Genomic DNA, 57671 nt, shown 5'->3' with positions numbered 1-57671 from the left:
TAAAGGGAGAACTCAATAAGTAAGTGCAACGGCGATGCTGGTCACAGAATGGGTGAAATGAAGTACATTTCTCTGCTATTTGACCGGCAAGTCAGGAGCACAAAGTCAAGTCACTGTAGTAGCTCATTACACTGATTTTCTGAATATTTCGGGGCTTGATTTTCTCAGAAAATCTATTTAAAAACGGCATCTCATAAGCTGCGCACCTCAGAGTAGCGGCCATCCACGGCTATGCCACTACATGCTCACCTTGCGGATGTTTACTGCGCCGCAGCCGGTAAGCATCCCATGCTTTTTCATGAAAAAAATAGGCAACGGTATTGACCATAGGCTCAATTAAGGCCAGAAAACCAGCCATGCCGATACTGCCTGTGATCAGATAGGCCACACTAAAAGCGACGCTAAAGTGCACCATCGCAAAAGTAATTGTCTTTGCCATGTTTTAATCCTCTTTATGTAAAATCATTCATACAAATGATATTCATTCCTATTGCTAAGTACCAATTGAATATTTATACTATTTTGATAGTAAAAATCTATCAAATTTTTATATTGGTAGTTTTTTATTATACAAAGAAGGGCAAGACCCCCACTGCCAGCCTTCATAATCCCCTTCATATGAATCACCACTCCCCACACATGAAAATCATCCACACCTCGGACTGGCATCTTGGCCAGCACTTTATGGGTAAGACGCGCCAAGCTGAGCATCAGTCTTTTTTAGACTGGCTGCTGGCCGCTGCGTCCACTCACAATGCCGATGCTATCTTGGTGGCTGGGGATATTTTTGATACCGGCTCGCCGCCCAGCTATGCCCGTGTGCTTTACAACCACTTTATTGTGGCCCTCAGCAAAACAGGCACGAGGCTGATTATTCTGGGTGGGAATCATGACTCGGTAGCCACCTTAGGCGAAAGCAAATCGCTGCTCGCGGAGCTCAACACCAGTGTAATTCCTGGCGTGGCAGCGGATGCTGGTGAGCAGGTTTTGTTGTTCAAGCAAAAAGACGGCAGCGCTGGGGCGGTGCTATGTGCGATTCCCTTTATCCGCGCGCGCGATGTGCAGCAAAGCGTGGCGGGGCAAAGCAGCGATGAAAAGCAGCTTAGCTTGCAAGCAGGTATTTTTCAGCACTACCAAATGCTGTATCAGCGGGCCTTGGATACGCGCATGGCGCTTGGCTTGCCACAGCTGCCCATTATCGCCACCGGCCATCTCACCACGGTTGGCGCAAGCGCCAGTGAATCGGTACGGGAGATTTATGTTGGCGCGCTGGAAGCCTTCCCTACCAGTGCTTTTCCACCTGCTGACTATATTGCGCTGGGGCATATTCATCGCCCGCAAAAAGTCGGTGGCTTTGTGCATATCCGCTACTGCGGCTCGCCGATTCCACTGAGCTTTGATGAAGCAAAATAAAGCAAAATAACTAGGGTCAGAGTAAAGTTAAATCCGCTTTCTTTGGCTCTAAGAGCATTAAGCATAGTAGGATTTAATTTTGTTCTGACCCCAGTTATATTGAATAGCTAGCTATTCGCCTCAAAAACCCACGAAATCTGTCTCAAACCGGTCTTTCCCTCGCTACGATCGCTTAAGTCCGACAGGCTGCTAGGTCAAGCTGCTTAAAAATCTTCAACCATCGGTCCAACAGAAAGAATCGCTAAGATCAGCGCTAAAAAAATGGTGGAGCTAAAGCCTAGATGATTAAAACCATAGGCCCCAGAAATTGCGCCGCATAAGAAGGCCAATACCAAGCTAGATTGCACTTTTAAATGTTTGCGATCGCATAAAACTTTTATCTCATCAGGGGCATTAAGATTGCGGTTCCAGTACAAAAGCCGCCCTAGCTCTATGCTGATATCGGTAATCAAGCCGGTAAGGTGGGTGGTGCGGATGACTGCCTTAGAAATCTTAGTAATGATGGCGTTTTGCAGCCCCATGATGTAGCAAAGCAGCAGTACGGTGAGCGGAACAAGGCTGTTTGAGTGCGAATCAAGCTGGCCGCCCAATAAACCAAAACACAGTAAAAGTAATGATTCTAGCAATAGCGGTAGTGCATATAGGCTGCGTCTATCACGGCGGCGCGCCCAGTTAATCAATAGGGAGGAGGTGATGGCTCCAGCCATAAACATTAACACGCTAGCCAGAGCCCCAAACATCAAAGAGACATTGCCCAATACCCAGTTATCCGCAAGCCCAGAAAGAATCCCCGTCATATGCGATGTGTATTGCCCTACCGCCAAAAAACCGCCTGCATTCGTTGCACCTGCAACAAAACAGAGGGTGACGCCAAGATGAATATTATTGCGTTCGGTACGCTCTGGAGCAGTGAGCTCACGCAAATAGTGAAAGGGCATGACGGATCACAAATGCTGGCGAAGCCTTGATTGTACTCGCTTTTATATCCCCGATATTTTGCCAACATTACTCTTGCTTACTTGTTTTTTTAAGGGGATGCATGACAGGGCCAATTAATCTATAGCGTGTTTTGTTATATATAAGTTATTTAATATTTCTTCTTGATAAATAGATGCCTTACTAGAATCCAGACAGATCAAGGCGTTAGCCGATAATAAATGAATGCAATTTAAAATATCACAGGTAAATACCATGAAAAACACTTTAGTTATTAGCGTGCTCGCTGCTTTATTAGCCACTGGTTTTGCACAAGCTGTAGAAAAGCTGACCATTGCCGCCACTGCGGTTCCTCACGCAGAAATCTTAGAATTGATTAAGCCTCTTTTAGCTAAAGAAGGCGTGGATTTACAAATTAAAGTATTTACTGATTACGTACAGCCAAACTTGCAAGTTGATCAAAAAAATATCGATGCAAATTACTTTCAGACTAAGCCTTATTTAGATAACTTTAACAAAGGCAAGGGCACTCATTTGGTGATTGTAACGGGTGTGCACGTAGAGCCATTTGGTGCGTATTCGCATAAATATAAATCATTAAAAGATTTGCCCATTGGCGCAACGGTGGCTATTCCAAACGAAGGTAGCAATAGCGGCCGTGCTTTATTACTGTTACAAAAATCTGGCGTGATTAAGCTAAAAGACCCAACCAATGCACTCTCAACGCCTAAAGATATCAGCGAAAACCCAAAGAAATTAAAGTTTAAAGAATTAGACGCAGCCATGTTAGCGCGTGTGCTGGATCAAGTTGATTTGGCTTTGATTAATACTAATTACGCTTTAGAAGCCAAACTTAATCCGGTTAAAGATTCTTTAGCCCTAGAAGATCGCAGCTCGCCCTATGTGAATTACCTTGTAGCACGCCCAGATAATAAAGACAGCGTGGCGATTAAAAAACTAGCAGCGGCATTAACGAGTCAGCAAGTTAAAACCTATATTGAGGGTAAATATGCGGGTGCTGTTGTTCCAGCGTTTTAATGGCAAGAAACAGCAGTAGCAAGGACACCACCGCTCAAACCAAATCGCCAAAGCAAGAGCCTAGCCCCATCTGCATTGCAGGGCTAGCAGCCTGTCGGGCTTAAGACTGATCTACTACGGAAAAGCCGGATTTGGCCATATTTCACGCATTTTCTTGTTGAATAGCCAGCTATTCACCTCAAAAACCCACGAAATCTGTCTCAAACCGGTCTTTCCCTCGTTACGATCGCTTAAGTCCGGCAGGCTGCTAGGGCCATGCTTTAGGCTGGTATCATCAGGGCAATATGAACGATTCTAACGTCTAAGCAGAGGGATAGAGAAAGCAAAAAACCGGTGATAAACATATCTATAACAGCTTACGATTTCCAAAAAACGCGGGTAAATAAAATCAGTACTGAGAATACTTCTAAGCGGCCAAGCAGCATGGCGAAGCTACATACCCAGATTTGAAAATCATTGAGTACGCCGTAGTTAGATGCCGGGCCAACGACACCAAGGCCAGGGCCTGCATTATTGATGCAGGCGATGATGGCGGTAAAGCTGGATAAAAAGTCGAGGCCAGAGATCAATAATATAAACGTTAGTCCGACAATACTCATGCAGTATAAAAAGATAAAACCCATGACGGCAAAGACAATGTTTCCAGGAATAACCATGCCATTTACGCGTAAAGGATGTACCGCATTAGGGTGAATCAGGGTAGACATTTGCCGTTTAGATTCGCGTAGCATAATTAAGGTACGGATCATTTTAATCCCGCCACCGGTAGAGCCAGAGCAGGCGGTGATGCAGGATAAAAACAGCATTAATAAAGGTACAAAAATCGGCCACTGGCCAAAATCAATGCTAGCAAAACCCGTGTCGGTGGCGATAGATACAAGATTAAATGCAACATGCCTGAGCGAGGTAAGATAGTCGCCATAAGTTTTTTGCCATACCAAATAGGCTGCACTGCCTAGGGTGGTAATGACGATAATCAAAATCATGGCTTTAAATTCAGAGTCTTTCCAATAACTGGAAAATTTGCGGCCGGTGAGTGCTAGATAATGAGTGGCGAAGTTAGTGGCCGCCAGCAGCATAAACACGATAAGAATTGCCTCGATAATAGGCGAGTTAAAAAAGCCTACGCTGGCATCGTGCGTAGAAAAGCCACCCAAGCACATGGTGGCAAACGCATGGCAAACGGCATCCAACCAGCTCATGCCCCCTACAAACTTAAGCAGCAGGGCGCAAATCAGCGTGAGGCTGGCATAGACTACCCATAGGTTTCTGGCTGTTTCACGGATTCTAGGCGTAAGTTTTGAATCTTTGATTGGACCGGGAGTTTCGGCTTTAAATAGCTGCATACCGCCGACACCCAGCATGGGCAGAATCGCCACAGCCAGCACAATAATCCCCATGCCACCCAACCAATTTAATAGATGCCGCCATAAATTGATCGATGCGGGGAGCTGGTCTAAACCGGTGAGCACCGTTGCACCCGTTGTGGTGAGTGCCGACATGGTTTCAAAGTAGGCGTGGGTAAAGGAGAGTTGTGTATCAAACAACATCAGTGGCAACGCCGCCACGGCGGGCAGGGTGGTCCAAAGCCCCACCACTAAAATAAAACCATCGCGTGATTTCATTTCCCGCTTATAGCGATGAGTGAGGAGGCTTAAGACACCGCTAAACAGAAGTAAGCTAACTAGGGCGGTGATAAATGGCTGTAGCCCTGCATCATTTTCCCACCATGCCACGGCAATTGGGATCAAGATCCATAGCGAAAAAATAGCGGCAACCCGCGCCAAAATATTAACCGTGGGAAACACACGCTGAATAAGCTGCATCAGAAAAATCCAATTTTTACGGCAAAGAGTTGTTCTACTTCGCGAATATGCGCTTTGTTATCCACAAATAAAATCACATGATCATCGCTTTCTATCATGGTGTGACCATGGGCGATCAGTACTTTGTTACCGCGCACAATGGCGGCTAAATCGGCCCCAGAGGGCAGTTTAATCTCATCGATTTTTTTGCCCACGACGCGGCTCGTGGCGGGCGTGCCGTGCACGATGATTTCCATCGCTTCAGCTGCGCCGCGTCTTAGACTATGTACTGCCACAACATCACCACTCCTAACGTGGGCAAGTAGTGAGCCGATGGTGGCAATGGCTGGGGAAATCGCCACATCAATCTTGCCGCCTTGCAAAAGATCGACATAGCGTGAGCGATTAATAATGGCGATGGTTTTGCGCGCCCCCATCTGTTTAGCCAAAAGGCTAGACATAATATTGTCTTCATCATCGGAGGTCAGGGCAAAATACAGATCGCAGCGCTCAATCAGCTCGCTTTCTAATAGCGCTTCATCGGTGGCATCGCCACGCAGCACCAAGGTGTGCGGCAGCGCTTCGGCTAGCCAAGCGGCTCGTTCTTTGTTGGCTTCAATGAGTTTGACTTGATAATCATGTTGCAGGGTTTGTGCAAGGCGATAGCCCACGTTGCCACCGCCGGAAAGCGTAATGCGTTTGATGGCTTTTTCTGTGCCACGCATTTCTTTAATAACGGCGCGAATATGCTCGGTAGCGGCGAGGAAAAACACCTCGTCTCCCACTTGCAACACGGTATTGCCATCGGGATGGATACGGTGATTTTTGCGGTAAATTGATACTACGCGTCGATCAATTTTAGGTAAAAGCTTATCCAGTGTGGCTAAATCTTGCCCATCCATATGCGCGCCAGCTTCTACCCGAATTGCTACCAGCTGCGCTTTACCACCGGCAAAATCCAGTACTTGCAACGCTTCGGGGGTTGCTACCAAGCTAACTAAATAGTCGGTCACAATTTGCGCGGGGGTGATGACATGATCAATCGCAAAATTATTGTCGGTAAATAACTCTGGTCGCGCGAGTAAATCGGGGTCACGAATCCGCGCAAGGCGAGTAGGAATATTAAATAATTCGTAAGCAATCTTACAAGCCACCATATTGAGCTCATCCAGTGGCGTAACGGCTAGCAGCAAATCCGCATCGGCGGCTCCTGCGGCGGCCAGCACGGCAGGGCTACCAGCATGGCCAACCAAGGTGCGAAGATCGAGCCGATCGGCCAGCGGTTTAAGCTGCTCTGGGTTTTCGTCAACGATGGTCACGTGATAGCGCTCATGCACTAGTTGCTCAGCCACCGATGCGCCAACACGGCCAGCGCCGAGAATTAAGATATTTGACACGATTATTCCATGCGAAGTATTAATGCATTTGAAGGATAGCGTAAGGCGTAGAGTATGGGGTGTTGTTGATGCAATTTATAGGGGGATGTTACACAGTAAAAAACTTAATATTGAATCAAAGGGGGGGATAGAACACGGCTTTTTATAGCGAACAACAGTGTGTTGAGGGTAACCCTTTGATTTTTATCGTGATTTGTGGCTTAAGACATGTGTTGTCGCCAAAAAAAATCGAGATGGTATTAGCGAACGACTGGTTAGCTCTCACCTAAGACTTAAGAAAAATCATCTTTGTATGGTGCAGGTTTATATCGCTATTAAATATTTAAAGCGAGAGCGGTCCCGATGATGGTGTGGCTGCAATGGGTTTTTATTGGGGCGCTCATCGTACTAAGCCTTAACTCACTTTAGGCTGTAATAGCTGTTTGAACTGCAGGTATTCTGTGAGGTGGATTTTAGCTGTATGCAGCTCATTTAGCCCTTCGTAGCAACTGCTAAGCGCAAAATGAATTTTGCATAGCAGGTGTGGGTTTTGTAATCCACAGGCTATCTCGAGGGCTTTGTTGAGGTGTGCTAGGGCTGCTGCCCATGCTTGATCGGCTAGATCACAGCGACCCAAGCCAAGCAAACTCATGGCTTCACTCCATGGGTTTGCTTGTAGGTGGCAAATTTTTAAAGCGGTGGCAAAGTGGGATCTTGCATCCGATACTTGCTGATTCGCTAAATCAAGCAGGCCTTTTAAGCGGTAGGTTTCTATATCGGTACTGAGGCTGCGCTGGGTCAGTGCCGCATCTTGTAGGCGTTGTAGCATAGCGGCAGCTTCACTCTGGCGCTCTAGGCTGAGTAAATCTAACACGATATTGGCGTAAACTTGGCAGCGCAGTTCGGTACTGCTACTCGTGTGCAAATATTCAAACGCTTGGTAGTGTGAATATAGGGCTGCGGGGTAGTTTTCAAAGCCAAAATGAATTTGGCCAAGGCCAATATGTGCATGAATCAGCGGGCTGAAGTGCTGCTGCACCAGTGCGATTTGCGTGCACTCTTGCCAAAGCTTGGCTGCAAGGGTGGAGTCTCCAAGGTCAAAATGGCCCCGCGCAATTTGCTCTAGTAGCTGCGCTTTTTCTAAGGAGCCATCCTCCGCCATCAATAGGGTGAGCTGTAAAGTGTTTAAGGCACCTTGCAATTCACCTAAGATTAACTGGGCTTTGCCGAAAATGAGGCCCGCCCGAACTTCCCCTTGGATATAGCCAATGGAGTGCGCTTGCATTTGTGCCAACTTAGCCAGTTGCAGGCTTTCGTTAGTCTGTAATGCAAGGATTTCATCAGCACTCGCAATTAAGCGGTCTATATCACAGGGGATAAGCGGCATTACTCTTCCTCAGTGCTGCGCTGCTTTTTTGGCACCGCAATACCCAGTTGCTTCAGCTTACGGTAAAGGTGAGTGCGCTCTAGCCCCACTTTTTCTGCCACACGACTCATATTGCCGTTAGACAAATCAATTTGCCGCTCGATATAGAGCTTTTCAAATTGATCACGAGCCTCACGTAGCGGCAGGCTGAGATCGATATTGGGCAAGCCTGCTGCGTGCTGGCTGTGGTTTTCGCTATGTACGCTGCCATTGGGTGAAAACTGAGAAAGTAAGCGGGCCAGTGGCGCACTATCTATTTCACCATCGCGGCTGGTAATTGCTACGCTTTTTACCACATTGGCTAGCTCATCCAGATTACCGGCCCAATCTTGGCGCGATAATAATTGCAAAGCTAAGGGGCTAAAGTAACGTGGCCCTAGCTTGTGCATGCCAATGGCGTCATTAAGCAGCTTTTCTGCCAAGGCAGGGATATCTTCTCGATGCTCAGATAAAGAGGGGATGGCAATGCTGAGCTGAGAAATAAAATTTAACAGTTCAGGCTCAATTTGCCCCGCTAAAACACTCAGTGGCTTGCTAGAAGCACACACTAAGCGGACACGTTGTTTTTCCAATTTTGGTAGGATGCTTTTTAAACCAAGCTGTGCACGGCGATCTAGCCAAGCTAAATCTCGTAGAAATAATATCCCACCTGTGGCTTTATTGAGTAGCTCTTGTGGTGCTTGCGCTAAGTCTTCATTCGAAGGCGGCGAAATAAACGGCGCACTACCTTGATTTAAATAGCGAGCACAATGCTCAAAGCCAACGCCAGGTAAACCTAGCAATAAGACTGGGCCAGTTTTACCGCGTAATGGGCTTAAGGTGGCCTGCAATTCTTGAATTGCCTGCCCTGAGCCTAAGCGCTCTAACGTTGGCGCACGCGGAGCTACTTCGCTAGGTAAAGAAAGTGCACGCTTTACCGTGGCCAATAGTTTTTGTAAACCAATTGGCTTTTCTAAGAAATCAAGCGCGCCAATACGGGTCGCTTCCACTGCCGTATCAATCGTAGCGTGGCCAGACATCATCACCACAGGCATGGTGAGCTGACCATTTCGCGACCATTCTTTAAGCAAAGTGATTCCATCGGTATCTGGCATCCAGATATCCAATAGCACCAAGCGTGGCTGAGATTGATTTCTGATTTTGCGAGCAGCTTCTGCATTTTCGGCTAAAACAATGCCATAGCCTTCATCTTGCAGAATTTCTGACAATAATTCACGAATGCCGACTTCGTCGTCGACGATCAAAATATCCTGACTAGCCAATTGCTTCCTCCGCGAGGGGCAGCTCGATTCTTACCCAAGCGCCACCTTCATCCCTGTTGCCGGCCTGTATTCGGCCCTGATGTTCTTCGATTATTTTTTTTACAATGGCTAAACCTAACCCTGTCCCCTTTATCTTGGTGGTTATATAGGGCTCAAATACCCGAGGCAGGATTTCTGCAGGGAAACCACTGCCGCTATCTGATACGGTTAAGCTTGCAAATCGCTCGTTTTTTTCCATCTTAAGGCAAATCCGATTTGGATTTTCGGAATTTTCATGCCCAGTGATGGCATCTTGAGCATTTTGTAAGAGGTTATGGATCACTTGACGTAGCTGGGTAGCGTCGCCAAGCACGATTAAAGGCTCATGACTCATCTGTTTTAAGATCAAGGGTGAGGCTTCATAGAGCACTAAAATTTCAGTTAACAGCTGTTGAAAATCGAGTGGCTTTTTCTTGCCGCTCGGTTGCCGTGCATAATCACGGAACGCATCCACCATATCTTTAAGTGCCCCAACTTGGCGCACAATGGTTTGAGTATTTCGTGATAAAAGCTCGGCACTGGCCGTATCTAGTTTACCAGCAAGCTTATGTTCCATACGTTCTGCGGCGAGCTGAATGGGCGTGAGCGGGTTTTTAATTTCATGCGCTAAACGCCTGGCTACCTCACCCCAAGCCGCATCACGCTGCGCGGAAAGGAGTTCGGTAATATCATCAAATACCACCACAAAACCCGTGTGCGATGAATCTTGTTGATCTAGCAAACGGGTTCCACGTACATGTAAAACCCGCTTCGTATTTGCTAATTCTAACTGATGTTGCCACTGATCTTGCTCTGATAGTAATCTATCTGCGACCTGAGCACAAAATGGTGTAAGTGCTGGGTAGATTAAATGCCAGTTTGAAAGCGATTCTTCGCCAATTCTTTCTGGGTCTATTCCTAAAATTCTTAAGGCACTTTGGTTAGAAGAGCGGAGCCGCCAAGCATCGTCAAACGATAATACACCCGCCGAAAGAGATCCCAAAATAGCCCCAAGGTGGGCTCTGCCGGCTGCTTGTTCGGCTTGGTGGGTTTCAAGGGTGCTGCGTGCTTCAGAAAGCTGTCGTGTCATGCGGTTAAAGGAGTGCGTCAGTATTCCTAGCTCATCGCGGCTGATGACGGGCTGCATCTGTGAGTAATCCCCAGCGGCAACAGCACGTGTGCCCTCGGCCAAGACCGAAAGCGGGGCGGCTAACTTATTAGATAGGTAAATGGCGAGGGCCAGCGCGCCCAGCAAGGCCATTAAGAGGGCTAGGGTAAGGGTTAAGCTGTAAATAAGTTTAAGTCCTCGCCTAGATTGCGAGAGCTGTTTGTAATCGCTGCGTACTTTTTCAACCAGCTCGGCATCAGCGGCCAGTTGTTTGGGGACGGGCTGAATGAGTTGCAAGAGGCGGGTGCGCTCACCAAAATTACTGCCCCGCACGGCCACCAGTACCCGCATGCTGAGACCTTGGTCGGCATGAGGTTCGATGACTTTAAATGGGCCACGCATTGCTTGGCGTAGCTGGGTGCGTTCAGGCTGAATGGGGAATAAGCTGGCGTTTTCACCCCCAATATGCGCCAAGGTATGGCCAGACTCATCAAATAAAGACAGCTCTTGCACGCCGGTTTGCTCACGCCAACGCCCTAGCCTCGAGAGCATCCCAGCGCTGCTATCATCGCTAATATCGAGCGCAATCACTGTGGCTTTGCGGACTAAATCATTGAGCTGGTAGTCAATGGCGTTATGGCCTAAGTTCAGCCCGCGATCAAGTGCATGATCGACGCGTACATCAAACCAATTTTCAATACTACGATTTAAGAACTGTACAGAAAGGGTGTAAACCAGCGTGCCTGGTAACACGGCTACCAAGGCAAACATCAACACCATTCTGAGGGTAAGCCGAGAGCCAAATACTTTGGCACGGACTTTTTTAATGAGATTAATGAGGCGAAAGCTGACTAAAAACAGCAGGCTACTCAGTAGCAATAAATTGAGTACCAGTAGCAGGCCGTAATACTGGGCAAAAGCGGAGGTATTACCACTGGCCGTGGCAAGTAAAAAAATAAGAATGGTCCCCAGAGAGGCCAGTAGCAGAAGTTTGGGTTTATTCATTGCTGCTGGCTTCTTCGCGTACCTTAGTGAACTCTATCCATGGCGATTCTAGCTGCCATTCTTCATGGCCAAATGCGGTCAACTGATAGGTTTTAGGTAGGCGCGATCGATCAAGCTTTAAGCGTACTTTACCTGCAAATTCTCCGCCTTTATCACGGGCAATACTGCTGTCGTAAAGCACGCCCCAATTGCGCACAATGCCGAGTGCGGCGAGCGCTTCGTTAATATTTTGAAAATTTCGGTAAAAGCTACCAACGTGAAGCCGATATTGTCGGCTAAGTGCGTGGTAAGACAATTGATAGCTCAGTGAGGAATTGGGACCAAAGCCATCGGCCACTTGCCGATACCAAGAATAGATGCGTGGGCGAGTCAGTTGAAATTCGTAGACAAAGCTCAGCGACAAGCCATTTTTAAGGGCTTCTTGTAAATCATCGGAGAGCGATATATCAAAGCGAGCCGCGATCTCGATCCGATTATCGCCAAAGCTCGCTTCTACTTTTTGCGCTTTAATCTCGCCAGCATCGGCCCAGACGTTGCCGACAATCGTCATGGTGCAGCAGAGCCAAACCATGCAAAACAAAGCCAGCTTTAACAGGTGCTGGCCTTGCAGATGAGAGGCGGCAACCAAGCTGGGTTTCAGCATGGTATCAAACGCAAGCTATGGCGTTTAGGCCGTTTTAGTAAAAAGGGCGTAGAAAAAGCCATCATGTTCCGGTGTAGGCAAAAGCTGACCATCTGCAGGGATGAAGTCGGGTAAAGGGAGTTGTTTTGCGTTGGCATGGCGAGCGGAAAATGCGCTCACAGCCTCGGTATTTTCCGCGGCAAAAACAGAGCAGGTAGCGTACAGGAGTTTGCCGCCCGGCGCTACGAGTGGCCAAAGGGCATCGAGCATTTGGGTTTGTTGGAGGGCAAATCCGGCAAAATCGCCGCTGCGGCGCAGCCATTTAATGTCTGGGTGGCGACGAACCACGCCAGAGGCCGAGCAAGGCACATCGGCAAGGATGCGATCAAATAGCTGACCGTCCCACCAAGTGTCTGGTTGACCTGCATCTCCAAGCACCAGCGTGGCGGTTTGTTCTAGCCTATCAAGGTTTTCTTGCACGCGTCTTAGGCGGATTGCATCATTATCAACGGCGGTTAAAGCCACTTTTTTCAGCTCTAAAATATGGCCACTTTTGCCTCCAGGTGCGGCACAGGCATCAAGTATACGCTGCCCATCTTGAATGTCTAAAATGCGGGCGGCATATTGCGCACCTAAATCTTGTACCGATACCCAGCCATCAAAAAAGTGTGGCAAACGATCTACACCTACAGGGCTTTGCAATTGAATCGATAGGCCATCGCTAGAGCTAGCGCCAATCTCATCAAGCGCCAGCAGTGCAAGATAGTCAGCGGCGGTGGTTTTGTTGAGATTAACCCGCAGGGTCATAGGGGGATGTTGATTATTGGCTAGCAAAATATTACGCCATTGTTTTGGGTAAGTTTTGCGCATGGCCGAAATCCACCAAGCGGGATGTGAGTACTGGCCGTATTCGCTGTTTTGCGCCATGTTGAATAGATCATTTTTTTGGCGCAAGAAATTACGCAATACGCCGTTGACTAAGCCTTTGCCATGACCTGCTCCGGTTTGTGTCGCCACCGTAACGGCGTGATCCACAATGGCGTGCGCTGCGGCGCGGCTAAATTGCAGCTGGTAAATGGCAACCAATAGCAGTGCTTTTAGTTCAGGCTCGTGTAAAGGTTTTTGCAATAGCGGCTTAAGGATGCTTTCAATTAGGCCCAGCTGGCGCAATGTGCCGTAGCTAACATCTTGAATGGCACCTTTTTGCCGAGGTAGCAGGCTGGGGTCTTCACGCCAAACCTTGTTCAAAGCTTCGTTTAGATTCTGGCCAGCAAGCACGCTGGCAACAATACGGCTGGCAAATTTTTGAGTGGCTAACAAAATATTCTCTTTAAATGTGAGGCGGCGATTTGCAAACCTCTGGGTATTGCGAATCGCGTAGGACGGGTGAAACCCGCCAGAAGGTATCAAAGGCTAAAAAAGATGGGTTTTACCCCCAGTGAGCTAAGTGAAAGTAATGCCATGAATCAGAGGGTTAAAACTTAAATTACGGAGGGCATACGGTTCACTGAGGAAATAAAGTTTTGCGTCTTTTTCCGTGCCCTCTGTATTCAAGGTTGAGCGCCATTTCACACACTTTGAGGTTCTATGTAACTTTTTTAGTGCATATGGGGCTGAAACTACCTAAGGAAAAAAGCACTCTAGAAATTATCCCCGCGCAATGGCATGCAATCTGGCAATGCGCTCTGCAGTTTGTGGGTGAGTTCTAAATAAGTCGGATAATCCACCACCAATCAGCGGGTTGATAATCATCATTTGTGCGGTGGCTGGATGCTCTTCGGCGGCTTGCATTGGAATACCGCGTGCATGGCTCTCTATTTTTTGTAGGGCATCGGCCAGTGCTAGTGGGTCGCCAGAGATCCGTGCGCCGCCTGCATCTGCTTCAAACTCGCGGGCGCGGGAGATGGCCATTTGAATAAGAGACGCTGCAATAGGGGCCAAAATGGCTAAGGCAATCCCTGCAATTGGGTTCATGGCTCGGCCATTTTCATCTCTGCCGCCAAAAAACATCGCAAAGTTAGCTAAGGCGGAGATTGCCCCTGCCATGGTGGCTGAAATGGTGGAGATTAAAATATCGCGGTGCTGAATGTGTGCCAGCTCATGCGCCATTACGCCGCGTAATTCACGATAAGATAGCACCCGCATAATGCCAGTGGTGGCTGCAACGGCGGCGTGTTCTGGATCTCGGCCGGTAGCAAAAGCATTCGGTTGATCTTCGTCAATCACATACACTTTAGGCATAGGCAGGCCAGCATTTCTGGCTAGTTCTTCGACCATGCCGTAAAGCTCTGGCGCGGTATGGGCATCGACGGGGTGAGCGTTGTACATACGCAACACCATTTTGTCGGAATTCCAATAAGCCCACACATTCATCCCGCCGCCAAATAGCAGCGCCAGCAGCATGCCGCTTTTGCCCCCAATTATGCCGCCGATCATGGCAAAAAGGGCGATAATGCCCGCCATCAAAATAGTGGTTTTTAGCCAGTTGTTCATATTTTTTTCTCCAAAAAACCGATTCAATCTCCATAAGATGATGTTTCTTTGAGAAAATTCAATCCTTATGCAAGATGTGAACAAATAGGGGGATTTACAGGGTGTGCTTGTGGCTATCAGCCTAGCTTTTGCCCCACCTCAATGGCGTTCCCCACTAAAAACGCACTGGCAGCAACACGCTTGCTACCCGCTTTTTGCAGCTCGGTGATCAGTAAAGATCCTTGCCCACATGCGACTAAGATACCGTCTTTATTGGTCTTAAGGATGGTTCCGGCTGGGCCGTTTTCGCTGTTAACCTGAGCTTGCCAAATCTTGAGTGCCAGCCCGTCAAACAAGGTTTGCGCTGTAGGAAAGGGGTTAAATGCACGAATCATTCGATCCAGTTCGGTGGCGGGTTTTTGCCAATTGATTTGAGATTCTTCTTTACGCAGTTTCTCTGCATAGCTCACCCCAGCTTCGGGCTGCACTTGGCGTGTTTGCTGTAATGCGGGCAAATCTTTCAGAGCAGCCACGATGGCCTCAGCACCTAGCGTCGCCAGCTTGTCGTGCAAGCTGGCGGTGGTGTCCGTGGCATTAATAGGGGTGGTATGGATCGACAGCATCTCTCCCGTATCTAGCCCTGCGTTCATTTGCATAATGGTGATGCCCGTTGTCGTATCCCCTGCTAAAATTGCGCGATGGATAGGCGCAGCGCCACGCCAACGCGGTAGCAGCGAGCCGTGAATATTCAGGCAGCCAAGCTTTGGCATATCCAGCACAATTTGTGGCAGGATAATCCCGTAAGCGGCCACTATCATCACATCCGCTTCAATGGCTGCTACGGGGGCTTGCTGCTCGGCGGTGCGAAGTTTTTCTGGCTGGTAAACCGCAATAGCATGTTTCTCTGCCAGCGCTTTTACCGGCGAGGCGGTGAGCTTCATGCCTCGGCCTGCAGGGCGATCAGGCTGGGTTAACACTAAAGTAATTTCATGGCCCGCATTGATTAGCGCTTGCAGAGCACAAGCGGCAAAATCCGGCGTGCCGGCAAAGATAATTTTCATTTTTTTAGCGGCCCTAGGCGATTACATAGTCTTGCGTTGGTTTTTTTTAAGTTTTTGCAGAATGCGGTTAAGCTTTAATTTAGAAAGTTTTTCTACAAAGACTTTACCGTCTAAGTGATCTAATTCATGTTGAATGCAAATAGCGAGTAAGCCATCGGCTTCTAGTTCAAAAATTTTGCCTTTTGCATCAAAAGCGCGAACGGTCACGCGCTCGGCGCGTTCTACTTCTTCGTAGATGCCTGGTACAGAAAGGCAACCTTCTTCCCACATGGTTTTGCCATCCATCTTAATGATTTCAGGATTTACCAATGCCATTAGGCTATTTTTATCTTCAGAGATATCAATCACCACAATGCGTTGGTGAGTATTAACTTGTGTCGCGGCTAAGCCAATTCCTGGGGCGGCATACATGGTTTCACCCATGTCGTGGATAAATTGCTGTAAGTGGCTATCAAATACAGTCACTGGCTTTGCTACGGTGTAAAGCCTGTCGTCTGGGTAGTGCAAAATGTTTAGAATGGCCATAGTTAGTCTGTGCAAGTAAGTACGGTGATTGCTATAAGCAAATTTTTTGCATATAGCTGTAAAATATGTAGTATCAACTTAATCCGAAAAAAACATGCAAGCCTTCGCTTAGCAGTTTTCTCGGCGGAGAGAAATCGCCATCATGCGAAAAACAATTATATCTCTACTTTGGGCTAGTGTACTTTTATCTGGCACTGCTTTGGCAGATAGCCTCGCCATGCAAGATAACGCGCCTGACCGTTACGTAGTAGTAAAGGGCGATACGCTTTGGAGTATTTCAGGGCATTTTTTAAAAACGCCGTGGCGTTGGCCTGAAATTTGGCAACTAAACAAAACGGAAATTAAAAACCCACACTGGATTTATCCGGGTGATGTGGTTTTGTTGGATAACAGCAGTGGCGTGCCGCGTCTGCGCTTGCTTAAGAACGAAAAAACAGCAGGGAGCAATTCTGCTTCAGGCAAGTTATCGCCGAGCATTCGCTTCACTTCTTTGGCTGATGGGGCTACGCCAAGTATCCCTATGTCGGCCATTAGTCCTTTCCTTAGCAAGCCACTGGTTATTGATAACGAGAGCTTTGCTGCTGCCCCGCGGATTGCCGCTGGTCCGGATGAGCGTGTTATTTTTGCCAGTGGCGATAATGTCTTTGCCGTTGGATTAGAGGGTGAGGTAGGGGATAACTGGCAGGTATTTAGAGACGGTAAAAACCTGATTGATCCTGATGATCCAGAGAAAAAACGCGTGATTGGCCATCAAGTCGATTACTTAGGCGACGCAAGATTAGAGGTAACGGGTGATGTGGCAACACTTCGCCTGACTTCTTCTAAAGAAGAAATTCTGGTCGGCAGCCGCTTAATTCGCGCGAACGAAGCACCCTTTATTAATTATGTGCCGCATGTTCCTGAGCTGCCAGTTAGCGGTCGGATTGTGACTTCTTATGGTGGAGTGGCAGAAGCTGGCCCGCTTACGACGGTGGTGATTAACCGTGGTTCACAACATGGTGTAGATGTTGGGAGCGTATTTTTTAATTACAAAGCTGGCCGTTTGATTCGTAAGGAAAGCAGTAATGAGCCTGATCGTTTCACGCCAATTGAAAAAAACGGTAATTTATTTATTTACCGTGTATTCCCTGAATTTGCCTACGGCCTTGTGCTTGATAGTACTCGATCGGTGAATGTGGGGGACGAGGTTAAAACGCCTTGATGGATAAGGATGAAGTGCGGCTTTGGCTGCGCTTCACCACAGTTTATAAAGTTGGGCCAAGAAAGCAGCTTGCGCTTTTGGCCCGCTTTGGAACGCCAGAGGCAGCGCTGGTGGCCAAAGAGGCTGAGCTGGCCGAAGTGCTCGCCCCCACCGTTTTGCGCGCTTGGCTAGAGATCGATCACAGCCAGCTGGAAGCCACGCTTGAGCAAACATTGGCGTGGCAACTTGAGGAGGGCAATACGCTTATTTCTTTGGCCGATGCTGCTTATCCACAGCGCTTGCTTGATTTACCCGATGCACCTACTTTAATTTATGTAAAAGGCAGGCTGGATTTATTGTCCACGCCTGCCTTATCCATTGTAGGAAGCCGTAGTGCCAGCCCTCAGGGTATAGAAAACGCTGAGCAATTTGCACAATGCTTTAGTGCTGCGGGATTGACCGTAGTTAGCGGCTTGGCGGCGGGGATTGATGCGGCAGCGCATCGTGGTGGTTTAGCTGCGGCTGGCTCCACTATTGCTGTAGTCGGTACTGGATTAGATCGGGTTTACCCTGCCAGCAATCGTGAATTAGCCCACTGTATTGCCGAGCAGGGCACGATTATTTCTGAGCTGGCTTTGGGTAGCCCACCTAAGGCTGAACATTTTCCTAGACGCAACCGTATGATCGCCGCTTTAGGCTTAGGTTGCTTGGTGGTAGAAGCCAGTGTGGGTAGTGGCTCCTTGATAACGGCGAAACAGGCCGCAGATATAGGGAGAGAGGTGCTGGCAATTCCAGGCTCAATTCACTCGCCATTGGCTCGGGGCTGTCATCTGCTGATTAAGCAGGGGGCAAAATTGGTTGAATCAAGCGAAGATGTTTTATCTGAGCTGGCATGGGATTCGCCTCAAGGTGCAAGCGTGCCAAAACGTGCATCAAAAAGTAGTCCTTTTTTACAAAATATGGGCTTTGACCCTGTGGACATTGAGACATTGTCACAGCGCAGCGGCTTGACGACAGACAGGCTATCCGCGATGCTGTTGACCTTGGAGCTAGAAGGTTGCATTGTCGCCCTGCCTGGTAGCCGCTATCAGCGGGTGGCCTGAGTAGGGCGTAAGCATTTGTTGAACCGCTTTTTTAAAAGCATGCTCCATCCGATTTCCTGCTATATCCAGAGAGTTTATCTTTTTGGCTACGCCTTGAAACACTGACTATCTGTTGTTGGCTGAGATCAGTTTTTATGTGTAAAACACTTGAGCTCGCTGACAGTTCTTTAATCTAAAAATAATCTGTACCGGGGACCCATGCCCGCGAATCTATTGATCGTCGAGTCGCCGTCCAAGGCGAAAACGCTGCTGAAATATCTTGGTAAGGATTTCCAGATCCTTGCTTCCTATGGTCACGTCCGTGGTTTGGTTAGAAAGGACGGCTCGGTAGATACCGAGAATGACTTTAAAATGAAGTATCAGGTGATCGAGCGTAATAAAAAACACGTCGATGCACTGGTTGCCGCCGTTAAAGAATCTACTAACATCTTTCTGGCAACCGATCCGGACCGCGAAGGTGAAGCTATTTCTTGGCATATCATGGAAATATTGCGCTCTAAAAAGCTACTGACGGCTAGTCGCACTTTTAAGCGGGTGGTATTTCATGAAATTACCGAAACCGCTGTTCTCAATGCCGTGGCTAATCCACGCGATATTGATAGCGATCTGGTGAATGCTCAGCAGGCACGTAGTGCCCTAGATTACTTAGTTGGCTTTAATTTATCCCCCTTACTTTGGCGTAAAGTGCGCTCCGGCCTATCCGCTGGCCGTGTGCAAAGCCCAGCGCTGCGTTTGATTTGTGAGCGCGAGATCGAGATTCGTGCGTTTACATCGCAAGAATATTGGTCGGTTCACCTCGATACCCATCAAGGTCGCAGTAAATTTGGCGCAAAACTAACTCAGTGGCAGGGTAAAAAACTCGAACAATTTGATATCCCTGATACCGGCACGCAACAGAGCATCCTTGATGCACTCAGCGGCCAGAGCGCGGAAATTCAAGCGGTAGAGAAGAAAAAGAAATCTCGTAGCGCTGCTGCCCCATTTACTACCTCTACCTTACAACAAGAAGCTGTGCGTAAGCTGGGTATGACGACCGATCGCGCTATGCGCACGGCTCAGCAATTGTATGAAGGGATGAGCATCGGCGGCGAAACCGTCGGTTTGATTACCTATATGCGTACTGACTCGGTGGCCTTGGCTAACGATGCATTGGATGAAATTCGCGCTTATATTGGCGAAAAATTTGAGAAAGAATACCTGCCTAATGCGCCGGTTATTTTCAAAAATAAAGCCAAAAATGCTCAAGAAGCGCACGAAGCGATTCGTCCTACCTCCATCTATCGTTCCCCAGATGCGGTGAAGGCTTATCTGACGGCTGATCAATTCAAGCTGTATCAGATGATCTGGAAACGCACGCTGGCCAGCCAAATTACACCGGCAAAATTTGATACGGTAGCGGTAGATATTGCGGTAGGGCCGGAGGCTATTTTCCGTGCTACAGGTCAAACTTTGGTATTCCCAGGTTTTATTGCGGTTTACCAAGAAGATACCGATGAAGAAGACGATGAAGACGATGAAGCACGCCTGCCCGTGCTCACCGTTGGGGATGCCTTGCCCGTAGATAAGCTATCTGGTGAGCAGCATTTTACCCAGCCGCCACCGCGCTTTACTGAAGCGTCTTTGGTAAAATCGCTGGAAGAATTTGGGATTGGCCGCCCGTCTACTTATGCGTCGACGATTAAAACGCTGAAAGATCGCGAATACGTGATCTTAGATAAAAAGCGTTTTACGCCAACCGATACCGGTGAAGTGGTAAATAAATTCCTGACGGAACATTTTACCCAGTATGTGGATTACAATTTCACTGCCAAGCTGGAAGACAAGCTGGATGAGATTTCCACCGGTAAGCGCGATTGGATTCCGGTGCTGGCTGATTTCTGGAAAGGCTTTCATAAGCAATGCGAAGAAAAAGCAGGACTATCGCGTAAAGAAGTCACCCAAGAAGAGATGGACGAAGACTGTCCAAAATGTGGCGTGGCAAAACTGGCGATTCGCTTAGGCAAACGTGGCCGCTTTATTGGCTGCACCACCTATCCAGAATGCGATTACACCCGCAATCTGGGGGATGATGCCGATACTGCACCTACCGAGCCAGAAGTCGTTCCTGACCGTACTTGCCCCAAATGCGAATCCGCTTTGCATATCAAGGTAGGGCGTTATGGTAAGTTTATTGGTTGTTCGGCCTATCCAAAGTGTAAGCATATTGAGCCACTCGAAAAACCGCGCGATACAGGCGTTGAGTGCCCAGAATGCAAAAAGGGTAGTTTGATCGAAAGAAAGAGCCGCTACGGCAAGCTGTTTTATTCGTGTAATACTTACCCAGATTGCAAATATGCAACTTGGAATCCACCGATTGCTGAACATTGCCCGCAGTGTAACTGGCCAGTAATGACCATTAAAGTAACCAAACGCCGCGGTACAGAGAAAGTCTGCCCGCAGAAAGAATGTGGTTATGTGGAAGTGATCGAAGGGCCAGCGCCTAAAGCTGAGAAAGTAGAAAGCGAATAAGTTGAGTATCGCTGCAGGGCAGGGTCTTATCTGCTCTGTATTTATTCGCCGTAATTCATCGCTATATATCGATTGCGGGTGTAGTTGTTCTAAATCAGAGCTCCTTAATACTTTCAATTCTAGGTGCTTGCTCAAAGAGGTTTGCCGTGCAGCACAATGTTTTAACTGACCCCGATTTCGAGCTTCGGAGCGAACTTGGGCTGTTGCAAACTTATTTTGAAACCTTTGATGGACTTGTTGCATCCTTGCTTGAGTATGACGGCAACCTGCTGGAATCCTTAGGTTTGCTGGCAGGCGTATCTAAAAGCCATGTGGTTTGTTTATATTTAAACACTCCTGATCAGAGTGCTTCGCATTTAGTATCAGTTTGGCGTGATCCTGATACTCGCCTTGCAGATATCACGCCAGACCCCTGCCGATCCCTTGATTACGCGACGTATCCCCTCTTAGCGGATACGCTGGCGGTAGGGATGGTTCTCAATAAAACACTTTTAGAATTACCACTCGCTGAGCAAATGCTGATGGCACAAATTGGTGTGCGTCAGCTTTTGTGCATTCCGCTATTAGAACGTGGCGAGCCATTTGGCTTTTTAACCTTTTTAAATGATTGCGAAATGCAGCGCAGCCGCAGTGAATTACGGCTGCTTTCTATGCTAAGCAATCATGTGGCGCAAGCCATTGTTAAGTACAGAGTTGAGCAAGAGTTAAAGTGTAATCAACAACGCTTATGCGCCCTCATAGGCGTTTTGCAGGATATGGTATTTGAATGTAATCAGCAGGGCGTGATTGTTAGTGTTTGGTCTGCTCACCCGCATTTACCCCCTGCAGAAATGCTGCAAGGGCGTCCTATTACCAGTGTATTGCCCTATGAGTTAGCTTCGGAGTTAGTACGTCATTTACCCCGCACTTTGCATGAAAAAATAAGCACCCAGTTTAATTGCACGCTGCCCTCGGTGAATGGCCCTATTTATCTATTAACCCGCTTACAACCAGTGCAGGCAAGTAATGGGCAAAGCCATGCGGTGGCATTGGTGCATGATGTCACCTTGCTGATGCTGGAAAACGCCCATCGTAAGACGATGCTGGATACGTTGAATTTGCTTGAAGAGGCGGTGATCGATTTAGCGCCGACGGGTGAGTTAGCCAGTACCACGTCTGCTTGGGCTAAATTACGTGCACTAGATTTGCGGGAAATGAAGCATGATTTAGGTAAGCCGCTATTTGCTTGGGTGCACCACGATGATGGTTTAGCCATGGTGGCGGCTTTAAATAAAATTTTAAAGGCCACGGATCCCGTATTGCAACGCTTCCGGCTGATGCAGGCCACGGGTGGGAGTATTTGGGTAGAAGCCAGGTTGATTGCGCACCGTGGCCCAGATGGGCAGCTTACGGCGATACGGGGCGTATTGCGCGATGTAACGGTGGCTCATCTCAACGAGCAACAAATCACCCAGCTTGCGCTGTATGACTCTCTAACCAAGCTGCCTAATCGCCTTATGCTTGATAGTGAGATTCACAGTGCCATTGATCGTGCACGGCAGGAAAACTCCAAAGTTGCGCTGGGTTTTATCGATTTAGACCACTTTAAACAAATTAATGATGCCTTTGGGCATCAGGTTGGCGATGAATTATTGGTGAGCGTGGCCAAGCAGCTCTCTAGTGTCTTGCGAGAAAATGATGTATTGGCCCGCTGGGGCGGTGATGAATTTGTGGTGCTGATCCCCGATTTAACTGATTTAACCGTGATGCGTGATATTTCTGATCGGCTGCGCAATGCCGCAAGGCAGGGCGTAACTATCAATGGTATGGAAACGCAGCCTACAATTTCGCTGGGTTTTGCCGTGTTTCCAGACAATGCTGAATCGGGAGAAGAATTACTCTCGGCAGCTGATCACACCATGTATCACGCCAAGCACACAGGCCGAAATAATGTCTGTTTTTATAGTGATATCGTGCATTTAAAAGCCTTGGGCCGTGAACACGTTGCAATTCAATCGCGCCTTTCTACAGCAATCCGTAATAATCGCCTGCAAGTATTTTATCAGCCCATTGTGGATGCAAGAAGCGGTGAAGTACTGAGTGTTGAGGCGCTGGCGCGTTGGCAAGATGATCAAAGCGGATGGATTAGCCCAGAGCTATTTATTCCTATGGCAGAAAAGGTGGGTTTGATTCAAGAGTTGTCTGAGTTGGTTATTCAGCAGAGCTTTGCCAAATTGCGCCAATGGCGTGATGCAGGGCTGACACAAAAGCTGATGATTAATATCTCGCGCAGCCAGTTGTTTCAGCCTCAGTTTGTTACCCAGCTGAATGAAAGACTTATGCAGCATCGTTTGCGTGCAGAAGATGTGGTGCTAGAGATCACTGAATCGGTAGCACTTACCGATTATTCCCGCCAGCTGCGCCATCTGCGTCAGCTTAATGATTCTGGGTTTAAAATTGCAATTGATGATTTTGGTACCGGTTATTCATCGTTATCGCAGTTGCACGAAATGCCCGCGCAAATTTTAAAAATTGATGTGTCATTTTCCTTACGGCTACACACGGATGATGGCCGTAGGATGATGCAAGCCATTGTTCAGCTAGGGTTTGCTCTAGGGCTAGAAATTATCGTAGAAGGTGTAGAAACCCTAGAAACCGCTCGCTTCCTGCAGGGCCTAGGTGTACAGCGTATGCAGGGCTTTTATTTTAGTGAGCCCGTGCCAAGTGGCGTGGCCGAGCTTTGGATGAGGCTGGGATTACAGGCGAAGGTTTAAAATATTGAAACTGGTAACAATCACGCACGCTTCGTGCAGTTTAAATCAGGGCTAAAATAAAGCTGGCCTTGATTCACCCTTCTGATTTAATCCCCATTTATGGCTACTACGCGTGCATCAAATGGCCTTGCCTCGGATTGGGGGGGGCTAGCAGCCTGTCGGACTTAAGACTGATCTACTACGGAAAAGCCGGATTTGGCCATATTTCACGTATTTTCTCGTTGAATAGCCAGCTATTCACCTAAAAACCCGCGAAATCTGTCTCAAACCGGTCTTTCCCTCGCTACGATCGCTTGAGTCCGACAGGCTGCTAGTGGTTTACCATAGAAAAAGGCCGTCTCTTATTGCGCAAGAGACGGCTTTTTCTTATCGAATACTGTGTTTAAGTTGCTGGCCTTGATGAGTGATTAAATAAGCGCCTAACCCCACCCCAATCATACTAAGCAGCAAAAGATAATAGCTGGGCGCTAGCACATCGTATTTAATCCAGAATGATAAAATCACCGGCGTCAGGCCGCCCGCAAAGGCATAGGCCACATTGTAAGAAAAAGACAAGCCACTAAAGCGGATCGCTGCGGGGAAGGCTTTAATCATCAAGAGCGGCACCGCGCCAACAATGCCCACGGTAAACCCCATCAGCGGGTAGAGCAGGGCTAGCTGGCTCGTGTCATGACTCATGGTGTGATAAAACGCATAGCTGCTGCAGCCTAGTAAGGTGCAACCGATCAGAATCGTTAAGCCGCAGCCTAGTTTGTCTGATGCCCAGCCTGCCACCACACAGCCCAAGCTAAGCGCTACGATGGCATAGCAATTGGCCCTTAAGGCATCAACTGGCAATACCGCGAATTGTTTTTGTAAATACGCGGGAGTCATCAAAATAGCGACCACAATCGCCACAGCAAGTAAAAAGGTGGCCAGCATAGAAATAGCAATGCTAAGGCGATGATCACGTAACACTTGCTTAAGCGGTAGCTCAGTCGCCAAGTTTTTTTTAGCTTGCAGCTCTAAAAATACCGGTGTTTCATGCAGCCATTTACGCAAATACATCGCTACCAAGCCAAATACACCGCCAATTAAAAAGGGCACACGCCAGGCCCATGCTTCCAGCTCGGCTGGGCTAAATAGGTTATTCATCGCCATGGCGATCAATGCACCTAACAAAATTCCTAAAGTGAGGCCCGAGGTAATTAAGCTGCAAGCCAAACCTGTGTGGCGCTCAGGTGCATGTTCGGCAACAAACACCCATGCGCCGGGCACTTCACCACCAATGGCGGCACCTTGCAAAATGCGTAGAGCAAGTAAGCACAGCGGTGCCCAGATACCAATTTGTTGATAGGTGGGAAGTAAGCCTATCATCAGTGTAGGCAAGGCCATCATCAGTATGCTAAGGGTGAACATCTTTTTTCGGCCCAGCAAATCACCAAAATGCGCCATGGCAATCCCACCCAATGGGCGCGCTAAATAGCCTGCGGCAAAAATACTGAATGTCTGGATTTGCCTCAGTGCATCGGGCATATCAGGAGGGAAAAACAGCTTGCTTAAAACAACGGTGAAAAACACAAAAATAATAAAATCGTAAAACTCTAATGCGCCCCCTAGCGATGCTAGGCCTAGCGTTTTACAGTCCTGCCTATTTAAGGGCCTTGCCGCTAAGGTATTTCTTTGCTGGATTGGATCACTCATTCAATATTCTCTTATGTAGCTGATTTGACAGAAAACTTCGGCTTTTATCGAGATTACTGTAGCCAATAAGCGCAGGCAAGGTTTATTGTAAGCAGGCGAGGTGTTTAACCGTAGCTCTTGAGGATTACATTGGTGGGGGATAAGCTTGCTCAATTGGGCTGTCGTTTATTTGCCAAATATCTAATGCGATGCCAAACAAAAATCGCCCAGCCCCACAAATTTTTAAGGCCTAAGCTAGAAGTGGTCAAAAGCCGCTTGCACCTTGCCAGAGCTCAAGTGCGCGAGCAGCTTCTGGCTGAAAGATGATGAGGCACCAGTTGGGCAATAAATGATATTTTTCTAAAACAGTGGATGAATTTCAGTTAAAAAAAGTCAGCTGAATTTACTGTGGTCTGTACCCTTTGAATTGCTGGGCAGATAAAGCGTTAAGTAGTTCGGTATAAGTTTTACAGGGTATGTTTCTTTATAAATCAACAAGTTGTGGCTTAATTATACAAGGTAACTTTTGCCTAACTACTTAGTCCACGCTACCATGCTAAGAGGTGCCCTGAATTAGCCTTTCTTTAATTAACCGCTCCCTATAAAAGCTTTGGAACCCCTTAAAATCGAGGGTTTCGGTATTCCCTACAGCTTCAATAAGCTGCTCACGTTCAATTGGCTCTGCTAATTCGCCGCCCAAAATTCGAAAGCGAATACGTAAACGACCAGGTCCTTGGGGAATGATTGCAAGCAAAGAAGACTTACCCTCTTCTCCTGGAAGTAGGGAACCAAAACGAACATAGCCGCACGACAAATCGTTGTCATTAACTATGAATTGAGCGTTTTTACCGATCAGCACCTCAGAAAGAGGTCTAATACTGTTCATAATGTTAAAAGCAGCGCTGGGCTTTTCAGGTAAATCATCCTTAGCAATCAACTCAATACCCTGTCCATCAAGTGGCTCAATAAACACCTCAAGCTTGGCGCTTGAGAGCTGAACCTCTGAGCGATTAACTAGTAAGAATTGCAATAAGATTAGCTGATCATTTATACGGGTATATCTAGCAAGCTCCCTCCAGTAGGCCTTGTTGTCTTGCTGATAGATATCATAAGAAGAACTGATACCATGTAAGTAGCTAGACGGACGCTGACTTACGTAGTCTGGGAACTCTTCCGTAAGTGTCATATAAAACCGTTCAAAGCTATCAGGCAATACTTCGTGACCAGGAGTAAGCACAGACATATCTACACGCATATTTCCACGACCAGAATCTGCCAAAGACATTTCCGTAGCTTCAGGGGGTTCTGCTTCATCGGTACTGCTACCTCGGCGTACGTAAACTACATTACTCTTAACCTTACCGTAGGTATGGGAGGTGTAGAACGGACGTTTCTGCTTTGGAATTGTAATAATCCCCACAGTCTTACCTTCATACAAATGTTCCTCATAGCAAAACGTCAGCTTAGGCTTGACCTTACTGTTCACAAACTGCTGTATTTGTGCATCGTCGATAGTTGTGGAGATCCCTACTACTTCTGCGGGATGAGGTCGTTTTTCCTTAAAACCAAGAAGAATGTAACCTGAACCATCACGCCAAGCATTAGCTATTGCAAGGATGTCCTTTAGCATCTCGGACTTATCATCCTCAGTTCCGCCACTAAAGCGGTACTGCGAGGATTTAAAATCAATATCTGTCCCTTCGCTCTTATATCGAAGAGTGGTCAGTAGCTCGCTAAGCATAATTAGTTCCCAATGTTAACGCGGTGATCTCACATTTGGCCAAGAGCCACTTCTCGTTTTTTTGCTAGTTTACCATTTGCTTACGATTTTTGTATTTATGTCAGTATGACCCAAGCATCAATCATGAATATATTAAGTACGATCATCTTAATCGCGGCCGCTGCAAGCTAAGGCCGTAAGGCGCATGATTTTGTAGGGTGCAATAAGTCTGATGTTTTTCCAGACGCATTGCACCATCTTGCTCGATTTCACAAGACCTAATTCGGCGTTCTCACTAAGCGTCTTAGTGACCGTGACCTTCACCCAATCTGGGTTTGGCAAACACGGCGCAATGCCTACGGCTTCAGACTTATTACACCCTAAGTTTTGCTATGAAATGCCCTTAAGCTAATGTTTGTTTGGGGGCAAAACCTTGGCCTACGGCAACAACTCCACCTTCACCTGCCTGCTGTCGCTCCTGCCCTGATCGTCTACCACGCTAAGCTGATGCCAGCCGCCTGCTTGTGGCCGCCATGCGATGCCGCCCGATTTGGCGTTTCCTAGATAAATCTGATTATCAAACCAATACAGCTGCTCGCTGCTGGCTGCGGCTTGCAGGGCGATGGTTTCGTCGGGGCGGGATAGGCGCAGGGTGTAGGCTAGGCCGCTCAAGGGCGAGCTGATTTTGGGCGCGTCCCCAAGGCTGGCCATGCCGCTGCAATCGATATGTGGTGGTTTGCGGCGGGGTACGCCAGCTTCTTTAAATAGCCTTGCCATATCGCTGCTCCAAAACTCAAAGATTTCTGTTTTTGTATGGACAGGATCGTAAGGGGGGCAGACGGCAAGGCCAGTGCGAGTATCGACGTGTACCGGCTGATGCAGGCTGCTGACGCGGATAGGCGATTTACCCGGAATAAACCAGGTGCTGCTTTGCTGTGGGCACCAAGTATTGGGCAGCTCACCGCTGGCGGTACAGATGTTGACTTGGGCAAGGCCGCTAGGTGGGCGCTTGGGCATAGGCCTATCGGCGGGTTTGGCCAGCGCCAGCGCGTCGGCAATACGGAAAAATAGCGGGGCGGCCGCTTCTAGGCCAATGAGCGCGGGGTTGCCTTGGCCGTCAAAATTGCCCAGCCAGACCACTAGCACATAGGGGCCAACCGTGCCTGCCGTCCATGCATCACGAAACCCCCATGATGTGCCGGTTTTAAACGCCACCGGCCAAGCATTGTTACCTCCATCGGGGCGTGGGTTTTTGCTGAGCATGTCTAAGGCTAGCCAACTGGCTTGCTCGCTGATCAGGACTTCGCCCTTGCTGGGCGGCGTGTCCTTTAAATAGCGCAGCGGTTTAAGGCGGCCTTCATTGGCCAGCATGGTGTAAAGGCTGGCCAGCTCTGCCATGCTGACTTCCCCCCTCCCAGTACCAGCGCTAGGCCGTAATGCTCAGCTGATTGCAATTTGCGGATGCCAGCTTGCTGTAAAAAATCATAAAAACTGGGGTTTTTAAGCTGGCTAGCCAGCCATACGGCGGGAATATTGCGGCTTTTGATGAGCGCATCGGTGGCGCTGAGCGGGCCGATAAAACGCCCGTCAAAATTCTCTGGCTGATAAGGGCCAAAAGCGCTGGGGGTATCGCGCAAAATAGTCGCAGGGTGGATCACGCCTTGATCCAGCCCCAGTGCATAAATCAAAGGTTTTAAGGTGGAGCCAGGCGATCTTTTGGCTAAGCTGCCGTTTACTTGGCCGGAAATGCTGGCGTTGAAGTAATCGGCAGACCCAACTAGGGCGCGCACGGATTGATCGCGGCTATCTACCAGCATCGCCACTGCATTATTGATGCCTCGGCTGCGAGTCTGAGCTAGATACTGCTGCAGGTGTTTTTCTAGCAGTGTTTGCAGTTGTAAATCTAGCGTGGTATTGAGCGTAGTTACGGGGGTGGTGGCGGTATCGGCCAATCTTTGCTCCACCCAATGCGGCGCTCTAAAGGGGAGTTGTTCTAATCGCTTGACCGGCAAGGGTAGGGTCATTAGCTGAATTTGTGCGGGGGATGCTGAATAGGCCACTTGCCAGCGTTGCCATAACCTTTGGCGTGCATCGCTGAGCGATACGCCACTACCTAAGCGCTGATTGGGTTGCTGTGGAATCACTGCCAGCGTTAGGCTTTCGGGCAGCGTGAGCAGCTTAGGCGCTTTGCCAAAGTAGACGAGGCTGGCCGCAGCAGCGCCTTCGATATTTCTGCCATAGGGGGCGAGGTTTAAATAGGCTTCTAAAATATCATGTTTGCTGTAACGCGCTTCTATCCACAGTGCCAGTGCAATTTGCCTCAGTTTTCCAGTCGGCGTTTTGGTATTCAGACGGTATTTAAGCCGTGCCAATTGCATGGTTAGTGTGGATGCGCCTTGCTTAGCGCCACCGCCGTAGGTCTCTGTGATGGCACGCAGTAAAGCGACGGGGTTTAGCCCAAAATGCCAGTAAAACCAGCGATCTTCTTGTAATTTAACCGCAGTGATCAGCGTGGTGGAGAATTGCTCTAGTGGCAGCCACAACCGATAACGCTGATCGGGAGCAAGCGTTAGCCTTAGCAGCTTGCCATCTTGCGCTAGCACCGCTGTTGAGCCTGCTACAGCCAGCGGCTCATGCGGCCAGTAGCGGATAAGCAAGCAGCCCAAGAGCAGGCTGAGGATTAAATACCTAGGTTTAAGCAAGCGGCGTTTCCTAATTACAACAAAGATTAGGGTATTGGACGGGCTGAATAGGGCGGGCTAATTCGGTAATTTAATACTGCGCATCAATGTGGAATAGCAATAAATGCCACCCCTGCCAGAATCAGCGCTACTTGCTGGGCCGTGTCTTTAAGCTGCGGGCGTTTAGTCAGGCTTTGCAAAGGGGCTAAAGCGTTATTTTATAAGGGTAGCGGGCGGGTAAAGGCAATCAGGTTATGCATTTTTTAGCTTGGTTAGCAGGGGGCTTTGTTGGTTTCAAACTTCGCTTAACCAAATTAAACTAGCCATCCTGCCGGTGCGCTGATCGCGGCGGTAAGAAAAAAACCGTTCCGCATCGCTTACTGTGCAATAGTCACCCCCATAAATTGTGCTAATTCCTTGCGCATTAAGCCTTTGCTTTGCAAGTAAATAGATATCAACCAGCCATTTTCCATGTGTGGCTGTGGCGTGAAATGCTGCGCTGGCGGCTGGGTTTTGTGCGGTAAATGCGGCTTTTACTTCATCGCCTACCTCAAAAGCACTTGGCCCAATCGCAGGGCCTAGCCACGCCATTAGGGTTTCTGGCGCGACATCCATTTGGGCAATCGTTGCTTCAATCACGCCATTACAGAGGCCACGCCAGCCTGCATGGGCCGCGCCGACGACGGTTCCGGCTTGATTACACAGCAAAACAGGCAAGCAGTCTGCCGTCATAATGGCGCAAACGGCAGAGGTAACATGTGACACGCTGGCATCGGCTTCGGTATTTTGGGCGGCCGTTGCTGCGTTAACTACGTGCACGCCGTGTACCTGTGTAAGCCAGAGTGGATCAGCAGGTAGGTAGTGACGAACGATGGCGCGGTTTTGCTCAACAGCTTTTGGGCAATCATCAACATGATTGCCCAAATTAAGACTGGCCCACGGCGCATCACTGACGCCACCGTGACGGCTGGTTGAAATGGCCTGCACCGTTGCTGGTGCAGGCCAATCAGGCCTGATCCACATTGGGGGAAGGGGCTTATTCACGGACATACATGACTTCGCAGTCACTATCGTCAATATCCCAATCGTCTTCCCAATCCTCTTCTAGCATGCCGGCGTCTAGGCGCAAGACATTGATTAGCATTTCCATATCTTCAGGAAGAGCTGCTTTCCAAGTCATGGTTTTGCCTGTTTCTGGGTGAATCAGAGACAGTTTTCTAGCATGTAGCGCCTGACGTGCAAATTCACTCAGCGCAATACTGACTTCAGGTGAGTGTATTCTTGGCTTGCCGCCGTAGATTGGATCTGCAGCGAGTGGATGGTTTAAATGCGCCATATGCACTCGAATTTGATGCGTGCGGCCGGTTTCTAGCTGACATTCAATCAAAGTATGTGCGGTAAAGCGCTCATGCACCTTGTAATGCGTAACGGCATGCTTACCCGAATGCACTACGGCCATCTTAATTCTTTCTTTAGGATGGCGGCCAATTGGGGCATCTACTTTACCATCTGCGCCAAATAAACCTTGGGCAACAGCGGTGTAATGGCGCTTAACTGTACGAGCTTGTAATTGTTGCACCAAGCTGTTTTGTGCTTTTAAGTTGCGTGCAATCACCATTAGCCCACTGGTATCCTTGTCCAGTCGGTGTACGATGCCAGCGCGGGGAATAGTTTTAAGCTCTGGGTAGCGATAAAGTAAGCCATTCAGTACAGTACCAGTCCAGTTGCCTGTGCCTGGATGTACAACTAAGCCTGGTGCTTTATTTAGCACAAGTAAGGTAGCATCTTCGTAAATAATATCCAGCTCGATATCTTCAGGCTGAAAAGCACTTTCGTCTGGTTCGGGTTGGGGTAAGACACTAATCGTTTCACTGCCCCATAGTTTTGTTTTGGGGACGGCTGGATTGCCGTTAAGAAAGACTAAGCCGTCTTTAATCCATGTGGAGAGTCGGTTACGGGAAAACTCGGGCAGCATCTTGGCTAAAGCAGCGTCCAAGCGCTCCCCTGCCAAATCGGATGGCACGGTCAGGACACGCGCCTGCTCGAAGTCGTTATAATCGTTTAATTCGTTTTCGGAATGCATCATGAATAAGATTCTACCGCGATTCATCGTCTCTGCAGTATTTGCCGGATTATTGGCGGGCTGCGCATCCACTCCAGAAGAGCAGGATGAAACTCGTGGCTGGACTGCGGAGAAGATTTTTGCTGAGGCAAAATCAGAGCAAGAAAGCCGCAGTTATGATCGATCCAATAAGTTATTCGAAAAGCTAGAAGCGCGCTTTCCTTATGGGCGGCACGCACAGCAAGCACAAATAGAGACTGCTTATAATCACTATAAAAACCAAGAGCCTTTGCTGGCTTTTGCCGCAATCGATCGCTTTATTAAGCAATACCCAGCGCATCCAAATATTGATTACGCCTACTATTTAAAGGGCTTGGTCAATTTTAATGAGGCACAAGGTTTCTTATCTAGCGTGGTAAAACAGGATATGTCTGAGCGCGATCCTAAGGCCGCTCGCGAATCCTACGATACCTTCCGCCAGCTGGTTACGCGTTACCCAGAAAGCAAATACGCTGCCGATGCTACGGTGCGTATGGGCTACTTAGTTGGGGCATTAGCTAACTTAGAATTACACGTAGCTAAGTATTACTACAATCGTGGTGCATTCTTAGCGGCGGCTAATCGTGGTAAATATTTACTAGAAACCTATTCGAACACTAAGCAAGTTGAGCCTGCTTTAGGCATTATGGCTTTGTCTTACGATAAGCTAGGTTTGATCCCACTGCGTGATGATGTAAAAAAAGTATTGCTTAAAAATTACCCAGAAACCACAGTATTGGATGAGAGCAGCTTATTCACTGATTCTGACTGGTGGAAGCCTTGGTAAGGAATATTTAATTTATTTTCGAAAGGGGGGTTTACAGGCTTAATTTTGCTCTGTAATATTCGCATCTCTTTCGGGGGGTATAGCTCAGTTGGTAGAGCGCTTGCATGGCATGCAAGAGGTCAGCGGTTCGATTCCGCTTACCTCCACCAGAATTAAATGAGCCATAGTTGTTATCTAAACTGTAACTTATTAAATAGAGTTTTAGATTGATCCCATCGTCTAGAGGCCTAGGACACTGCCCTTTCACGGCGGCGACCGGGGTTCGAATCCCCGTGGGATCGCCATCTAATCTTAGTTTTACCGTGCGGCTGTAGCTCAGTTGGATAGAGTATCTGGCTACGAACCAGAGGGTCAGGAGTTCGAATCTCTTCAGCCGCACCAATCAGTTTTAAATGCTACTCAGTTTATAAGAGTTAGCTTAAAAGTATGATCCCATAGTTTAGCGGTTAGAACACTGCCCTTTCACGGCGGCGGCCGGGGTTCGATTCCCCGTGGGATCGCCAATTTAAAAAACCTGCCCATGTGGCAGGTTTTTTTTCGTCCGCACCATTCCAACCATCCCCGTGTAAAATTCTGAGGGGAATCTTTTTCTAGGAATTTAATCAATATGGCAGCTTTGGGGCGTTTTCTCTCGGTAGAAGGCATTGATGGCGCGGGGAAAAGCACGCAACTAGCCTGGATTGCACAGTGGCTAAAGCAGCAGGGTGTGGCTTTTGTGCAAACACGTGAGCCAGGCGGAACGGCTTTGGGCGAAAAGCTACGAGATTTGCTGCTCAGCGAGCCTATGCATCTGGAAACCGAAACCTTACTGATGTTTGCAGGCCGTCGAGAGCATCTAGAGCAAGTGATTAAGCCTGCATTGGCGCGGGGTGAGTGGGTGCTATGTGATCGCTTTAGTGATGCCAGCTACGCTTACCAAGGCGGTGGAAGAGGTTTGCCGCGTGAGAAATTTATTGCGCTTGAAGAATGGGTACAAGGTGTGGCCCCAATAAGATTCAACCTGATTTAACCCTGATTTTTGATGTACCCTTGTCGGTTAGCCAAGAGCGGATGGCGGGGGGCGTACTTTGGATCGGTTTGAGCGTGAAGCTGCTGATTTTCATGCCAGAGTGCGGGCCGCTTATCTGGAAAGAGCGTCCAGTGAGCCGCAACGCATTCGAGTGATCAATGCCAATCGTTCTTTGGAAGAAATTCAGCAAGAATTAGTTGAGATATTAAGCGCCATCCTTTAAGAGCACCTAGATGAAAACACTTTACCCTTGGCAAGCCGCAGCTTGGTCGCAATTGATGCGCGAGATGGATAGACTGCCACATGCCATGCTGATTACCGGTGAACAAGGCATTGGGAAAAGACGTTTTGCAGAATACTTAGCCCAGTTTCTACTTTGCGAAGACGAAGCTAAAACCACGGCACCTTGTGGTATGTGTGATGGATGCCGCTGGTATATGGCGGGAAATCATCCCGATTATCGCGTGCTTTCGCCAGAAGACAAGGAGAGCGATGCGAGCGAAGAAGGCAAGCCTAAGCGTAAATCGCAGGTGATTGGTGTAGATGACATCCGAGATTTGGCTGATTTTGTTAACTTAACTGCACACCGCAAAGGCATCCGTGTCACCGTGGTTTATCCGGCTGAAACGCTGAATGTGGCCGCGGCGAATGCCTTTTTAAAAACACTAGAAGAGCCGCCATCAGGCGCGATGTTTATTCTGGTATCAAATCACTGGCGGCGTTTATTACCGACGATCCGCAGCCGTTGTCGCGTGTTTCCAATGGCTACGCCAGAACATGTAACGGCGGCGGCATGGTTGGCGCAGCAGCAGGTGGTCAATCCTGTACTGCATTTGGCGCATACGGGCGGCGCGCCCTTGGCAGCTTTAGAAGATGCAACTGCCGAATGGTTGCCTAATCGCAAAGCATTTTTGGCGCATATTGCCAATCCAGCAGTTTTAGATGTGCTGGCTGTGGCTAGCGAGCTAGAAAAGGCTAAACTAGAGATGTCTCTAGTGGTGGGCTGGTTGCAAAAATGGGTCCATGATTTAATCAATATCAAGATGACGGGAAAACTTCGCTATTATCCAGATTGGGAGAGCGATTTACAGCGCTTAGCAGCGCAATCCCCCGTCTTTTTTCATTATACCGATCGTCTTAATGAGGCGATGCGCCTAGCGCACCACCCTTTAAATCAGCGATTAGTATTTGAGTCTTTGCTTTTTGCCTATCTGGATGCATTGCGTAGTAGTAAGGGGAAAAAATGAGTGAACCAATTAAGGCCCCATTATCGCGGCCTGGCGTATTGTCGCTAAATATTAAAGAAAAAGCTGCTCTGTATGCTTCGTACATGCCTTTTTTAACAGGCGGCGGTATTTTTATTCCAACCAATAAAGCATATGTATTAGGCGATGAAGTGTTTATGTTGCTTTCGCTGTTGGATGATCCCGCCAAAATTGCCGTTTCGGGCAATGTGGTGTGGATTACCCCACAGGGTGCCAATAATAATCATCAGCAGGGAATTGGGGTTAAATTCTCGGCGAATGAAGCGGGCAATCAAGCTAAAACCAAGATTGAAGGCTTGTTGGGCGGCTATTTGCAATCGGCTCGCACCACGCACACCATGTAGGGAATCTCGAAAAACCTATCTTTCGCCATAATACGGCGTTGCGCATTAAAAAATCTTCTTACATATCAAACATATGCAACGTCGATTTTTTAACACGCGCCTAGTCTTATTTCGAAGGATAGGCTTTTCGAAGCCCCTTGTTGTTTTCCTGAATTTGCCTCTTTGAAGCCCTATGTTTATTGATTCGCACTGCCATATTAATTTCCCCGATCTTGCTGCCAATATCGACCCGCTGCTTGCCAATATGGCAGAAAATAAAGTGACGCACGCGCTTTGCGTGGCAGTGAATTTGCCTGAGCTGCCCTCTGTGTTGGCCTTGGCGGAAGCGCATGCCAATATCTTTGCTTCGGTAGGTGTGCATCCTGATTACGAAGATACACCAGAGCCAAACGTAGAACAGTTGGTAGAGCTAGCTAAGCACCCTAGAGTGGTTGCTATTGGCGAAACGGGGCTTGATTACTATCGCTTACAAGGCGATTTGGAATGGCAAAGAGAGCGCTTTAGAGTACATATCCGCGCTGCCAAGCAGGCAGGCTTGCCGCTGATTATCCATACTCGTTCATCCGCAGTAGACACTATTCGCATCTTAAAAGAAGAGGGCGCGGATGAAGTTGGTGGGGTATTGCACTGCTTTACCGAGACTTGGGAAGTGGCGCAGGCGGCGATGGAGCTAGGGTTTTATATCTCAATCTCTGGCATTGTTACTTTCAAAAAAGCTATTGAGTTGCAAGAAGTGGCTCGGCTTGTGCCGTTGGATAGGCTGCTAATCGAAACTGATTCGCCTTATTTAGCACCGGTGCCATATCGTGGTAAACAGAACCAACCCGCTTGGGTTAGACATGTAGGTGAATCGATAGCAGATTTACGCGGAATTAGCGTTAATCAAATTGCAGATGCCACGACAGCTAACTTCTTTAAGCTATTTGCAAGGGCGCAAAAATGAAAGTAGAGGTGCTAATTTTGGGTGTGGGTTCTAGCGGTGGTTCACCAGCGCTAGGCTGCTCTTGCCCAACCTGCACCTCTAGCGATTCTAAAAATAGCCGTAGTCGCGCATCATCGGTACTACGGGTTGGGGCAAAACATTTCTTATAGATACTGGCCCCGATTTACGTTATCAAGCCCTGCGTGAGCAATTACTGCACGTGGATGCGGTGCTTTATACCCATCCGCATGCCGATCACCTTAATGGGATCGACGATTTACGTGCATTTTGCTGGCTGCAAAAAGCGCCTATTCCTGTATTTGGCAATGAATTTATGCTTGAGCATATTCGCCAGCGTTTCCCTTACACGTTATTTCCACCAAATAATTTTTGGGATAAGCCGGTATTAACGCTACATCCTGTTGGCGATAGCACCTTTGAATTTGCTGGGATTGCCATCGAGCCTATTCCGCTGATGCACGGCAAATGGCCGATTCTTGGCTACCGCATCGGCAAAGTAGCCTATTTAACAGATGTATCAGAAATCCCCGCAGAGAGCCTTGCTAAGCTTCAGGGCTTAGATGTTGTGCTACTCGATTGCCTACGTCGTGTGCCACATCCTACGCATTTTTCCGTAGATCAAGCCATCGCAGCGGCCAAGCAAATAGGGGCCAAGCAAACCGTGATGATTCATATGACGCACGAGCTAGAATACCACGTGCTCTCGCAAGAATTACCAGCCGGCATGGTGGTGGGCTTTGATGGAATGTGCTTAGTGAGCGAGGTAAATAGCAGCCTTTAGCTGCCTTGAGTAATGTGCTGATATGACTCTGCTTCTATACGATGTTTTTTAGTAAATTTTCTTTTTATTTGGCCCGTAGCGACGGGCTTTTTTTTCGCCTTTTGCTCTGTATTACTCTGCGCTTCCAATCCGGTAGTCTCGGTATTTTTATCGACTAGGTATGTATTAAATTTAAGCAAGCTAGAGAAAAATACCTAGATTTCAGCTATGGTTTAGCTGGTAATACTTATTTATTTTGAAAAAATATGAAGGCTTCATTAATAAATATCTTATGAGAAATTTACTAATTATCTTGTTGTTTTTTGCTTCATACTTACATGATGTCATGGCTGCAGAACAAGTGACGCTGCAATTAAAGTGGAAGCATGCGTTTCAGTTTGCAGGCTATTACGTTGCCAAACAGCAGGGTTATTATCAGCAAGCAGGATTAGATGTCCAGATTAAAGAAGCTGAGGCCAGCACTAATGTGCTGGATGAGGTGTTGGCGGGTAAGGCGAATTTTGGAGTGGGTACCAGTAGCTTGCTGCTGGCAAGAAAAGCGGGTAAGCCTGTGGTTGTTTTAGCGGCTATTTTTCAGCATTCTTCCTCTGTATTGATTACTCCTGATAAAGGTACAACACAAAGTATTCAAGATCTAAATAATAAACACATTATGGTGGAGTCACTTTCCTCTGAAATTTTTGCTTATCTAAAGCGTGAAGGTATTGCATTGAATCATCTGCAGATCGTTCCGCACAGTTTTAAAACTGATGAACTGTTAGCCGCCAAGGTGGATGCAATCACTGCATATACCATTTATGAGCCTTTTCTATTGGATAATGCGGGCTTTCGTTATCGAATATATAGTCCTCGTACTGCAGGTATTGATTTCTATGGTGATAATCTATTTACTTCTGAAGCAGAAATTGAGCAGTACCCAGATCGGGTAAAGGCGTTTCGAGCCGCTAGTTTACGGGGGTGGGAATATGCGATGGCTCATCCCGATGAAACGATTCAACTCATATTGAATACATACCCACAGCAGCGCTCAAAAGAGCACTATCAGTATGAATTTAGTCAAATGCTTGCATTAATGCGTAGTGATCTAATCACCATTGGTTATATGAATGCTGTCCGATGGCGGCATATTGCAGACACTTATGCAGAAATTGGCATGTTGCCAGTTAATTTTCCTTTGGATGGGTTTTTATATGATCCCAATCCTAAAGTTGATTTAACCTGGATATATACCGTTCTCGCTGCTGTATTTGCTCTACTGGGCACGGTTGGCGCAATTGCACTGCATATTTATCGGCTTAATCAACGTTTGGCTGTGAGTCTTGCCGAAGTAAAACAGGCTGAGCAGCGTTTAAAAGTGTTTTCAACCGCCATTGAGCAAAGCCCAATGGCGGTATTGATTGCTGGGCCTGATAATATCATTCAATATGTAAACCCAAAATTTACGCAAGAAACGGGATACTCTTTCAATGAAGTGCTAGGGAAGCCCAGTAATATATTGCAGGCCGATATAGTGGATTACGTAATATTTAAACGAATGTGGAAGCAACTGCAGCAAGGAGTCTTATGGAGTGGCGAATTAAATATTCGCCATAAAACGGGTGAAACTTCTTGTGCAGAAGCCCATATTGCGCCAGTCAAAGATTGTGATGGCCAAACAACCCATTATATTGCGGTATTGCAGGATATAAATGAGCGAAAGCAAATTCATACTAAGCTTGCTCACGCCGCACATTACGATATGCTCACTAGCTTGCCCAATCGATCATTGTTATTTGAGCGGATTAGTCAATGGCTATTGGCGGCTAAACGTAATAATAGCAAATTAGCTTTGATGTTTATTGATTTGGATAAATTTAAACCTATTAATGATAAGTATGGCCATGCGGTGGGTGATTTTCTTCTGCAAGAAACAGCCAAAAGAATGGTCGCCTGCCTGAGAGATTCAGACAGCGTTGGCCGAGTGGGAGGAGATGAGTTTGTTGTGCTATTGCCTGAAATAGCAAGCGATAACGACGCTTATTCGGTTGCAGAGAAAATCCGCATAGCTTTGAATCAACCTTTTAATATGGCAAATAAGCAACTCGATATTTCATCTTGTATCGGTATTGCTATTTATCCTGAGCATGGCGAAGAATTAGCCGAGTTGATTAAAAATGCGGATTTGGCCATGTATCAAGCGAAAGAGTTAGGGGGTAATAAGGTTAGTGTTTTTACTACACCCACTTGAAAGCTATCATGTACAATTTTATTGTGCTTGCTTAACCTCTTGAATGCCATCTTTAGCTGCATAGTGCTTATGTATTACTATCAATTTGTTTTTTATTAATTTAATGAAGTTAAAAATAAATTGGCCAAATATTTTTTAGGATAGAAAAAAATAGCAGTATTTCTTTATCCGGGCTATATTTTCTTTGAAATCGCCGCTACGGTTGAATTGCTCCCTCAATATCTTGCAGCTATTTTTGCATAAACTCGTGTATTGCGCAGCGTGCCATCCGGATCTTTCCGTTCGTTTTTTAGCAATCCTTCAAGCTGAACCCCAGATTTTTCTGCTACGCGCCAGCTGGCGGTATTTAAATCGTCAGAAAATATTTCTAAGCGTTTGGCGTTTAAATACTTAAAAGCGAATTCGCTAATGGCGTTGACGGCTTCGGTGATTAAGCCGTGGCCGTGGAGTGAAGTTCGGCACCAATAGCCAATTTCAAATTTTTGGGTATCCCAGTCCATTCTTGTTAATCCTGATGCACCAATAAACTGCCCCGTTTCTTTTAAAAATAGCAACATGGTTAAATTAGTTCGATCAATAAATTCGGCTTGGCTTTTTCGGCAGTATATTTCTGCATCAGCGGGGTCTAATTCGTGCATGGCCCAAGGCTAAGAGGCGGGATAGCGGCGCAGCTCTGTAATTGATTCTAACTTGGCTTGGTGCATAGCTACGCCATCGCCTGCACGTGGGCTGCGAATAATAAGCCGTTTTGATTCAAAGTGATCGGGAAAATCAAGCAGGATGGGCTTGATTGTCATGGTATTTACGCAGTGCATAAAGAATAAATATTGAGCATTTAAATTAAATACTCAATGCCTGTAAAAATTCATCTGAATCAAAGCCATCTTTCATTTGGTGGCCGCGCACAATCAGAAATGGCGTACCGATTGCACCGTAGCTATTAAATTCTTGTTGGCAGTGCTCTTCAATGCTCATATTGCATTCGGTAAAGGCAAAGTTGTTTTGCTTGAGCCAATATTAAGCTTCCACACAATAAACGCACTCTGTGGTGGAATACATTACCACTTCATTTGGTTTGACCGTACTGGATAATTGATTAATTTGTTGGCTGCTATAGCTGTCACTGGATTGGCTGGGGCGCTGATAATGCCTCCAAGCGGCAGAGAGTGCGCCAATTAGGATAATGAGGGTAATAATACGGCCCATTTGTTTTCCTTTGGCGGCTGGTCAGTAATATGTGAGTGCCATATTACGGTGTTTTTTCATTATCTTGCAAATGATGTTATGAATAGCAGGGCAGAGGTGGGGTTAGGTATTTGTGATCTAAATACGGAGTGCAGTGTAGATATTAAAGGCTGTTTAGCAAAGATGAAACCCACAGATTGCTTGGGCTTCTATCGCAAAATATATTGGGTTTCGTCTACGCTATTGATGTGCAGATTTTATATCATCTGCATACTGCTTAGTCCACGATGATAGGTAGCTTGGGGTGGCTATCTAGCTTGATTTGTAGTGGGCTATTTGCGGTCTCAAGCTCGCTGAGTAGTTTTTGTTCTGCCGGATTAGGTGCTCCTAGCCATTGAGCTGGACCATTTTCAGTTTGGTAGTGAGCCACTGCGCGTTTTTGCGCTGGTGCGTAAAGTACATGGACGGAATGCCCACAGTTATGTGGTTCGCAAACCGATCCTGCTAGGTAGTGTATTTGTCCTAAGACAATAGGGATCATCGGGGTGGAAGTCCCTTTACCTAGCCAACGCGGTGGCTTTATTTTGGATGTGGTAAAGGCAAGATTGAGCTGCTGGCGTAGTGTTTTATCTGCAAGATAAACGTCATAAAAATAGGCGCATTGTGTGCTGTCTATGCAGGCTATGGCCTTTGCACTGCTCCCGTTTTTAGCCTGTGCATTCAGTGGTAAAAAGAGTGTCGCAATGATGCTGGCGTAGATTGAAACTTACTTAATCCGTTGCATTATTTCCCGCTGTGATGGTCTATGCGGGCCATTGAATCATGGGCTGCATAGACCGTGTATTGATTTATGGGATGATGGTAGTGAATAAATAGACGGCAAAAATAACTAAGAGCACCACGCCTTGTAATACGGTGGTTTTACCGGTTTTTAGCGATAGCATCGTGATAAAGAGCGATAGCATCAGTAGTACGGATGACTTGATATCTAGGCCTAGGGTTAAGGTTAGGCCGCTGCTAAGTGAAAGTACGGCAACGGTTGGAATTGTTAAACCGATACTGGCTAGCGCAGAGCCTAGGGCTAAGTTTAAGCTGGTTTGCAGGCGGTTAGCACGCGCAGCATGGAAGGCTGCAATTGCTTCTGGCAAGAGCACTACAGCAGCAATAATAACGCCAACCACGGCTTTAGGCGCCCCCATATTGGCAACACCTAACTCAATACTGGGTGCAAGTGCTTTGGCTAAAAGCACAACGGCGGCAAGGCAAACTAAGAGTAAAAAAGCGCTGATTGAGGTGGTGCTAAGCGTAGGCGGCTCGGCATGAATTTCTTCGTCCTCAATCGCATGGTTAGGTAAAAAATAATCACGGTGGCGCACGGTTTGCACTAGCACAAAGGTGCCGTACAGCACTAAGGTGACTACGGCAATAAAGATCAGCTGGCTGGATGTATACACAGGGCCAGGCGCACTGGTGGTGTAGTTAGGCAAAATCAGGGTGAGCACAGCAATGGCCGCCAAGGTGGTGAGCGATGCGCTGGCACCATCTAAGCTAAAGCTTTGCTCTTTGTAGCGTAAACCGCCCACCAATAAGCACATACCGACTATTCCATTCAGAATAATCATCACTGCAGCAAAAACGGTATCTCTAGCCAAAGCCGTGGTTTCTGGCCCACCAGCTATCATTAATGAAACAATCAAAGCCACTTCAATAATCGTAACGGCTACAGCCAGCACCAAGGTGCCATAAGGCTCGCCAACTCGATGGGCAATGACTTCGGCATGGTGTACAGCAGCTAATACGCCGCCAAACAAGGCCAAGGTTAATAAGCCAAGGTAGACGCTGCCCAAGCTTTGCAAAGGGGTGAGGTAGAGTAGCCAAGCGATAATCGGGGCGGCAATTGTCCAGATAGGGAGTGTTACTTTCATTGTGGCGCCAGAGAAAAAAGATTCAACATAATATGCTCCAGTGTAAGGACAGTGATTTATCGCGAGTTTGGCAATATACGTACAGATATGCCGCATTGAACACAGAGCATCATAGCTCTGTACACAGTGAAAACAGACCAAGATGCAGCAAAGAAAAGCGCTTAGTTTTATATGAGATGATTTGCTAGTTTGTGCAAATCAGACGCTATTGCTTACATTGGGAATGTGTATTGCAGGGTGAATGCCATATTAATATATGGAGAATAACGCAAACAACTGTGCATTAATTTGAGTAGCTGGGCAATAAAAAGTTCACTAGCGCAGTTTTTTTGTAAATGATGATCTGGATTGTGGCGAGTGTTGAGAGCCGCTGGCGAATAAGTGCTGCAATGGGCGTATTCAATTAACATAAATGCCATATAAAAACCGCCTTGATCATAGCGTGGTTCTTATATGGCAAGAGCGAATAGCGAGAAGCTTTACTAAATTATGATTGCTTACGGCGGCGTGCAATCCATAAGCCGGTTAAGCCTAGGCCGATCAGAGCATATGTTTCTGGCTCTGGGACTGGCGTACTTATATTAATGTTATCAAATTGGCTGTTAGAGCCTACCCAAGAGACTTTGGTGATATTATTTTTATTAAAAACAAAGGTTTGCAGACCCTTGAGTCGATCAAGAATGACGGTTTCAAATGATGTGCTCTGCCCATTAAAAAAGCTAAATTGAATAGAGGCTGAATCCCCTTGATTAAACACATCGCCAATGTCAATGGATTTAAAATTAAAGAATGATTTATTAGCTTGCTCAAGACTGGTTTTGCTACCGCTGTAGTTTACAAAGACGGCAGCGTGGCCTTTATCGGCCTGAAACTCATCGTTTTTACCCCAAATCCCTAGACGATCACTGCCTTGGCTGTCATTTTTAATGACAAAGCCATTGGTTTTGATGCTATTGAAAGTTTGAAAAGTATCGTTGTGAGCTAAATGATTGAAATCGATCACGGTGGCATTTGCAAAAGTACTTAAAGCGAAAATAGCACTAGAGAACAATAGTTTTGTGTGCAGCATGAACTTTTCCTATAGATAGAAAATCACTGAATCCAAGTATTTTCTGTCTTGTTCCTTGCTGGTGTCAAAACATATGTTTCATTTGTTGTAAGTTTGGTGTTTGTTTGATTTGGGTTGCTCAGCAGCTACCCACGCAGCTGATGAGTTTTTATCTTTGTGCGCAGAGGGGGAGTGATCGATAAGTGTTGGCTGCTATTGTTTAGCAACAACAATACAGACCCTTCGGCTCGCTAGGTTGTGTTTTATGCTCGTTATGGTTTGTATTGGGTTGATTATGGCTCTGTGTGCGTATCAAACATCAACAGATCCTAAGCGTCCGATGAGCTGTCGGCTTAAGGTTGCGGCATTCGAGTGACGGTTACTATCTGGTAGACCCCACCAAATATCGTGCGTTTTTGCCAATGATATTGATCTGCGTGGCTGGCGTAATGACTAATTTCATTAGTCCATAACGCTTCGGCAAAGGGCTCTAGCTTGGCGTTTACCCACTTTAATATCCAGCGGATTGGCTGCCAGAGCGATGGGCGATGGTAATCAACAAACAATACTTTACCCCCATCAGGCATTGCGCTGAGCATATGGTCAACGATGCTACATTTTTTGTCATCAGGTACTTCATGTAATAAAAAGAAGCTGCAAATAAGATCAAAAGATTGCGCGCTTTGATAGGTGGCGGCGTCACTGCGGATTACTTTGGCCCATGGATATAACGCTAATTTGGCTTGTGCGTGCTCAATTTGTGCTGGGGTAATATCGCATAAATGAAATTCACCCTCCTGCCCTACTTTTTGAGCGACTTTACGTACAAGGTCGCCATAAACATGCGCCACCTGCCACACCTTCATACCTGGTTCAATTTCATTCAGATAGGCGCGCATCAGGCGCTGGTCATTCCCAAATAGCAGCACTTTAACCACCATATTATGGTCAAGTTGATTAACGCGTTTGGGGTTGACATAGGCCCAGTCGTAAACATCGGTCATATAACCAGGAACCCCTTCGTAGTAAGGGTCTGCAGGTAGTTTGGGGTGATTTTGTGTCATGGTGGCACGCTTTCTAGGGGATTTTCTTTAGCTTAATCTGAGGGGCGGCAGCATGCCTTGAGCTGGGCCAATATCTAGCTATTTAGGCTTAGGTGGGCCGCTTCTAGATGAGTATTGCTAAGAGAGTTGTATTTTTAATGGCGGATGAAACGTCAACAGACCTTAGCAGACTGTCGGACTTAGCATCAGTCAGCTGCAAAATCACCTGGTCGGCCCATATTTCAACAGATTTTTGACCAATAACTCGTTATTGGCGCTGCAAATCCGGCAAAATCTGGTCTCGACCATGCGATTTTTCGCTTCGACCGTCTAAGTCCGACAGGCTGCTAGGGTTTATGAGGGGAGCGGCGATTTATCGGGGTTTAATTAATGGATAAGGCAGGAAGGGAGCGTGCTGGTTTGTGAGTAATTACTATTTATAAGCCTGCTGAGCACATATAAAAAACGGCGCTTAGAGCGCCGTTTGGGGCTACTGCTGCAGCACGGCATGCCGTGCCGCTGCTTAGTGGTGGCGACCGCCCGATCGTTTGATCGGGGCAAATAAGGCGGCTACTGGGGTGTTTTCATTGCTTAATGGCTGTTGATCGCCACGCGGCTTAGTTGGGGTACGCGGTGCTGCGCTGCGGGTATCGCTGCGCGCGCCACGATCGGCATAATTGCGCTCTTGCGGTGCACGGCCTTGTGGCTGATCACTGCCAGTGCGTGGATTGCTACGGCCATCTGCTGCTGGGCGCGTTGCCGATGGGCTGCGTGCTTCGCCACGTGGATTGTTATTGAAGCGACCTTCACCAGCAGGGCGTGGTGCTGCGGAAGAAGGCGTTTCACCGCGTGGATTATTATTGAAACGGCCTTCTGGGCTAGGGCGTGCGTCAGGATTGAAACGGCTAGTTGGGCGCGCTGCTGGGCGGCGGCTATCTTCGCCAGCACGTGGATTGCTACGTGGTGGACGCGGTGCATCACCCGCTGCCGCAGCTGGGGCAGTGTTTGTGCGATTGTGCCCACGTGGAGGACGGCCACTATTTGGGTTACGTGGATCACGATTGCTATTGCGCGCTGCACCATTGCGACCATTTAAAATCGGCTCGGCTTTGATGCTTGGGTCAACCGCAAAACCTTCTACGCTTTCGCGGGTGATATCGCGTTTGATCAGTCGTTCGATATCGTTTAATAGCTTGTGCTCATCGACACAAACCAAGGAAATCGCTTCACCTTCGGAGCCAGCACGGCCAGTGCGGCCAATACGGTGTACATAATCTTCGGCGACGTTAGGTAGCTCAAAGTTCACCACATGCGGCAATTCTTCGATATCAATACCGCGAGCGGCGATATCGGTAGCGCACAGCACTTGCAGCGTGCCAGATTTAAATTCGGCCAGCGCACGGGTACGGGCGGCTTGGCTCTTATTGCCGTGAATCGCCAGCGAGTTAATGCCATCTTTGCTTAGCTGTTCGGCTAAGCGATTAGCACCGTGTTTGGTGCGGGTAAACACCAAAACTTGGAACCAATTTTTTTCTTTAATCAGCTGGGTGAGTAGCTCACGTTTACGCTCACGATCAACAAAATAGACCTTTTGCGTAATCATTTCGGCGGTCGCGTTGCGGCGAGCCACTTCGATCAGCGCTGGGTTATCTAAGAGGCCATCAGCCAGTGTTTTGATTTCGTCAGAAAAAGTAGCCGAGAACAGCAAGTTTTGGCGTTTGGCTGGCAATAGAGCAAGCACTTTTTTGATATCACGGATAAACCCCATGTCGAGCATGCGGTCTGCTTCATCCAGAATCAAAATCTCAACAGCACTTAAATCAACGGTCTTTTGCGACATATGATCGAGCAGACGGCCTGGTGTGGCCACCAGAATATCGACCTGACCTTTCAGCTGTTTAATTTGTGGATTAATACTCACGCCACCAAACATCATCATGGATTTAAGCGGCAGGTATTTGCCATAGTCGCGCACGCTTTCTTCAACTTGAGCGGCCAATTCACGCGTAGGGGTAAGAATCAGTGCACGAATTTTTTTGCCAGTGGCAGGTTTTGTGCTGAGTAAATGCAGCAGCGGCAGCGTGAAGCCGGCTGTTTTACCCGTACCGGTTTGTGCGCCAGCAAGTAAATCACCACCGGATAGCACGGCAGGAATCGCCTGTTGCTGAATAGGGGTTGGTGTGGTGTAGCCAAGTTCAGTAACGGCACGGACGATATTGTCCGCAAGCCCTAGGGCGGAAAAACTCATTCAAACTCCAGAGGAGGTATCGGCCTGTCGCCAAGAGTGGCGCCAGTCAAAGGCAGATGGGGTAGGTGATCTTACAAATATGGCATCAAGATAGCTCACTCAGCAACTTTTTGCTGAGCCTTGCATGTAAAAAACATTGCGAGGTAAAGGATTTAAGCTTGATGGCGTATCTGGGTGGTGTAGCGCGGAGACTGGGTAACGCGCCCACGGCCTGATTATACCTGTGTACTTGCATTGGCGTGTGAAGCAATCATGAATTAGTGCAGATTACACAGCGCTTATTGTTTATTTGTAGGGGCACGGTATGCCGTGCCCCTTACCTATTAAGCGCCGATAAAACGCATTTTAAAGCTGCGGCCTTTGATATTTCCTTGGCTCAGGCTATTAAATGCTTTATCCGCTACGCGGCGATCAATCGCCACATAGGTCATAAACTCATACACATTAATTTTTCCGACCTGCTCTTTAGTCAGGCCCGCATCGCCAGTCAGAGCGCCAAGTAAATCACCTGGGCGAAGTTTGTCTTTTTTGCCACCCATAATGCATAGCGTCACCATAGGGGCGCGTAGCGGGCCGCTGGCTTCGGCTTCTAGGGTGCTCAAATCAAACCAACGCACTGGGCCGCCTTGGTATTCTTCGATCAGGGTCACCCATTTTTTCTCGTTCGGGGCGCAAAGACTGAGGGCTAGGCCTTTATCGTGGCCACGGCCGGTACGACCAATGCGGTGGATATGTACTTCGGTGTCTTTAGATACGTCAACGTTAATCACCGCGCCTAGGCTTTGGATATCTAAACCCCGCGCGGCCACGTCGGTAGCAACCAGTACTGAGCAGCTTTGATTAGAAAACTGCACCAGAATCTCGTCGCGTTCGCGTTGCTCTAGCTCGCCGTAAAGCGCCAGGGCACTAAAACCTTGATCTCGGAGCTCGGCAGCAAGCTCTCGGCAGTGGATCTTGGTATTGCAGAAGGCCAGTGTCGAGACCGGTTTGTAGTGATTGAGTAACTGCGCCACGGCGGCGTTACGTTCCTCGTGTTCAACGAGGTAGAAGCGTTGTTCGATTTGACTATCAGCATGTTGTGCCTCTACTTTCACTTCGGCAGGCAGCTTTAGAAATTTAGCGCTGTCTTTACGAATGTTGTCGGGATAGGTGGCAGAAAACAGCAGGGTTTGGCGGCGCGTTGGGCAGGCACTAACAATACCGGCAATTTCATCGTAAAAGCCCATGTCGACCATGCGGTCGGCTTCGTCCAGTACTAGCGTTTGTACCGTGGATAAATCAATCGAGGCGCGGCCTAAATGGTCTCGGATACGGCCCGGTGTACCGACAATAATGTGCGCACCGTGTACTAGTGAGGCAATTTGCGGCCCCATTGGCGAGCCACCACATAGCGTCAGAATTTTAATATTGTCGGTAAAGCGCGCTAAACGGCGCAGCTCTTTAGAAACTTGATCGGCCAGCTCGCGGGTGGGGCAAATCACCAAGCCCTGAATGGCAAAGTAGCTAGGGTTAAGCTTATGCAACATGCCAATCCCAAACGCTGCCGTCTTGCCGCTACCGGTTTTGGCTTGGGCGATTAAATCGCGGCGCTCTAGAATCAGCGGCAGGCTGCGCGCTTGGATCTCGGTCATCTCAACGTAACCCAAGCTGTCCAAGTTTTGCAGCATGGCCGGCGAGAGAGGTAGATTGGCAAAAGATGTTGTATTCACAATGACTTATCTCGCAGACCAAAAGGGGCGGTAGTCTAGCAGGCGCAGCGCTTTAGAGCCAGCGCCTGCTAAGTAACATGGTTTTTCAGCCATGTTATTAGATAGATAAATATTACGTTGCGATACCGTGGATAGGATGGGGTGGCGTTCCTAAGCCATTTTTGCATCATGCCGTGATTATTTGCTTGTCTTCAGCCTAGTAGGCCGAGTCAGTACTGAGTACCCTAAAATAGAGCGAGCCAGCCGTTGTGGTAGCCAGCGCTTGAGGGTTTCTGCTAAGTCATGAATGCAGAGGGGTTTACTTAAGAAATCGTCCATGCCTACTGCTTGGCAGCGGTTTTTATCTTCTTGGTAGGCATCTGCAGTGAGCGCGATAATGGGGATGCGTTTGCGTTTGAATTGTTGCTCCCAGCTACGGATTAGTAAGCTAGCCTCATAACCATCCATGATGGGCATTTGGCAATCCATTAAAATTAAATCATATTGGCTAGCACTTTTTATGGCATCGAGAGCTTCTTGCCCGTGTTGAGCCAGCCCCGTTTGATAGCCTAAACGATCCAGCATGGCTAACACCACGACTTGATTAATTGGGTTATCTTCAACCACTAAAATACGATGTATCTGTGGTGTCTTTTGTAGTGGAGGTAATGCTTGGTAATGGATGGGATGGTGCTTTTCTGAATCTGTTACTTCATCAATAGGAATCTGAAACCAGAATTGTGATCCCTTGCCTAATTGGCTTTTTACCCCGATTTCGCCCCCCATTAGCTGAATCAGACTGCGGCAAATGGCAAGGCCTAAGCCTGTGCCACCATAGCGGCGAGTGATGCTACCATCGCCTTGGCTAAAGGTTTGAAATAGCTTAGAGATTTGTAATTCATCAATTCCATCTCCGGTGTCTGCTACCGTAAACTTTAAGAAAGAGTTCTCTAATTGCTCGAGCTGTAGGGTGATGGTTCCTTTCGTCGTAAATTTAAGTGCATTGCTTAGTAAGTTGCTAATGACTTGTCTTAGGCGATAAGGATCACCCCAGCAGCTAAAATGACGTGGTACATCAAACGATAAAACTAACTGTAGATCTCGTTGATGGGCTGTTTCTCGGAATAAATTGACAACTTCTTGTACTAGCTCCGCAGGTTGGTAAATCAGCGATTCTAATGCCATTTTCCCCGCTTCTACTTTAGAAAAATCTAAAATTTCATTCAGCAAGGAAAGCAGATTATCGCCGGAGCGAAGGATAGTTTGTGCGTAATTTAGGCGTTCTGCCTCGCCTACTTTTTCTTGCATCAGTAGCTGTGCCATTCCTATTACGCCATTAAGTGGGGTACGGATTTCGTGGCTCATGGTGGCTAGAAACTGGCTCTTGGCTAGATTGGCGGATTCAGCCTGCTGTTTGGCTTCAATAAGTAGTATCTCTTGTTGCTTGCGTATGATCATTTCTTGCTGCAAAACAAGGGTTTTGTTTTCAACTTCAATCGTTACACGGCGGCGGTCTGCACTTAAAATTAAGGCGAGATTTCCGATGACGGCAGTGGCGGTCAGGATACAAAATAACAGCACTAAGGAAGCACTGATGGTTTTACCTCCTAAAGTATGAGTTGGTTTATGCAAGATCAGCTGCCATTGCCGATTTGCAAACTTGAATGGCTGCTGAAAATAAACGCCGGTAGGGTCGAGTTGGCTTGAGCCTATAAATGAGGGGAAGGGGCTATTAAAATTAGAGTAAACCACTTCAGCGTTCCCCTCGGTAAGATCAAGGATTGCCCATTGCACTTGCTTGTGTTGTTGCATCAGTTTAAGCCAGCTCCGAATATCAATAACACCGGATACAATGCTTTCTACTTCCCCCGTTGCAGATAAAACAGGAGCCATCATGAGTAAGCCACCAGGCCCTTTTAAATCATCACTAAGTAAGATTTTGGGGCTAATGGCTACTTGATGGCTTGTAATAACGGCCTTTGCTGTTTGAGCTCGGCGTGGCTCGGAGAGCAAATCTAATCCCAATACTGAAGGGCTGGGTGGGCTGATCAGGGTTAAGGGTAAAACCCCTGTGGGATTGGGCTGCCAGTTGGCTAGACGGTGTATTTTTATATTATTTAAATTGAGGGTTTGTTGCAGCTGTTCATATTGGTGATCGTAGGGAGCATGGCGTAATAAGGGGGCCCAAGATAAAGTACGAAAGCTTGTAGAGGCTTGATAGCTTTGTTTTACAAAGGTAGAAAACTGCGGCAAGGATAATGGTTTAACCAGCTGGGCGAGGGTGGCCAAATTGCGCAGGGTTTGGGTGTTTACTGCATCTAATTTCTCAAAATCTTGGCTAATCGTGATTGCTTCGGTAGAAAACTGGCTTTGTATCTGTTTTATTTCACTGTTCCTGAGAAATAAATACACAAAGACAAAAGATGAGAAGGTGAGGAGAAGTGGTGTCACCACCATCCAGCGCCTATCCCTCCAAACTGGGCGTTTGTCGTAAAGAGCAATACAGAGCGGTGTAAAAATTAATATGCCCAGTGCATCCCCTAGCCACCAAGTGGATAAGTTTTGTGTAAGTAAGCCTCCACTTAAATAGCCTTTAAAGAATAAGGCGGTATTGGCAATAGTGCTGGCGATGGTGCCAGCCAAGAGCCCACAGCCACTAAATTGCAGAATACGTATAGGCTGATCCATTTCAAAGTGCGGATCAAATTTGCGTAGTAATCTGGCGCCAATCATGGCTTGTAAGACCGATGCAGCGGCAATAATAAGGGGTAAAATTCCCAGATCCCATTGCGGCCCTACGCTTGAATTAACGTACCAAGAGCCAATGAGTATGCTCGGCCAAATTTTGCGCCCATCAAATAGTAAGCAAGCAGCAAACGCTATCCCTGCTGCGGGCCAGATGGCCGTGGCATAGCCAGGAGGAAGTGATATCAGTAAGCCAAGCTTGCCTGCCACTATGTAAGCTAAGGCTAGGAGCAGATTCGTTAACAACAGACGCACGTTTCATACCCCATTGATCTACTGCCAGACGGACATAGACGAAGAATAGATCAGCTGTACAGGTTAAAATTACATGTAAAGACAATATAGGTGTGAATTAAATGAGATGCTTTAGATGGTTATACTGATGCTACTGGACGTATATTGAGCTTGTAAGAAACTGCCAAGCGATTTTACCTTGTTACAAATCCCTTGCAGAAATTGTTTTAGGAATCCTATGAATCACAAAGCTCGGCGACCTACTTTGCAAGATGTTGCCGATAAAGTAGGTGCCTCCAAAATGACCGTTAGCCGCTATCTGCGTGAGCCGCAGCAAGTGGCGGTGGCAACGGCGCAGAAAATTGCACTGGCAATGGAGGAGCTGGGGTACATCCATAATCGTGTGCCCGATATGCTGGCGAATGCCAAAAGCCGTGCAATAGGTGTGTTACTACCTTCGATGTCAAATCAGGTTTTTTCCAGTGTAGTACGTGGTATTGAGTCGGTAACTGGGCCAGCTGGATTACACGCGCTCTATGGTCATTATGGCTATACCATGGCGCGGGAAGAGCAGCAGATTGAGCAATTACTTTCGTTTAATGTCGATGGGCTGATTTTGTCTGAAACGCAGCATACTGATCGCACCTTAAGAATGTTGGAAATCGCCGCTATTCCCGTGGTAGAAATTATGGAGCTGCCTGAGCGGCCGATTGATTTGGCGGTTGGCTTAAATCATGCCGCCGCGGCGCAAGTGATGGTGAGTTTAATGCTGGTTAAAGGGCGCAAGCGGATTGCCTATCTGGCGGCACGTTTAGACCATAGAACTCGCCAGCGTGAAGCAGGGTATTTAGCGGCACTGGCTAAGGCGGGTTTTGAGCCTATTCTGATTCACACCGATCAGCCTTCCTGCTTTACCTTAGGCGGGCAATTATTACGTGATGCGCTGCAAGTTGCGCCTGATTTGGATGGGGTGTTTTGCACCAATGATGATATTGCTGCGGGGGCGATGTTGGCCTGCCAAGCATTGGGGCTTCGTGTACCAGAGCAAATCAGCGTGGCAGGATTTAATGCCCTCGATATTGGCCTAGCCCTAGCACCACAGCTAGCCAGCGTAATTACCCCGCGTGAAGCGATTGGCCGGCTGGCTGCTGAGCGTTTAATTGGCAGGATAGAGGGCCGTCATTACCCTGACAAGGTGGTGGATTTAGCTTATGAAATTTTTCTAGGCCAAAGCTTGTAGGGGGGCGGATAGCCGCCCCTCTCTGTGTTTATGAGGACAATCTGCTAGTTAAAATAGTCCAACTCCAGTGCAGATTTTACTTCGCCCAAAGTTGCTGCGGCGATGGTGCGCGCATGCATCGTGCCTGCTTTTAAGATTTGCATAACATGGGCAGGATCTTTGGCTAGCTCAAGACGGCGCGTGCGGATCGGCGCGATCAACTCTTGCAGGCGTACCTCTAAATGCTGCTTGATCACTGAATCGGCCAAGCCACCCTTGCGGTATTTGGCTTTCAAATCGTCAATGAAACTAATATCAGGTTCAAAAGCATCAAGAAAGGTAAAGACGGCGTTGCCTTCAACTTGGCCTGGATCGTTAATTCTTAAGTGCTTCGCATCGGTGTACATGCTTTTAACGTATAGGCTAATTTCATCTGGGCTAGCCGATAAATGCAGCGCATTACCTTGAGATTTACTCATTTTGCTTTGGCCATCTGCGCCTGGTAGGCGGCCGGTTTGCGGGATAATCGCACGGGTTTCTAGCAGAATATCTTTACCCACTAGGGTATTAAAGCGGCGCACAATTTCATTGGTTTGCTCGATCATCGGCGCTTGATCTGCACCTACTGGCACCGCAGTGGCTTTAAAGGCGGTAATGTCGGCCGCTTGGCTCACTGGGTAGCTTAAAAATCCTGCGGGAATATCACGCTGGAAGTTTTTTTGGCGAATTTCTTCTTTCACCGTAGGGTTACGTTCTAAGCGCGCCACCGTTACCAAATTCATAAAGTAGTAAGTCAGCTCAGATAGCTCAGGAACTTGCGATTGAATAAAAATGGTGTTTTTAGCAGGATCAAGGCCAACTGCTAGGTAGTCAAGCGCGACTTCCAATACATTGCGGTGTACTGCATCGTGATCGGTATCGGTGAGTGCTTGCGCATCGGCCAGCATTAAAAATTGGGTGTGTTTATCTTGAAATGCGAGGCGGTTTTGTAATGAGCCAACAAAGTGGCCCAGATGCAATGGGCCAGTTGTGCGGTCGCCAGTCAGAATAATATGCGAAGTCATGCTCTCGATCCTTGTGTGGATTTACGCCGCCGAGCCCATGGGGTGTGTAAAAACAACAATGCCGCCTGGACCGGCGGCATCGTTCAAATAAATGAGTCTAGGCCGCCAGTAACATATAGTGGCGGTAGCACCAGCTCGTTGGCTGGGAAATAAGGGGGCGTTGAAGTGCGTTCATGGGCTCTACTATTGCAGCTTTTAGACCGCTTGTCTATATTAGCAAGCTATTTATTGATAATTATTATCATTTACTGTGTGTGGTGATGACAAACTGGGCAGGCAGGATCTTGTTTGTAGCGCATTTCACGCCAAGCCATATTCCGAGCATCTAATAGCTGCAAGCGCCCAATCAGCGGCGTGCCTATTCCCACCAGTAGTTTGAGCGCCTCTGCGGCTTGAGCCGCGCCAATAATCCCTACCAGAGGGGCAAATACGCCGAAGGTGGCGCATGGGCCATCGCTAGTGTCGCCTTCTTCCCCAAACAAACAGTGGTAGCAGGGAGCATTACTGAGGCGTGAATCAAAAGTGGTGAGCTGACCGTCAAAGCGTACCGCTGCGCCTGAAACCAGTGGTACTTTGTGTACGACACAGGCGCGGTTTACCGCGTGGCGAGTGGCAAAATTATCGCAGCAATCCAGCACAATATCGGCCGCTGCCACGAGTTGATCTAGCTCGGCTGCCGTGGCGCGTGTGGTGATTGCATTGATTTTTATTTGCGGGTTGATTGCGATAGCCGCCACTCTGGCAGATAAGGCTTTGTTCTGCCCAAGGCTGGCTGTGTTATGGATAATCTGACGTTGTAAATTAGATAATTCCACATGATCGTCATCTACCATACTGAGTGTGCCAACGCCTGCGGAGGCTAGGTACAGTGCCGCGGGTGAGCCTAAGCCTCCCGCTCCAATCAGCAGAATATGGGAATTGCTGATCGCCAACTGGCCTTCAATACCGATTTCATCGAGTAAAATATGGCGGCTATAGCGCAGTAAATCTTGATCGCTAAGATCCGCTTCGTTAGCAACAGATTGGAGAGGCATTCGGCTGATCATATCTAAAAATCACAATAAAGAAGGAGATTATACGGAGGTTGTGGGATGGTTTTTTGCGCGTGCATTGCAATGCTTAAGTGGGAGTGTTTTATAAATACCGCCGTAACTCCTCCGGCGTTTCATCGTGATCACCGTGTGGGTGATTATCCCAAACCTTAACATAGACATCGCGGCTTTTAATATTGTGCTCGGGGATTTCTAAATTGCTACGAGCGATATCTTCGCAATAATAAATAAGAGCGCGTTTGATTTTGCTTAGGATGCTTTCATCCAAATGAAAGCCTGCCGCTTTGAGCTGATTTTCGATGCTTTGTAATGTGTGTTCTTTGATTTGGTAGCGCACACAGATGCGATGTTTGCTGGCAAAGATTTGAACGGAAATGCCCGTTAGCGTTGCCAGAAATTGAAACGCATGGTTGGCCTGGGCAGGGCGCGGATAAAATTGAATATCGTGTTGCCTAGAGAGAGGGTCTGCTGGCTTCATCATTATTCTCCGCTTTTGCGAGCTTGCATGGGTAGATAAAGCTTGCCCACCCAAAGCATCCATGAAGGGCAAGCCCCTCATGGATATTTTGCGTTATGACTACGGCTTAGCGGGTGCTGCTACAGCTTTATTTTGTAAAATTTGCTGAACTTTTAAAATATTTAGCGCTTGTTGCAGTTGGTAGTCATTTTTAGAAGCCAGCTCGCGTGGGGTGTCTTCCGCCGTTTCGCTTACAGCTCCTTTAGGTTTTTGGGCCTTGATGACGGCTTTAGGCTCGGATGCCGCTTTACCTGCGTCTTTTTCATTTGGGTTATCCAAACGATGGCCTAAATCAGCTTCACGAATACGGAAGGCGCTTTGTTCCTTGCCATTGAGGGTTGCTTCTTCAACCTCGATATCCGGAGTGATCCCTTTTAACTGAATCGAGCGGCCTAGCGGGGTGAAATAGCGTGCGGTGGTGAGCTTCAGAGCCGTTTTGTTATCAATCGGCATGATGGTTTGTACCGATGCTTTACCAAAAGTCTGAGTCCCAACTACGATGGCGCGCTTATGATCTTGCAATGCACCCGCTACGATTTCTGAAGCAGAAGCCGATCCACCATTGACCAAGATGACCAGTGGTACGGTTTTGACTTCTTTTGGTGTGTTTTTAAAGTAATCATCTTTACCACTTTCGCGTAGATAGTTTTCCTTGCTAGCGGTGAGCTTGATCTTAGAATCCGGTGTGCGGCCTTCGGTGTAAACCACCAGCGTATCTTTAGGTAAGAATGCTGCGGATACACCCACTGCACCGTTTAGCAAACCACCCGGATCATTACGCAAATCTAAGACGACGCCTTTGAGGGGCGCTTTGTTTTCTTTATAAAGCGCTTCTAAGGCTTGGGCGACGTTTTCTGTGGTGTGTTCTTGGAATTGCGCCACACGGATATAGCCGTAGCCAGGTTCGGCAAGCTTAGATTTCACGCTTTGCACTTTAATCACCGCTCGTTTTAGCGATAGCACAATTGGCTTGCTTTCGCCTTTGCGTAACATGGTGAGCGTTACGGATGTACCGATCTTGCCGCGCATCTTGGTCACGGCATCATTAAGCGACATGCCTTGCACAGGTGTTTCGTCGATTTTAGCGATAAAGTCACCGGCTTTTACGCCTGCGCGGTAAGCAGGGGTGTCTTCGATTGGCGAGACGACTCGAACCAAGCCGTCTTCCATGCTGACTTCTATGCCCAAACCACCAAACTCACCTTGGGTTTGGATTTGCATATCTTTAAATGCATCGGCATCTAGATAGCTTGAGTGGGGGTCAAGGCCAGAAACCATGCCTTTGATGGCTTCTGTAATCAGCTTTTTATCTTCAACTGGCTCAACATAGCTTTGCTTAATCAGGCCAAACACCGTTGAAAATGCCCGTAGCTCTTCAACGGGCAGAGGGTTCCCGCCTGCATCTTTATCGGCGACGGCATTAAAGGAAAGACTGAGGGCAACGCCCAGACCTGCGCCTGCCAGTAGCAAGGCGATCTTTTGGAGCTTTGGTTTTTTGCTGCTCGAGGACATCCGCGTTTTCCTGTTATAGGCTTACTGACATGGGTTTTGTTCTTAATGTTTAGGGTGTTCTTGATGCTTTTTGCTACGAAAAGCACTAAAGGCATAAAAAAATGACCTTAGATGCGGTGCAATATCGTGATTTGATTTAATAATCTTATTTGGTATAGCAAATACTTCCTATGGTCTATTGACGTTTCATTCACGGCTGCGTTTGGCACAGTTTTGGGGCTGAACAAGGAGAAAATTGCGATATGGTACGAGTACCATGAGCGATTTTTAACGCCGTGCAGTCCCAAAAATGGGCTAAACCCGAAGGGCTGAGCCGGAAAATGGCCATTCAATGCGTTATGCTCCTCGACAATAACCCGTTATTGCCTTCGTCACATGCCTTGTGCCTAGCCGTTTTCCGGCTCAGCGCAATGGCGAATGAAACGTCAACAGACCCTAGGCCAATGGCTTTGCAACTTATGCGGGAGAAGCCCATTTGCTTAATACTCATTAGCCAGCCCACGCTAGTGGGTCAACAGGGCGGCCGTTTTGCCTGAGTTCAAAGTATAAGCCGGAATCAGCCATCCCACCGCTGTTCCCACTGGTGGCAATACTGTCTCCTGCCTTAATCGTATCACCTACTTGCTTAAGAATGCTCTCATTCGCGGCGTAAATACTCATATATCCACTGCCGTGATCCACAATCAGCATATTACCAAAGCCACGCAGCCATTCGGCAAACACCACACGCCCGCTGGCAACGGCCTTCACGCTCTGGCCGGAGGCGGCGCGGATAAATACGCCTTTCCATTGCCCGCCTTCACCCCGGGTGCTGCCAAAGCGGCCCATAATCTCGCCCTTAATCGGCAATCTGAGCTTGCCTTTGAGGGAAGCAAAGGCTTGGCCTGCTTGGCTGGCATCAGGTAGCGCGGTTGTGGTTTCTGGTGCTGGTTCTGGTTCAGCTTTAGGTGCGGGTTTGCCAGCGGCTTTGGCTTTAGCCTGTGCAGTGGCATTTCTGATGGCGCGTTCTTTGGCTTTTTTCTCTGCTAGCTGCTTGGCTGCGGCGGCTTGCTTTGCGCGC

47 protein-coding genes, 4 tRNA genes and 1 pseudogene (1 of these 52 cut by a window edge) are annotated in these 57671 nt (G+C 47.7%); 18 read left to right on the top strand and 34 right to left on the bottom strand.

Annotation, left to right across the window (positions count from 1 at the left end):
- Window positions 1-229: 229 nt before the first annotated feature.
- Window positions 230-439 (bottom strand): DUF2061 domain-containing protein, encoded by a 210-nt coding sequence (locus tag C1H71_RS05250; RefSeq protein WP_130105630.1) that lies wholly within the window; start codon window positions 437-439, stop codon window positions 230-232.
- A gap of 200 nt (window positions 440-639) precedes the next feature.
- On the opposite strand from C1H71_RS05250, the gene sbcD reads away from it, so the two are divergent.
- A complete protein-coding gene (gene sbcD, locus C1H71_RS05245) occupies window positions 640-1413 on the top strand; it encodes an exonuclease subunit SbcD (protein WP_130105629.1) in 774 nt (257 codons plus the stop codon).
- 203 nt (window positions 1414-1616) lie between these two features.
- Here the strand turns inward: sbcD and C1H71_RS05240 are convergent, their stop codons facing one another.
- On the bottom strand, window positions 1617-2351 hold the full coding sequence (locus tag C1H71_RS05240; protein WP_130105628.1) for a YoaK family protein: 735 nt from the start codon (window positions 2349-2351) through the stop codon (window positions 1617-1619).
- Window positions 2352-2604: 253 nt separating this feature from the next.
- Between C1H71_RS05240 and C1H71_RS05235 the strand changes: the two genes are divergently transcribed.
- Complete coding sequence (locus C1H71_RS05235) at window positions 2605-3387, top strand: MetQ/NlpA family ABC transporter substrate-binding protein (protein ID WP_130105627.1); 783 nt, start codon at window positions 2605-2607, stop codon at window positions 3385-3387.
- A gap of 356 nt (window positions 3388-3743) precedes the next feature.
- Here the strand turns inward: C1H71_RS05235 and C1H71_RS05230 are convergent, their stop codons facing one another.
- From C1H71_RS05230 to def, 10 genes are all read right to left on the bottom strand, one after another.
- Window positions 3744-5204, bottom strand: a complete 1461-nt coding sequence (locus C1H71_RS05230) for a TrkH family potassium uptake protein (protein ID WP_223146049.1) — start codon at window positions 5202-5204, stop codon at window positions 3744-3746.
- Window positions 5205-5212: 8 nt separating this feature from the next.
- Entirely contained in the window at window positions 5213-6589 is a 1377-nt protein-coding gene (trkA, locus tag C1H71_RS05225) for a Trk system potassium transporter TrkA (RefSeq protein WP_130105625.1), read from the bottom strand.
- Between the two features lie 394 nt (window positions 6590-6983).
- Window positions 6984-7955 (bottom strand): hypothetical protein, encoded by a 972-nt coding sequence (locus C1H71_RS05220; protein ID WP_130105624.1) that lies wholly within the window; start codon window positions 7953-7955, stop codon window positions 6984-6986.
- Window positions 7955-9256: a sigma-54-dependent transcriptional regulator gene (locus C1H71_RS05215; protein ID WP_130105623.1), complete on the bottom strand. Its 1302-nt coding sequence runs from the start codon at window positions 9254-9256 to the stop codon at window positions 7955-7957. The genes C1H71_RS05220 and C1H71_RS05215 overlap by 1 nt, the downstream gene beginning before the upstream one ends.
- A complete protein-coding gene (locus C1H71_RS05210) occupies window positions 9249-11387 on the bottom strand; it encodes a sensor histidine kinase (RefSeq protein WP_130105622.1) in 2139 nt (712 codons plus the stop codon). Before C1H71_RS05210 ends, C1H71_RS05215 begins: the two co-directional genes overlap by 8 nt.
- Complete coding sequence (locus C1H71_RS05205; RefSeq protein WP_130105621.1) at window positions 11380-12030, bottom strand: DUF4390 domain-containing protein; 651 nt, start codon at window positions 12028-12030, stop codon at window positions 11380-11382. Before C1H71_RS05205 ends, C1H71_RS05210 begins: the two co-directional genes overlap by 8 nt.
- A gap of 24 nt (window positions 12031-12054) precedes the next feature.
- Window positions 12055-13329 carry a 16S rRNA (cytosine(967)-C(5))-methyltransferase RsmB gene (gene rsmB / locus C1H71_RS05200; RefSeq protein WP_130105620.1) on the bottom strand — a complete coding sequence of 425 codons (1275 nt, stop codon included), beginning with the start codon at window positions 13327-13329 and terminating at the stop codon, window positions 12055-12057.
- 327 nt (window positions 13330-13656) lie between these two features.
- On the bottom strand, window positions 13657-14502 hold the full coding sequence (htpX, locus tag C1H71_RS05195) for a zinc metalloprotease HtpX (protein ID WP_130105619.1): 846 nt from the start codon (window positions 14500-14502) through the stop codon (window positions 13657-13659).
- 116 nt (window positions 14503-14618) lie between these two features.
- Window positions 14619-15542 carry a methionyl-tRNA formyltransferase gene (fmt, locus tag C1H71_RS05190; RefSeq protein ID WP_130105618.1) on the bottom strand — a complete coding sequence of 308 codons (924 nt, stop codon included), beginning with the start codon at window positions 15540-15542 and terminating at the stop codon, window positions 14619-14621.
- 21 nt (window positions 15543-15563) lie between these two features.
- The gene (def, locus tag C1H71_RS05185; RefSeq protein WP_130105617.1) at window positions 15564-16067 is read right to left on the bottom strand and encodes a peptide deformylase; all 504 of its coding nucleotides are present in this window, start codon (window positions 16065-16067) and stop codon (window positions 15564-15566) included.
- 142 nt (window positions 16068-16209) lie between these two features.
- Here def and C1H71_RS05180 point away from each other — a divergent pair, with 142 nt between their 5' ends.
- From C1H71_RS05180 to C1H71_RS05165, 4 genes are all read left to right on the top strand, one after another.
- Complete coding sequence (locus tag C1H71_RS05180; RefSeq protein WP_130105616.1) at window positions 16210-17268, top strand: LysM peptidoglycan-binding domain-containing protein; 1059 nt, start codon at window positions 16210-16212, stop codon at window positions 17266-17268.
- Entirely contained in the window at window positions 17268-18350 is a 1083-nt protein-coding gene (gene dprA, locus C1H71_RS05175; protein ID WP_130108140.1) for a DNA-processing protein DprA, read from the top strand. The genes C1H71_RS05180 and dprA overlap by 1 nt, the downstream gene beginning before the upstream one ends.
- A gap of 198 nt (window positions 18351-18548) precedes the next feature.
- Complete coding sequence (gene topA / locus C1H71_RS05170) at window positions 18549-20858, top strand: type I DNA topoisomerase (protein WP_130105615.1); 2310 nt, start codon at window positions 18549-18551, stop codon at window positions 20856-20858.
- Between the two features lie 146 nt (window positions 20859-21004).
- Complete coding sequence (locus C1H71_RS05165; RefSeq protein WP_130105614.1) at window positions 21005-23611, top strand: sensor domain-containing phosphodiesterase; 2607 nt, start codon at window positions 21005-21007, stop codon at window positions 23609-23611.
- 366 nt (window positions 23612-23977) lie between these two features.
- Here the strand turns inward: C1H71_RS05165 and C1H71_RS05160 are convergent, their stop codons facing one another.
- The 6 genes from C1H71_RS05160 to rluD form a co-directional block, all read right to left on the bottom strand.
- Window positions 23978-25294 (bottom strand): MFS transporter, encoded by a 1317-nt coding sequence (locus tag C1H71_RS05160; RefSeq protein ID WP_130105613.1) that lies wholly within the window; start codon window positions 25292-25294, stop codon window positions 23978-23980.
- Between the two features lie 535 nt (window positions 25295-25829).
- Window positions 25830-27014 (bottom strand): AlbA family DNA-binding domain-containing protein, encoded by a 1185-nt coding sequence (locus C1H71_RS05155; protein WP_130105612.1) that lies wholly within the window; start codon window positions 27012-27014, stop codon window positions 25830-25832.
- Window positions 27015-27431: 417 nt separating this feature from the next.
- The gene (locus tag C1H71_RS20960; RefSeq protein ID WP_223145995.1) at window positions 27432-28391 is read right to left on the bottom strand and encodes a penicillin-binding transpeptidase domain-containing protein; all 960 of its coding nucleotides are present in this window, start codon (window positions 28389-28391) and stop codon (window positions 27432-27434) included.
- Window positions 28322-29695 (bottom strand): penicillin-binding protein 1C, encoded by a 1374-nt coding sequence (pbpC, locus tag C1H71_RS20955; RefSeq protein ID WP_223145994.1) that lies wholly within the window; start codon window positions 29693-29695, stop codon window positions 28322-28324. Before pbpC ends, C1H71_RS20960 begins: the two co-directional genes overlap by 70 nt.
- Before the next feature lie 273 nt (window positions 29696-29968).
- Entirely contained in the window at window positions 29969-30697 is a 729-nt protein-coding gene (gene pgeF, locus C1H71_RS05145) for a peptidoglycan editing factor PgeF (protein WP_262488440.1), read from the bottom strand.
- A gap of 13 nt (window positions 30698-30710) precedes the next feature.
- Window positions 30711-31760, bottom strand: a complete 1050-nt coding sequence (rluD, locus tag C1H71_RS05140; RefSeq protein WP_130105610.1) for a 23S rRNA pseudouridine(1911/1915/1917) synthase RluD — start codon at window positions 31758-31760, stop codon at window positions 30711-30713.
- Between rluD and C1H71_RS05135 the strand changes: the two genes are divergently transcribed.
- The 11 genes and pseudogenes from C1H71_RS05135 to C1H71_RS05085 all read left to right on the top strand — a co-directional run bounded on the left by C1H71_RS05135 (window position 31759) and on the right by C1H71_RS05085 (window position 39131).
- Window positions 31759-32562: an outer membrane protein assembly factor BamD gene (locus C1H71_RS05135; protein ID WP_130105609.1), complete on the top strand. Its 804-nt coding sequence runs from the start codon at window positions 31759-31761 to the stop codon at window positions 32560-32562. The genes rluD and C1H71_RS05135 overlap by 2 nt on opposite strands.
- 73 nt (window positions 32563-32635) lie before the next feature.
- Window positions 32636-32711, top strand: a tRNA-Ala gene (locus C1H71_RS05130).
- A gap of 59 nt (window positions 32712-32770) precedes the next feature.
- A tRNA-Glu gene (locus tag C1H71_RS05125) sits at window positions 32771-32846 on the top strand.
- 20 nt (window positions 32847-32866) lie between these two features.
- Window positions 32867-32943, top strand: a tRNA-Arg gene (locus C1H71_RS05120).
- A gap of 47 nt (window positions 32944-32990) precedes the next feature.
- Window positions 32991-33065: transfer RNA gene (locus tag C1H71_RS05115), tRNA-Glu, on the top strand.
- Between the two features lie 104 nt (window positions 33066-33169).
- A pseudogene (gene tmk / locus C1H71_RS05110) lies at window positions 33170-33794 on the top strand (dTMP kinase).
- Window positions 33795-33804: 10 nt separating this feature from the next.
- Window positions 33805-34818: a DNA polymerase III subunit delta' gene (gene holB / locus C1H71_RS05105; RefSeq protein WP_223145993.1), complete on the top strand. Its 1014-nt coding sequence runs from the start codon at window positions 33805-33807 to the stop codon at window positions 34816-34818.
- Window positions 34815-35180 (top strand): PilZ domain-containing protein, encoded by a 366-nt coding sequence (locus tag C1H71_RS05100; RefSeq protein WP_130105608.1) that lies wholly within the window; start codon window positions 34815-34817, stop codon window positions 35178-35180. Before holB ends, C1H71_RS05100 begins: the two co-directional genes overlap by 4 nt.
- Window positions 35181-35352: 172 nt before the next feature.
- On the top strand, window positions 35353-36123 hold the full coding sequence (locus C1H71_RS05095) for a TatD family hydrolase (protein ID WP_130105607.1): 771 nt from the start codon (window positions 35353-35355) through the stop codon (window positions 36121-36123).
- A 109-nt stretch (window positions 36124-36232) separates the two neighbouring features.
- Window positions 36233-36904, top strand: coding sequence for an MBL fold metallo-hydrolase (locus C1H71_RS05090; RefSeq protein WP_308418308.1), 672 nt, complete (start codon window positions 36233-36235; stop codon window positions 36902-36904).
- A gap of 271 nt (window positions 36905-37175) precedes the next feature.
- On the top strand, window positions 37176-39131 hold the full coding sequence (locus tag C1H71_RS05085) for an ABC transporter substrate-binding protein (protein ID WP_130105606.1): 1956 nt from the start codon (window positions 37176-37178) through the stop codon (window positions 39129-39131).
- A 215-nt stretch (window positions 39132-39346) separates the two neighbouring features.
- On the opposite strand, the gene C1H71_RS05080 is transcribed toward C1H71_RS05085, so the two are convergent.
- From C1H71_RS05080 to C1H71_RS05040, 11 genes are all read right to left on the bottom strand, one after another.
- Window positions 39347-39769 (bottom strand): GNAT family N-acetyltransferase, encoded by a 423-nt coding sequence (locus C1H71_RS05080; protein ID WP_223145992.1) that lies wholly within the window; start codon window positions 39767-39769, stop codon window positions 39347-39349.
- Between the two features lie 9 nt (window positions 39770-39778).
- A complete protein-coding gene (locus C1H71_RS20950) occupies window positions 39779-39928 on the bottom strand; it encodes a hypothetical protein (RefSeq protein ID WP_223145991.1) in 150 nt (49 codons plus the stop codon).
- Between the two features lie 43 nt (window positions 39929-39971).
- Complete coding sequence (locus tag C1H71_RS20945; RefSeq protein ID WP_223145990.1) at window positions 39972-40106, bottom strand: DsbA family protein; 135 nt, start codon at window positions 40104-40106, stop codon at window positions 39972-39974.
- 42 nt (window positions 40107-40148) lie between these two features.
- Window positions 40149-40337, bottom strand: a complete 189-nt coding sequence (locus C1H71_RS05075) for a hypothetical protein (RefSeq protein ID WP_130105605.1) — start codon at window positions 40335-40337, stop codon at window positions 40149-40151.
- A 256-nt stretch (window positions 40338-40593) separates the two neighbouring features.
- A complete protein-coding gene (locus C1H71_RS20940; RefSeq protein ID WP_262488438.1) occupies window positions 40594-40899 on the bottom strand; it encodes an inhibitor of vertebrate lysozyme family protein in 306 nt (101 codons plus the stop codon).
- A 265-nt stretch (window positions 40900-41164) separates the two neighbouring features.
- Entirely contained in the window at window positions 41165-42241 is a 1077-nt protein-coding gene (locus C1H71_RS05065; protein ID WP_130105603.1) for a calcium:proton antiporter, read from the bottom strand.
- Between the two features lie 487 nt (window positions 42242-42728).
- Window positions 42729-43310, bottom strand: coding sequence for a PEP-CTERM sorting domain-containing protein (locus tag C1H71_RS05060; RefSeq protein ID WP_130105602.1), 582 nt, complete (start codon window positions 43308-43310; stop codon window positions 42729-42731).
- Between the two features lie 332 nt (window positions 43311-43642).
- The gene (gene rquA, locus C1H71_RS05055; protein ID WP_130105601.1) at window positions 43643-44353 is read right to left on the bottom strand and encodes a rhodoquinone biosynthesis methyltransferase RquA; all 711 of its coding nucleotides are present in this window, start codon (window positions 44351-44353) and stop codon (window positions 43643-43645) included.
- 502 nt (window positions 44354-44855) lie between these two features.
- Entirely contained in the window at window positions 44856-46580 is a 1725-nt protein-coding gene (locus C1H71_RS05050) for a DEAD/DEAH box helicase (protein ID WP_130105600.1), read from the bottom strand.
- Between the two features lie 323 nt (window positions 46581-46903).
- A complete protein-coding gene (dbpA, locus tag C1H71_RS05045; RefSeq protein ID WP_130105599.1) occupies window positions 46904-48289 on the bottom strand; it encodes an ATP-dependent RNA helicase DbpA in 1386 nt (461 codons plus the stop codon).
- A gap of 177 nt (window positions 48290-48466) precedes the next feature.
- Window positions 48467-51268, bottom strand: a complete 2802-nt coding sequence (locus C1H71_RS05040; RefSeq protein WP_130105598.1) for an ATP-binding protein — start codon at window positions 51266-51268, stop codon at window positions 48467-48469.
- A gap of 217 nt (window positions 51269-51485) precedes the next feature.
- Here C1H71_RS05040 and C1H71_RS05035 point away from each other — a divergent pair, with 217 nt between their 5' ends.
- Window positions 51486-52487, top strand: coding sequence for a substrate-binding domain-containing protein (locus C1H71_RS05035; RefSeq protein ID WP_130105597.1), 1002 nt, complete (start codon window positions 51486-51488; stop codon window positions 52485-52487).
- Between the two features lie 44 nt (window positions 52488-52531).
- Here the strand turns inward: C1H71_RS05035 and trpS are convergent, their stop codons facing one another.
- The 5 genes from trpS to C1H71_RS05010 all read right to left on the bottom strand — a co-directional run.
- Window positions 52532-53530: a tryptophan--tRNA ligase gene (trpS, locus tag C1H71_RS05030; protein WP_130105596.1), complete on the bottom strand. Its 999-nt coding sequence runs from the start codon at window positions 53528-53530 to the stop codon at window positions 52532-52534.
- Between the two features lie 245 nt (window positions 53531-53775).
- Window positions 53776-54564 (bottom strand): HesA/MoeB/ThiF family protein, encoded by a 789-nt coding sequence (locus C1H71_RS05025; RefSeq protein ID WP_130105595.1) that lies wholly within the window; start codon window positions 54562-54564, stop codon window positions 53776-53778.
- A 100-nt stretch (window positions 54565-54664) separates the two neighbouring features.
- Entirely contained in the window at window positions 54665-55063 is a 399-nt protein-coding gene (locus tag C1H71_RS05020) for a hypothetical protein (protein WP_130105594.1), read from the bottom strand.
- A gap of 96 nt (window positions 55064-55159) precedes the next feature.
- The gene (locus C1H71_RS05015) at window positions 55160-56611 is read right to left on the bottom strand and encodes a S41 family peptidase (RefSeq protein WP_130105593.1); all 1452 of its coding nucleotides are present in this window, start codon (window positions 56609-56611) and stop codon (window positions 55160-55162) included.
- Between the two features lie 489 nt (window positions 56612-57100).
- A protein-coding gene (locus C1H71_RS05010) for a murein hydrolase activator EnvC family protein (RefSeq protein WP_130105592.1) crosses the window boundary here: on the bottom strand, window positions 57101-57671 show its end. Its footprint extends 743 nt past the window's final position; only the last 571 of its 1314 coding nucleotides appear in the window; its start codon lies off the right edge, out of view; it ends in the stop codon at window positions 57101-57103.

It is taken from the genome of Iodobacter fluviatilis (genome assembly GCF_004194535.1).
GTDB lineage: Bacteria > Pseudomonadota > Gammaproteobacteria > Burkholderiales > Chitinibacteraceae > Iodobacter > Iodobacter fluviatilis_A.
The sequence above is the reverse complement of the archived record's forward strand: the minus strand, read 5'-3'. Positions and strand labels throughout refer to the sequence as shown.

Bases quoted from the DNA above. Each gene is read 5' to 3' on its own strand.
- C1H71_RS05250 (WP_130105630.1), bottom strand. From the start codon at position 439: ATGGCAAAGACAATTACTTTTGCGATGGTGCACTTTAGCGTCGCTTTT.
- sbcD (WP_130105629.1), top strand. From the start codon at position 640: ATGAAAATCATCCACACCTCGGACTGGCATCTTGGCCAGCACTTTATG.
- C1H71_RS05240 (WP_130105628.1), bottom strand. From the start codon at position 2,351: ATGCCCTTTCACTATTTGCGTGAGCTCACTGCTCCAGAGCGTACCGAA.
- C1H71_RS05235 (WP_130105627.1), top strand. From the start codon at position 2,605: ATGAAAAACACTTTAGTTATTAGCGTGCTCGCTGCTTTATTAGCCACT.
- C1H71_RS05220 (WP_130105624.1), bottom strand. From the start codon at position 7,955: ATGCCGCTTATCCCCTGTGATATAGACCGCTTAATTGCGAGTGCTGAT.
- C1H71_RS05210 (WP_130105622.1), bottom strand. From the start codon at position 11,387: ATGAATAAACCCAAACTTCTGCTACTGGCCTCTCTGGGGACCATTCTT.
- C1H71_RS05205 (WP_130105621.1), bottom strand. From the start codon at position 12,030: ATGCTGAAACCCAGCTTGGTTGCCGCCTCTCATCTGCAAGGCCAGCAC.
- htpX (WP_130105619.1), bottom strand. From the start codon at position 14,502: ATGAACAACTGGCTAAAAACCACTATTTTGATGGCGGGCATTATCGCC.
- fmt (WP_130105618.1), bottom strand. From the start codon at position 15,542: ATGAAAATTATCTTTGCCGGCACGCCGGATTTTGCCGCTTGTGCTCTG.
- def (WP_130105617.1), bottom strand. From the start codon at position 16,067: ATGGCCATTCTAAACATTTTGCACTACCCAGACGACAGGCTTTACACC.
- C1H71_RS05180 (WP_130105616.1), top strand. From the start codon at position 16,210: ATGCGAAAAACAATTATATCTCTACTTTGGGCTAGTGTACTTTTATCT.
- dprA (WP_130108140.1), top strand. From the start codon at position 17,268: ATGGATAAGGATGAAGTGCGGCTTTGGCTGCGCTTCACCACAGTTTAT.
- topA (WP_130105615.1), top strand. From the start codon at position 18,549: ATGCCCGCGAATCTATTGATCGTCGAGTCGCCGTCCAAGGCGAAAACG.
- C1H71_RS05160 (WP_130105613.1), bottom strand. From the start codon at position 25,294: ATGAGTGATCCAATCCAGCAAAGAAATACCTTAGCGGCAAGGCCCTTA.
- C1H71_RS05155 (WP_130105612.1), bottom strand. From the start codon at position 27,014: ATGCTTAGCGAGCTACTGACCACTCTTCGATATAAGAGCGAAGGGACA.
- C1H71_RS20960 (WP_223145995.1), bottom strand. From the start codon at position 28,391: ATGGCAGAGCTGGCCAGCCTTTACACCATGCTGGCCAATGAAGGCCGC.
- pgeF (WP_262488440.1), bottom strand. From the start codon at position 30,697: ATGTGGATCAGGCCTGATTGGCCTGCACCAGCAACGGTGCAGGCCATT.
- C1H71_RS05135 (WP_130105609.1), top strand. From the start codon at position 31,759: ATGAATAAGATTCTACCGCGATTCATCGTCTCTGCAGTATTTGCCGGA.
- rluD (WP_130105610.1), bottom strand. From the start codon at position 31,760: ATGATGCATTCCGAAAACGAATTAAACGATTATAACGACTTCGAGCAG.
- holB (WP_223145993.1), top strand. From the start codon at position 33,805: ATGAAAACACTTTACCCTTGGCAAGCCGCAGCTTGGTCGCAATTGATG.
- C1H71_RS05100 (WP_130105608.1), top strand. From the start codon at position 34,815: ATGAGTGAACCAATTAAGGCCCCATTATCGCGGCCTGGCGTATTGTCG.
- C1H71_RS05095 (WP_130105607.1), top strand. From the start codon at position 35,353: ATGTTTATTGATTCGCACTGCCATATTAATTTCCCCGATCTTGCTGCC.
- C1H71_RS05085 (WP_130105606.1), top strand. From the start codon at position 37,176: ATGAGAAATTTACTAATTATCTTGTTGTTTTTTGCTTCATACTTACAT.
- C1H71_RS05080 (WP_223145992.1), bottom strand. From the start codon at position 39,769: ATGCACGAATTAGACCCCGCTGATGCAGAAATATACTGCCGAAAAAGC.
- C1H71_RS20950 (WP_223145991.1), bottom strand. From the start codon at position 39,928: ATGACAATCAAGCCCATCCTGCTTGATTTTCCCGATCACTTTGAATCA.
- C1H71_RS20945 (WP_223145990.1), bottom strand. From the start codon at position 40,106: ATGAGCATTGAAGAGCACTGCCAACAAGAATTTAATAGCTACGGTGCA.
- C1H71_RS05075 (WP_130105605.1), bottom strand. From the start codon at position 40,337: ATGGGCCGTATTATTACCCTCATTATCCTAATTGGCGCACTCTCTGCC.
- C1H71_RS05065 (WP_130105603.1), bottom strand. From the start codon at position 42,241: ATGAAAGTAACACTCCCTATCTGGACAATTGCCGCCCCGATTATCGCT.
- C1H71_RS05060 (WP_130105602.1), bottom strand. From the start codon at position 43,310: ATGCTGCACACAAAACTATTGTTCTCTAGTGCTATTTTCGCTTTAAGT.
- rquA (WP_130105601.1), bottom strand. From the start codon at position 44,353: ATGACACAAAATCACCCCAAACTACCTGCAGACCCTTACTACGAAGGG.
- C1H71_RS05050 (WP_130105600.1), bottom strand. From the start codon at position 46,580: ATGAGTTTTTCCGCCCTAGGGCTTGCGGACAATATCGTCCGTGCCGTT.
- C1H71_RS05035 (WP_130105597.1), top strand. From the start codon at position 51,486: ATGAATCACAAAGCTCGGCGACCTACTTTGCAAGATGTTGCCGATAAA.
- trpS (WP_130105596.1), bottom strand. From the start codon at position 53,530: ATGACTTCGCATATTATTCTGACTGGCGACCGCACAACTGGCCCATTG.
- C1H71_RS05025 (WP_130105595.1), bottom strand. From the start codon at position 54,564: ATGCCTCTCCAATCTGTTGCTAACGAAGCGGATCTTAGCGATCAAGAT.
- C1H71_RS05020 (WP_130105594.1), bottom strand. From the start codon at position 55,063: ATGATGAAGCCAGCAGACCCTCTCTCTAGGCAACACGATATTCAATTT.
- C1H71_RS05015 (WP_130105593.1), bottom strand. From the start codon at position 56,611: ATGTCCTCGAGCAGCAAAAAACCAAAGCTCCAAAAGATCGCCTTGCTA.